The organism is Staphylococcus sp. HMSC072E01, from assembly GCF_001814125.1.
GTDB lineage: Bacteria > Bacillota > Bacilli > Staphylococcales > Staphylococcaceae > Staphylococcus > Staphylococcus hominis.
In genome coordinates this window covers 410,096-460,484 of the sequence record NZ_KV814990.1, presented here as the reverse complement: position 1 = coordinate 460,484, position 50,389 = coordinate 410,096, and the positions used below count along the sequence as shown (strand labels likewise).

At 30.9% G+C, this 50,389-nt stretch carries 43 protein-coding genes and 3 pseudogenes (1 of these 46 only partly in view); 27 read left to right on the top strand and 19 right to left on the bottom strand.

The annotated features are described in order from the left end of the window. Positions 1-145: 145 nt before the first annotated feature. The 5 genes from arsC to arsD all read right to left on the bottom strand — a co-directional run bounded on the left by arsC (position 146) and on the right by arsD (position 4,362). Complete coding sequence (gene arsC / locus HMPREF2953_RS10675) at positions 146-541, bottom strand: arsenate reductase (thioredoxin) (protein ID WP_070673357.1); 396 nt, start codon at positions 539-541, stop codon at positions 146-148. A gap of 18 nt (positions 542-559) precedes the next feature. Further along, positions 560-1,849, bottom strand: coding sequence for an arsenite efflux transporter membrane subunit ArsB (arsB, locus tag HMPREF2953_RS10670; RefSeq protein WP_070673355.1), 1,290 nt, complete (start codon positions 1,847-1,849; stop codon positions 560-562). 2 nt (positions 1,850-1,851) lie between these two features. After that, a complete protein-coding gene (locus HMPREF2953_RS10665) occupies positions 1,852-2,166 on the bottom strand; it encodes an ArsR/SmtB family transcription factor (RefSeq protein WP_039984126.1) in 315 nt (104 codons plus the stop codon). Between the two features lie 137 nt (positions 2,167-2,303). Beyond that, on the bottom strand, positions 2,304-4,028 hold the full coding sequence (gene arsA, locus HMPREF2953_RS10660) for an arsenical pump-driving ATPase (protein ID WP_176746054.1): 1,725 nt from the start codon (positions 4,026-4,028) through the stop codon (positions 2,304-2,306). Then, positions 4,015-4,362, bottom strand: a complete 348-nt coding sequence (gene arsD, locus HMPREF2953_RS10655; protein WP_002449502.1) for an arsenite efflux transporter metallochaperone ArsD — start codon at positions 4,360-4,362, stop codon at positions 4,015-4,017. The genes arsA and arsD overlap by 14 nt, the downstream gene beginning before the upstream one ends. Positions 4,363-4,643: 281 nt before the next feature. Between arsD and HMPREF2953_RS10650 the strand changes: the two genes are divergently transcribed. The 6 genes from HMPREF2953_RS10650 (at position 4,644) to HMPREF2953_RS10630 (ending at position 9,652) form a co-directional block, all read left to right on the top strand. Then, a complete protein-coding gene (locus HMPREF2953_RS10650) occupies positions 4,644-4,838 on the top strand; it encodes a hypothetical protein (RefSeq protein ID WP_002441924.1) in 195 nt (64 codons plus the stop codon). 45 nt (positions 4,839-4,883) lie between these two features. Next, entirely contained in the window at positions 4,884-5,204 is a 321-nt protein-coding gene (locus HMPREF2953_RS10645; RefSeq protein ID WP_002449352.1) for an ArsR/SmtB family transcription factor, read from the top strand. Between the two features lie 87 nt (positions 5,205-5,291). After that, a complete protein-coding gene (locus HMPREF2953_RS10640) occupies positions 5,292-6,176 on the top strand; it encodes a permease (RefSeq protein ID WP_070673351.1) in 885 nt (294 codons plus the stop codon). A 13-nt stretch (positions 6,177-6,189) separates the two neighbouring features. Further along, the gene (locus tag HMPREF2953_RS11745; protein ID WP_002449516.1) at positions 6,190-6,318 is read left to right on the top strand and encodes a hypothetical protein; all 129 of its coding nucleotides are present in this window, start codon (positions 6,190-6,192) and stop codon (positions 6,316-6,318) included. Between the two features lie 710 nt (positions 6,319-7,028). Further along, complete coding sequence (locus HMPREF2953_RS10635) at positions 7,029-9,089, top strand: heavy metal translocating P-type ATPase (protein ID WP_070673349.1); 2,061 nt, start codon at positions 7,029-7,031, stop codon at positions 9,087-9,089. 17 nt (positions 9,090-9,106) lie between these two features. After that, on the top strand, positions 9,107-9,652 hold the full coding sequence (locus tag HMPREF2953_RS10630; protein WP_070673347.1) for a YdhK family protein: 546 nt from the start codon (positions 9,107-9,109) through the stop codon (positions 9,650-9,652). 338 nt (positions 9,653-9,990) lie between these two features. Here HMPREF2953_RS10630 and HMPREF2953_RS10625 read toward each other — a convergent pair whose 3' ends face one another. The 5 genes and pseudogenes from HMPREF2953_RS10625 to HMPREF2953_RS10605 form a co-directional block, all read right to left on the bottom strand. Beyond that, positions 9,991-10,938, bottom strand: coding sequence for a ketopantoate reductase family protein (locus tag HMPREF2953_RS10625; RefSeq protein ID WP_070673345.1), 948 nt, complete (start codon positions 10,936-10,938; stop codon positions 9,991-9,993). Positions 10,939-11,359: 421 nt separating this feature from the next. Further along, positions 11,360-11,827 carry a bacillithiol transferase BstA gene (locus HMPREF2953_RS10620; RefSeq protein WP_070673343.1) on the bottom strand — a complete coding sequence of 156 codons (468 nt, stop codon included), beginning with the start codon at positions 11,825-11,827 and terminating at the stop codon, positions 11,360-11,362. A gap of 552 nt (positions 11,828-12,379) precedes the next feature. Then, positions 12,380-13,531, bottom strand: a complete 1,152-nt coding sequence (locus tag HMPREF2953_RS10615; protein ID WP_070673341.1) for a zinc-dependent alcohol dehydrogenase — start codon at positions 13,529-13,531, stop codon at positions 12,380-12,382. A gap of 703 nt (positions 13,532-14,234) precedes the next feature. Beyond that, a complete protein-coding gene (locus HMPREF2953_RS10610) occupies positions 14,235-14,774 on the bottom strand; it encodes a hypothetical protein (RefSeq protein WP_070673339.1) in 540 nt (179 codons plus the stop codon). A 291-nt stretch (positions 14,775-15,065) separates the two neighbouring features. After that, a pseudogene (locus HMPREF2953_RS10605) lies at positions 15,066-16,107 on the bottom strand (NAD(P)-dependent alcohol dehydrogenase). Positions 16,108-16,391: 284 nt separating this feature from the next. On the opposite strand from HMPREF2953_RS10605, the gene HMPREF2953_RS10600 reads away from it, so the two are divergent. Further along, positions 16,392-17,033 carry an NAD(P)-dependent oxidoreductase gene (locus HMPREF2953_RS10600; RefSeq protein WP_070673337.1) on the top strand — a complete coding sequence of 214 codons (642 nt, stop codon included), beginning with the start codon at positions 16,392-16,394 and terminating at the stop codon, positions 17,031-17,033. Between the two features lie 260 nt (positions 17,034-17,293). Continuing rightward, positions 17,294-17,785, top strand: a complete 492-nt coding sequence (locus HMPREF2953_RS10595) for a TspO/MBR family protein (protein WP_083310602.1) — start codon at positions 17,294-17,296, stop codon at positions 17,783-17,785. Between the two features lie 141 nt (positions 17,786-17,926). Here the strand turns inward: HMPREF2953_RS10595 and HMPREF2953_RS10590 are convergent. The 3 genes and pseudogenes from HMPREF2953_RS10590 to HMPREF2953_RS10580 form a co-directional block, all read right to left on the bottom strand. Next, positions 17,927-18,082 (bottom strand): annotated as a pseudogene (locus tag HMPREF2953_RS10590) (cold shock domain-containing protein); the annotation flags it as partial. 399 nt (positions 18,083-18,481) lie between these two features. After that, positions 18,482-18,670 (bottom strand): hypothetical protein, encoded by a 189-nt coding sequence (locus HMPREF2953_RS10585; RefSeq protein WP_070673332.1) that lies wholly within the window; start codon positions 18,668-18,670, stop codon positions 18,482-18,484. A gap of 91 nt (positions 18,671-18,761) precedes the next feature. Further along, positions 18,762-20,108, bottom strand: coding sequence for a glycosyltransferase family 2 protein (locus HMPREF2953_RS10580; protein WP_256263335.1), 1,347 nt, complete (start codon positions 20,106-20,108; stop codon positions 18,762-18,764). A gap of 126 nt (positions 20,109-20,234) precedes the next feature. Here HMPREF2953_RS10580 and HMPREF2953_RS10575 point away from each other — a divergent pair, with 126 nt between their 5' ends. After that, a complete protein-coding gene (locus HMPREF2953_RS10575; RefSeq protein WP_070673330.1) occupies positions 20,235-23,417 on the top strand; it encodes a CDP-glycerol glycerophosphotransferase family protein in 3,183 nt (1,060 codons plus the stop codon). Positions 23,418-23,584: 167 nt separating this feature from the next. Here HMPREF2953_RS10575 and HMPREF2953_RS10570 read toward each other — a convergent pair whose 3' ends face one another. Continuing rightward, a complete protein-coding gene (locus tag HMPREF2953_RS10570) occupies positions 23,585-23,785 on the bottom strand; it encodes a cold-shock protein (RefSeq protein WP_070673328.1) in 201 nt (66 codons plus the stop codon). Between the two features lie 412 nt (positions 23,786-24,197). On the opposite strand from HMPREF2953_RS10570, the gene HMPREF2953_RS10565 reads away from it, so the two are divergent. Both HMPREF2953_RS10565 and HMPREF2953_RS10560 read left to right on the top strand, forming a co-directional pair. Further along, positions 24,198-25,559, top strand: coding sequence for an SLC45 family MFS transporter (locus HMPREF2953_RS10565; RefSeq protein ID WP_002449336.1), 1,362 nt, complete (start codon positions 24,198-24,200; stop codon positions 25,557-25,559). A gap of 294 nt (positions 25,560-25,853) precedes the next feature. Further along, positions 25,854-27,053, top strand: a complete 1,200-nt coding sequence (locus HMPREF2953_RS10560) for a GTP-binding protein (RefSeq protein WP_070673325.1) — start codon at positions 25,854-25,856, stop codon at positions 27,051-27,053. Positions 27,054-27,374: 321 nt separating this feature from the next. On the opposite strand, the gene HMPREF2953_RS10555 is transcribed toward HMPREF2953_RS10560, so the two are convergent. Further along, entirely contained in the window at positions 27,375-27,707 is a 333-nt protein-coding gene (locus HMPREF2953_RS10555; protein ID WP_070673323.1) for a magnetosome magnetite crystal formation protein family, read from the bottom strand. A gap of 191 nt (positions 27,708-27,898) precedes the next feature. Between HMPREF2953_RS10555 and HMPREF2953_RS10550 the strand changes: the two genes are divergently transcribed. The 4 genes from HMPREF2953_RS10550 to HMPREF2953_RS10535 all read left to right on the top strand — a co-directional run bounded on the left by HMPREF2953_RS10550 (position 27,899) and on the right by HMPREF2953_RS10535 (position 30,423). Beyond that, entirely contained in the window at positions 27,899-28,363 is a 465-nt protein-coding gene (locus HMPREF2953_RS10550) for a hypothetical protein (RefSeq protein WP_070673321.1), read from the top strand. An 85-nt stretch (positions 28,364-28,448) separates the two neighbouring features. Then, positions 28,449-28,961, top strand: coding sequence for a universal stress protein (locus tag HMPREF2953_RS10545; RefSeq protein ID WP_049335255.1), 513 nt, complete (start codon positions 28,449-28,451; stop codon positions 28,959-28,961). Positions 28,962-29,157: 196 nt separating this feature from the next. Next, complete coding sequence (locus tag HMPREF2953_RS10540; protein WP_093514785.1) at positions 29,158-30,027, top strand: mechanosensitive ion channel family protein; 870 nt, start codon at positions 29,158-29,160, stop codon at positions 30,025-30,027. A gap of 195 nt (positions 30,028-30,222) precedes the next feature. Beyond that, complete coding sequence (locus HMPREF2953_RS10535) at positions 30,223-30,423, top strand: hypothetical protein (protein ID WP_002449526.1); 201 nt, start codon at positions 30,223-30,225, stop codon at positions 30,421-30,423. A gap of 59 nt (positions 30,424-30,482) precedes the next feature. On the opposite strand, the pseudogene HMPREF2953_RS10530 reads toward HMPREF2953_RS10535, so the two are convergent. Both HMPREF2953_RS10530 and HMPREF2953_RS10525 read right to left on the bottom strand, forming a co-directional pair. Beyond that, a pseudogene (locus HMPREF2953_RS10530) lies at positions 30,483-30,829 on the bottom strand (arsenate reductase). A gap of 88 nt (positions 30,830-30,917) precedes the next feature. Beyond that, entirely contained in the window at positions 30,918-32,465 is a 1,548-nt protein-coding gene (locus tag HMPREF2953_RS10525; RefSeq protein ID WP_070673319.1) for an SLC13 family permease, read from the bottom strand. 256 nt (positions 32,466-32,721) lie between these two features. On the opposite strand from HMPREF2953_RS10525, the gene HMPREF2953_RS10520 reads away from it, so the two are divergent. The 8 genes from HMPREF2953_RS10520 to HMPREF2953_RS10485 all read left to right on the top strand — a co-directional run bounded on the left by HMPREF2953_RS10520 (position 32,722) and on the right by HMPREF2953_RS10485 (position 43,216). Beyond that, the gene (locus tag HMPREF2953_RS10520; protein WP_070673317.1) at positions 32,722-33,729 is read left to right on the top strand and encodes a zinc ribbon domain-containing protein; all 1,008 of its coding nucleotides are present in this window, start codon (positions 32,722-32,724) and stop codon (positions 33,727-33,729) included. Then, positions 33,729-35,057, top strand: coding sequence for a zinc ribbon domain-containing protein (locus HMPREF2953_RS10515; protein WP_070673314.1), 1,329 nt, complete (start codon positions 33,729-33,731; stop codon positions 35,055-35,057). Before HMPREF2953_RS10520 ends, HMPREF2953_RS10515 begins: the two co-directional genes overlap by 1 nt. 509 nt (positions 35,058-35,566) lie before the next feature. Next, positions 35,567-36,550 (top strand): metal ABC transporter solute-binding protein, Zn/Mn family, encoded by a 984-nt coding sequence (locus HMPREF2953_RS10510; RefSeq protein WP_070673312.1) that lies wholly within the window; start codon positions 35,567-35,569, stop codon positions 36,548-36,550. 185 nt (positions 36,551-36,735) lie between these two features. After that, positions 36,736-36,960, top strand: coding sequence for a hypothetical protein (locus tag HMPREF2953_RS10505; RefSeq protein WP_070673310.1), 225 nt, complete (start codon positions 36,736-36,738; stop codon positions 36,958-36,960). A 212-nt stretch (positions 36,961-37,172) separates the two neighbouring features. Then, a complete protein-coding gene (gene brnQ / locus HMPREF2953_RS10500) occupies positions 37,173-38,531 on the top strand; it encodes a branched-chain amino acid transport system II carrier protein (protein ID WP_070673308.1) in 1,359 nt (452 codons plus the stop codon). Between the two features lie 136 nt (positions 38,532-38,667). After that, positions 38,668-40,788, top strand: a complete 2,121-nt coding sequence (locus HMPREF2953_RS10495; RefSeq protein WP_070673307.1) for an AAA family ATPase — start codon at positions 38,668-38,670, stop codon at positions 40,786-40,788. Next, positions 40,785-41,819 carry a 5-methylcytosine-specific restriction endonuclease system specificity protein McrC gene (gene mcrC, locus HMPREF2953_RS10490; RefSeq protein ID WP_070673305.1) on the top strand — a complete coding sequence of 345 codons (1,035 nt, stop codon included), beginning with the start codon at positions 40,785-40,787 and terminating at the stop codon, positions 41,817-41,819. Before HMPREF2953_RS10495 ends, mcrC begins: the two co-directional genes overlap by 4 nt. A 95-nt stretch (positions 41,820-41,914) precedes the next feature. Next, positions 41,915-43,216 carry an NtaA/DmoA family FMN-dependent monooxygenase gene (locus HMPREF2953_RS10485; protein ID WP_070673303.1) on the top strand — a complete coding sequence of 434 codons (1,302 nt, stop codon included), beginning with the start codon at positions 41,915-41,917 and terminating at the stop codon, positions 43,214-43,216. Between the two features lie 78 nt (positions 43,217-43,294). On the opposite strand, the gene HMPREF2953_RS10480 is transcribed toward HMPREF2953_RS10485, so the two are convergent. Next, positions 43,295-44,671 carry an amino acid permease gene (locus HMPREF2953_RS10480; RefSeq protein WP_049335269.1) on the bottom strand — a complete coding sequence of 459 codons (1,377 nt, stop codon included), beginning with the start codon at positions 44,669-44,671 and terminating at the stop codon, positions 43,295-43,297. Positions 44,672-44,978: 307 nt separating this feature from the next. Here HMPREF2953_RS10480 and HMPREF2953_RS10475 point away from each other — a divergent pair, with 307 nt between their 5' ends. From HMPREF2953_RS10475 to HMPREF2953_RS10460, 4 genes are all read left to right on the top strand, one after another. Continuing rightward, positions 44,979-45,599: a nitroreductase family protein gene (locus HMPREF2953_RS10475; RefSeq protein ID WP_070673301.1), complete on the top strand. Its 621-nt coding sequence runs from the start codon at positions 44,979-44,981 to the stop codon at positions 45,597-45,599. A gap of 208 nt (positions 45,600-45,807) precedes the next feature. Further along, positions 45,808-47,817, top strand: a complete 2,010-nt coding sequence (locus HMPREF2953_RS10470) for a catalase (RefSeq protein ID WP_070673294.1) — start codon at positions 45,808-45,810, stop codon at positions 47,815-47,817. 244 nt (positions 47,818-48,061) lie between these two features. Further along, positions 48,062-48,595 carry a VOC family protein gene (locus HMPREF2953_RS10465; RefSeq protein ID WP_070673292.1) on the top strand — a complete coding sequence of 178 codons (534 nt, stop codon included), beginning with the start codon at positions 48,062-48,064 and terminating at the stop codon, positions 48,593-48,595. 126 nt (positions 48,596-48,721) lie between these two features. Then, the gene (locus HMPREF2953_RS10460) at positions 48,722-49,015 is read left to right on the top strand and encodes a hypothetical protein (RefSeq protein WP_070673290.1); all 294 of its coding nucleotides are present in this window, start codon (positions 48,722-48,724) and stop codon (positions 49,013-49,015) included. A gap of 216 nt (positions 49,016-49,231) precedes the next feature. On the opposite strand, the gene lip is transcribed toward HMPREF2953_RS10460, so the two are convergent. After that, on the bottom strand, positions 49,232-50,389 hold the end of the coding sequence (gene lip, locus HMPREF2953_RS10455; RefSeq protein ID WP_070673288.1) for a YSIRK-targeted triacylglycerol lipase. It continues 1,164 nt past the right edge of the window; only the last 1,158 of its 2,322 coding nucleotides appear in the window; its start codon lies beyond the right edge, outside the window; the stop codon is at positions 49,232-49,234.

The window sequence follows — 50,389 nt, the reverse complement described above, 5'->3', positions numbered from 1 at the left end:
TGTTATTCTCGATTTATTACTCTTACTATGAAACTTATAAAATTCTCATATTTGTTTGTATTAAGAATAAATACGTCAATAGTAACAATAAAAAATAAATAATAGAGCATCCCTCACCGCTAAATGATATTGAGACGCTTAAAATTTATCTAGCCTTAAATGAGTCAATGGCTGCTTTGATTTCATCTCTAACACGTTGGAATTCTGACCAAGGTTTGCCAGCAGGATCGTCAAATCCCCAATGTTCCTTCTTTACATTAGGCGACAATACAGGACAGTTTTGATCAGCATCACTACATAGAGTTACTACTAAATCGGATTGGTTGAGTATAGTGTTGTCAATTAAATTAGAAGTATGGTTTGAGATATCAATTCCAACTTCTTTCATCGCTTCGATGGCTTTCGGATTGACACCGTGTGCCTCAATACCGCCAGAATATACTTGCCATTCATCATCTAAGATGTTCTTACCCCAGCCTTCAGCCATTTGGCTACGGCATGAATTACCTGTACATATAAAGTAAATTGTTTTTTTATCCATAAATAGTCTCCTCTTTTTTTAGAAAATAATAAGTGTTAGATATAACCCTAACAGTGTGATAAACAGAACAGGAATCGTAATAACAATACCTGTTTTAAAATATGTACCCCATGAAATTTTTACTCCCTTTTGTGTTAAAACGTGTAACCATAGTAGTGTTGCTAAGGAGCCGATAGGTGTGATTTTAGGTCCTAAATCTGCACCAATGATATTAGCATAAATCATGCCTTCTTTGATTAAACCGGTAGTTGCAGATTGTCCAATAGCAATGGCATCAATTAATACGGTAGGCATATTATTCATAATGGCTGAAAGAAATGCGGATATAAAGCCCATACCTATCACACTACTAAACAATCCATAGTTTGATATGCTTGATAGAATATTAGCTAATAGTGCAGTAATACCCACATTTTTCAGACCAAATACAACTAAATACATTCCTATAGAAAAGAGCACAATATTCCAAGGTGCACCTTTGATTACTTGTTTCGTGTTTACAACGCTTGATTGATAGGCCAATACAGTAAATATAAATGCAATCAAACAAGCAATTAACGATACTGGAATTTGAATAAATTCACTAACTATATAACCAATGAGTAAGATTGATAAAACAATCCACGAAAACTTAAATAATTTTGGATCTTTAATGGCTTGATCAGGCGTTTTAAGATTTTTAATTTCAAAATGGTTAGGAATAACTTTTCTGAAATATAGCCATAATACAACGATACTTGCAAGTAAAGAGAATAGATTTGGAATCATCATGCGACTTATATATTCAATAAATCCAATATGGAAGTAGTCAGCAGAAACGATATTAACCAAATTACTTACAATTAATGGAAGAGACGTAGTATCTGCAATGAATCCACTTGCAATGATAAAAGGAAAAATGACTTTTTGATTAAACCCAAGATTTCTTACCATAGCGAGCACGATTGGAGTGAGAATTAATGCAGCTCCATCGTTCGCAAAGAAGGCTGCTACAATAGCGCCTAACAACATAATGTAGACAAACATTTTAAACCCATGACCATTTGAAGCTCTGACCATATGTATAGCTGCCCATTCGAAAAATCCAATTTCATCTAAAATTAATGAAATGAGTATAACAGCGACAAAGGTTAACGTCGCATTCCAAACAATCCCTGTAACTTCAATAACATCCGAGAAACTAACAACGCCTGTAATAATGGCGATGATAGCACCAATCAATGCTGTAATACCAATATCTAAACCCTTAGGTTGCCATATGATAAAAATTAACGTTAATATAAAAATAGTGATTGCTAATATCGTCATTGTTAACACTCACCTTTCTCTACTGTTTCACATATACATGGGACAGTACAGGAACTCAATAGAGTGAGTCGTGATGTAACGTTATCCAATACGTCATGATTCAATTTGTATAAAATTTTATTACCATCTTTTCTGGATGTAATTAAATTATTGTCTTTTAATACTTTCATATGATGACTTAATGTGGGTTGAGAAAAAGAAAAATGCTCTAATAAATCACAAGCGCATAATTCACCACAAGATAACAAATCTAATATTTCAAGACGGCTACTATCAGCCATCACTTTCAAGTATTGCGATATTTCACTATAATTCAATTTTTTCTCCCTTTCTACTTGAAATCTTTTATTTCGTTAATAATTTTTATTGTCACTTGATAAATTATATACTTGCTTAATTCCTAAATTATTAACTGGTTTAAAGTAGACGCTAGGTCTCATTATAATCAATAACATTAATATTCTGATATTCGATAAGGTATGACAAAGTAATTATCAAAACTTTCATTTTTAATTTTGTTTACCCAAAATGATTCATCTTCTTTTTTGTTACTAAAAAGGTCATCACGTTGATTTAGCGTAACTAACGATTGATTAACAACCCACCAATTATGGCCTATATTAGCTCTATTTAAATCTTCTACTAAACGTTTAGATTCTAAATAAGGTGTTTTTTCTGCTAGTGTTACGATTATCATCTGTGTTAAATTTTTATTTTGAATTTTAGGTAATAATGTTTCAACATTACTGGTAGTTTGAGTTGATTTTTTCTTTAATTCTCTATGATGATTTTCACTAGAATCAAGTAACAGCAAGGTATGGCCTGTAGGAGCTGTATCTACAATGACGTAATCCATGTCGTCTTGATTCTCCATAATGTCACTAAAAGCTTTGAAAAATGCTATTTCTTCTGTACAAGGTGATTTTAAATCTTCCATAATATAATCAATATCGTCTTGTGGTGTATCATCATTCACTGTGGCTAGTACTTCTTTTTTATACTTTTCTAATGCTTGTTCTTCATCAATATAAGTAGTATTTAAATTACTTGTAGTTTCAACATTAATTTCTTTAGTAGGGTCAGTAGTTGCTAAAAGAACACGATATCCTTTATTAGATAACGTTGTAGCTAATTGCGTTGCTACTGTCGTTTTACCAACGCCACCTTTTCCCATTGTAAATAAATATTGAACTTTACTATTTTCAATTTCATCGATTAATTTATTGAATTGCGGATGATCTTCAACAATAAAGTCATCATTTTCAATTAAGTTATTATCATTTAATAGATTAGTTAAACTTTCTATACCTTCTTCTTTCTGATTTTTATATGGAACGTAATAAGCATGATTGTTATTTAACCATTCAGTAAAATGATTAATGTTTTTATCTTGTTCTGATTTCATCTGACTCGAAATTAAACCGTGACTTTCTTCTATATAGTTGTTAATGATTACTTTGAATTTAGAAATTGACAGTTGTTGTAATTCTTGTTGCGCTCTTTGAATTTCATATATAGAAGAGTGAGTAGGTCTCGCAACTAACATCATGGTCGTATCATCTTGGTTACGTAGTTTTTCAAGTGCTGAATTATATTTAACTCTATTTTCATTTAAACCTGATAATTGACCTAAGCAAGAAGCGTCATTACTCGTTGTATTTAAATAATCTGTCCATGCAGAAGGTAATTCAAGCATTCTCAAGGTGTGACCTGTTGGAGCTGTATCAAATATGATGAAATCAAATTCTTGTTCTAAAGTTTTATCGGATAAAAAATTTGTAAATTCATTAAATGCTGCTACTTCAACTGTACATGAACCACTTAACTGTTCTTTCATTTCAGAAAGCACATCTTCTGGTAGAATACCCTCATAAGGTTCTATAGATTGTGCTTTATAATCGTCTGCAGCAGCAATCGGGTCAAAATTGGCTATAGAGAGATTAGGTATAGGTTGATATTTAGTTAATTTATTAGATAATTCCATTTGAAATACATCTTGTAAATTACTGGCTGGATCAGTACTTACTAAAGCTACTTTCTTTCCATTCTCTGCTAAGTTTAAAGCAATAAAACTTGATATCGTTGTTTTGCCTACGCCACCTTTACCAGTAAAAAACAAATATTTTGTTAACTCAATGTTATCTAAATTCAATTTATTTAAGTATTTAACAGCATCCATCTCCACCACAGCATCCTCCATTTCTCATTTGATTAACTGTAATGATTTCATCGGCTTCTTCTTGGGTAATATAAGCGCCCGTTTTAGCTATACCGCCTTCTATAAAAGTGATTGGTAAAACTTCATCACCTTTTTCTTGAATTAAACGAATAACTTCTTGATTTTTAATGAATTCATTCGGATTATTATTCATATTATAACGTTGAACTTCTATTTGATTTTGCTTTAAATATTCATTGATTTGGTTCGCTTTTATTAGTGTTTCATCCGGTTCTGGACCACATACGCCAGTAGAACAGCACATAGCTTCTTCGTATATTTCAATATTTAACATTATACTCACCTCATTAATTAATTTGCAATTATAGATTAACATCTATATAGATGGGTGTCTATGTTATTGTTTGAGTTTTAAAAATTTTACTAAATTTAATTCTTAATAATACAATTTATAAAAAAATTATTTTAATATTTCTGTGAGAAATACCTAAGTTTATGTAAAATCGTGGTTTTTTTCTTGCGATAATATAGATATTGATTTATATTTAATACATCAAAAAAAATTGATGTATTAAATGATATAAAACTACGTTGACAATAAGGAGGCGTGCTTGATTGCGAGTAAACCATGCAAGTACTTTAACTGTTGGTTATTTTGTAAGTTATTTAAATCTTGTTATGCTATCAAGAGAAATCAATTTAAAAGAAGCTACAATATATATGGAAAAGGAGTTTTTTAAAGGGAACATTAATCAGTATGGCGAATCAACAAAAAATAACTATAAACAAGCAATTCAAGAATTGAAATAAAGATAATATAAACTCAATGAAATATTATAAAAAGGATGGTCTTTTATGGAAGTTATTAAAGCAAAGACTGATATGAGTGAAGATCAACAATTTGACTTTTATGAAAATATGTTTAATGCACTTGCCGATAAAATCAGATTAAAAATACTAAATCAAATTAGCCAAAGCTTCAATAAATCATTATGTGTATGTGATTTAGAAGAGTTATTAGATATAAAACAATCTAAACTTTCTTATCATTTAAAAAAATTAGTAGATGCAAATGTTCTTATTGCTGAAAAGCATGGCACATGGAATTATTATAAAATTAATGAGCAGCAAATACAGGTTGTTTTAAATGAAGATACTTGTTGTAAGATACTTTAAGTATCTTTTTTAATGTAGTATTAATCAATTTTTTTTGATTAATACATCAAGAAATATTGATTAATTAAATTTGGAGGCGTTATACTCATGTTAGATTCAATTATGGAATTTATAAAAACATTTGTGATGTTGTTTTTTGAACTATTCATACTATTTATCATCGTGAGCTTTATTGTAAGTATCATCCAGCAGATAGTTTCAGAAGAAAAAATAAAATACTTTTTAAGTAAACCTAATCAAGCTATTAATTATATTTTGGGAATGGCTTTTGGTGCGATGACACCATTTTGTTCTTGTTCTACAATTCCTATACTTGCAGGTTTATTAAATTCTAAAGTTCCATTTGGTCCTGCAATGAGTTTTTTAATTGCGTCACCTTTAATGAATCCCTTAATGATATTTATGTTATGGGCCTTATTAGGTTGGAAAGTTGCTGTTGTTTATTTTATTGTACTAGCAATCTTTAGTGTCTTAACGGGTCTAGTATTTTCAAAAATAAATTTATCTAAAAGTTATAAAGGTGTAAATGTTAAAGGCGATGGGTTTTTCGCTAATAAAAATGGATCTCGTTTTAAACAAGCATTAAATGATGCTTGGGCATTCTTATATCCAATGATTCCTTACTTATTTATCGGTGTATTTATTGGTGCTTTTATATATGGCTTTGTACCCGAAACATTTATTACTAAATATGCGAGTGGAGGTGGCATTATATCCGTATTTATTGCTTCTATTATAGGTATTCCTATGTATATTAGACCTGAAACCATGTTACCTATAGCTGAAGCATTAGCTTCAAAAGGAATGTCGCTTGGGACAGTTGTTGCTTTGATCATTGGTGGTGCTGGTGCAAGTATTCCAGAAGTTGTATTATTATCGAAACTATTCAAGAAAAAATTTGTAATCTCATTCGTTATCGCCATTTTAGTTGTAGCTATTTCTACAGGTTTGATGGTGAACATCGTTATTTAAAGGAGGTGAGATAATGGGAGTCAAAGACGTATTAAAAAAATTAAAACCTCAGGAACAATCTTGTTGTTCTGTAGAAATTGAAGAAAAAAAAGAGAAAAATGAAAAAGAGCAACAGGATAATAATTGTTGTTGTAACAATTAATTTAGAAGTCTTTAAAATATATGCTTCTAATAAATGAACGACAAATTCCAATGTAATAGTATGGAATTTGTCGTTCTTTCGTTTCAATTAAGGAAAATGATGTTGTTTATTTAGTATTTCTTTAAGACTTATAACAAAAAGACGTTAATTAAAAACCGCATCATTAGCCGATACGCAGAATCATATTATAAATAAAACTAAAAATGAGGTTGTATATAACTCACTCTGAAATTGATTGAATATATAGTATCTTTAATAAAATGCAGCTATTGTGGCGTAGAATTTGAGAATCAAAAAATGATTAATATAGTTTGAAAAGACTGAATATAAATACTAGAAAAATAGCCAGTAAATGAGTTTATTATGAATTCATTTACTGGCTTCATTAAATAATGATCTAGACAATTTGCTTTTCTAGACCTACTTTGAAGTGCGTTATTTTCTTTAAAAATAGTAATATATGATTTGTGTTGATAATGCTAACCTTGGTCAGAGTGTATTGTCATGCGAGAGTTCAGATGAGATTTTTTAATTAAAACCTTGTTTTAAACATCGATGACAAGGTCTAATGTAGGACGTGTAGACATCATTTTCAGAATGATATAAATAAATTCATAAATGGAGATAAATCGAAACTATTTATACCCTAGGGGGGTATATGTTATAGTATAAGTAGTTTTACTATAACATTTTTATTAGGAGGGGTTAATTTGAAGAATAATGGTGAAGCGCATAATCATCAAAATCACATGAATCATTCCAATCAAATGCATCATGATAACCATGCCTCACATCATCATAGTGGCCATGCACATCATCATGGAAATTTTAAAGTTAAGTTTTTTGTTTCATTAATTTTTGCAATACCTATCATTCTTTTATCGCCACTGATGGGTGTTAACTTACCTTTTCAATTCACATTTCCAGGTTCTGAATGGGTAGTGTTAATATTAAGTACAATTTTATTCTTTTATGGTGGTAAACCGTTCTTGTCTGGTGGTAAAGATGAAATTGCTACAAAAAAACCAGGCATGATGACCTTAGTTGCTCTAGGTATTTCAGTAGCTTATATTTATAGCTTGTATGCTTTTTATATGAATAACTTCAGTAGTGCAACTGGTCATACAATGGACTTTTTTTGGGAATTAGCAACCTTAATTTTAATTATGCTATTAGGACATTGGATAGAAATGAATGCTGTCGGAAATGCTGGAGATGCTTTAAAGAAAATGGCAGAACTGTTACCTAATAGTGCGATTAAAGTTATGGATAATGGCCAACGCGAAGAAGTTAAAATATCAGACATCATGACTGATGATATCGTCGAAGTAAAAGCCGGAGAAAGCATTCCAACAGATGGTATTATCGTTCAAGGACAAACATCTATAGATGAATCCCTAGTCACTGGAGAATCTAAAAAAGTACAAAAAAATCAAAATGACAACGTCATCGGGGGTTCTATTAATGGGTCTGGAACAATACAAGTCAAGGTTACAGCTGTGGGAGAAGATGGATATCTTTCTCAAGTTATGGGACTTGTTAATCAAGCACAAAATGATAAATCTAGTGCTGAATTGTTATCTGATAAAGTAGCGGGTTATTTATTCTACTTTGCTGTAATTGTTGGCGTGATTTCTTTTATTGTCTGGATGCTCATTCAAAATGATGTTGATTTTGCATTAGAACGTCTTGTAACTGTGTTAGTCATTGCTTGTCCACATGCTTTAGGCTTGGCAATACCTTTAGTCACTGCACGTTCGACTTCAATTGGTGCACATAATGGTTTAATTATTAAAAATAGAGAGTCTGTAGAAATAGCTCAACATATCGATTATGTAATGATGGATAAAACTGGTACTTTAACTGAAGGTAACTTTTCTGTGAATCATTATGAGAGCTTTAAAAATGATTTGAGTAATGATACAATATTAAGCCTTTTCGCCTCATTAGAAAGTCAATCTAATCACCCATTAGCTATAAGTATTGTTGATTTTGCGAAAAGTAAAAATGTTTCATTTACTAATCCACAAGACGTTAATAATATTCCAGGTGTCGGATTAGAAGGTCTAATTGATAATAAAACATATAAAATAACAAATGTCTCTTATCTTGATAAACATAAACTTAATTATGACGATGACTTGTTTACTAAATTAGCTCAACAAGGTAATTCAATCAGCTATTTAATTGAGGATCAACAAGTCATTGGCATGATTGCTCAAGGAGATCAAATTAAAGAAAGCTCAAAACAAATGGTAGCTGATTTACTATCAAGACATATTACACCAGTCATGCTTACAGGTGACAATAATGAAGTGGCACACGCTGTCGCAAAAGAATTAGGTATTAGTGATGTCCACGCACAACTCATGCCAGAAGATAAGGAAAGCATTATAAAAGATTATCAAAGTGACGGTAATAAAGTCATGATGGTCGGAGACGGTATCAACGATGCGCCGAGTCTTATAAGAGCCGATATTGGTATAGCAATTGGTGCAGGCACAGATGTTGCAGTGGATTCAGGTGATGTCATACTTGTTAAAAGTAATCCATCAGATATCATTCATTTCTTGACCCTTTCAAATAATACTATGAGAAAAATGGTGCAAAACTTATGGTGGGGTGCAGGTTATAATATTGTTGCTGTACCTTTAGCAGCTGGTATTTTAGCATTTATCGGCTTGATTTTATCACCTGCAATAGGTGCTATTTTAATGTCACTAAGTACGGTTATTGTTGCAATTAATGCCTTTACATTAAAATTAAAATAAAAGATAGGAGTTTTATTATGATTAAAAAATTATTTTTTATGATATTAGGATCATTACTAATATTATCAGCTTGCTCCAATAATGATGAAAAAGATAAAGACACTAATGACCAAAAAAGTGAGAGCCATATGAAGCATAATGATGAAAGTAAAGTTCCTGAAGGTATGAAATCGACTAATGAAGGTGAATTTAAAGTGGGAGATAAAGTAACGATTACAGCAGGGCATATGCCAGGTATGAAAGGTGCAGAAGCTACTGTAAAAGGTGCGTATAAAACATATGCCTATGTTGTAAGTTATAAACCCACAAATGGAAATGAAAAAGTAAACAATCATAAATGGGTCGTAAACGAAGAGATCAAAGATGCACCTAAAGATGGATTTAGTAAGGGCGATACTGTTAAATTAAAAGCAAGTCATATGTCTGGTATGAAAGGTGCTACAGCCAATATAGATAACGTGAAAAAAACTACTGTTTACGTAGTTGATTACAAATCCAAAGATAATGGTAAAATCATTAAAAATCATAAATGGATGACAGGAAATGAACTGAAAGCACGATAAAAATTTAGTTCTAGATTGAGAAATAAATAGATATAAAAATATCTTCCTTAATCAATAATTTAAATAACTTATTATTGTTAAGGAGGATATTTTTTAGTGTGTAAATTAAAAAGAATTTTAGAAGAATAACATTTATCAAAAAACTGTTCATTACCTTATTAAATGAAATTATATAATTAAAAACCGCATCATTAACCGATACGCAGACGCTTATCATAAGTGATGCGGTTTTTCAGCAAGTTTAGAACAAATGAGACAAGAATTAGAAGAAAAATATATCAAAAGAATAAACAATTTTTCAATCATTTATCAAAGTGATCTAGTTCGTTTCATATTACTTAATATTCATTTATATTTAACTTCATTTCTAATTGATGAATGAGATGAGTAATCAGTTCATTATTAGGAGTTTCGATACCTAATGATTTACCATAGTCCACAATTTGACCATTTAAGTAATCTATTTCAGTTAAACGACCATGATTATAATCTTGATGCATTGAAGGATAGTGTAAACCTTGTGCATGATCAGGATAAGCTGCTTCAATTTTCGAGATTAAGTCGTTAATATGAATATCTACATTTTTAGCATGTGCTACGTCGACAATTTCTTCAATGATTGGGCGTATCATTGCTCTAGAATGATCATAAGCGCCCAATTCACCAATTGTTTTATCTAATATCGTGCACAATGGATTTAAAACACTGTTAAGCGTAGCTTTAGACCATATCGCTTTAAATACATCATTACTGATAGTGGCATTTAAATGGGCTTGATTTAAGATATCTGCAATTTCTTGAGTACGTGGGTCTTTTTTACCATCAGCACGTTGAAAGTCAATTGAACCTTCACCTTCTAATAGCAATTGACCTGGACCACGTAATCCAGCTGTCCACATTGTTACGGCTAAGAAAATTTGTGATTTTGGAACAAATTGTGATAGACGTTCGTCATGGCCTAAACCATTCATCATACATAAGATAGCAGTATCCTCGCTAATTGCTCCCTGATTTTTTAAAGTTTGCATCATTTGTTCAGATTGCATTGATTTTGTCAAAAGTACAATAATATCATAGGTTTGATTGATCTTTTCAGGGAATGTGGCATGCATTTCAACAGTATAAGTATCATGTTCAGTTTGAACTTCTATTCCTTTTTCATTTATTCGATGAACATGATCTTTCCAGTAATCTATTAATGTAACATCTTGTCCACTTTGTTTTAGGTAAGTACCAATACGGCTTCCCATTGCACCCGCACCAGCAATTGCAATTTTATTAGCCATACTTAACACTCCTTATTTTCTTTATATAGTATGTATTTTCACACAGACAATTTTTTTAAACTTTTTTTACCTCGTGTTCATTTATTTTGGAATACAAATATGCATCAAGTAAAAATGTATGTTTTATTAAATCAATAGTGATAAGGATAATTTTCAGATCGTTACGTGTATAGTTTATTGAGAGAAGAATATAAATGTAATAAAAATAAATCCTGATACTTAGTTTCATTTAAGTACGTTAGTATCAGGATTATAATTAACATGAAAGTTATATTAGACTTTTCGATATCGTTTTAAACCAATCATATTCATCGTAGTAAATATGATAATGAAAACAAATAGTATTAATTTTTCACAAAATACTAGTCACAATAATAAGACGCAAACATATTCTCGTAAACTATAAATGATGAATTTTAAATTATTCGTCATGTTTAAGCACGCGAGTCATTTCTTCAATCTTGCCGGCATGTAATGGAACATGGAAGGCATTTAGTACTAATAATTCATTGAGTGTCTGACAACCAGCAATAGGTTGTTTAAGTTCTTGTGATAATTGTTCATCTGTTAGTTTACGAGCACGTTCAGGAAGTGTTTTTAAGTTTTCTTTAATCGTTTCGATTGCTGGAACATCTTGTCCTTCCCAGTTAGCAGGGCTAGATCCGTAACCAAATAGTTTAGTATATTTAGCGACATCTATGGCATTTTGGCCACCTATTGATAAAGCAGAATCGAAAATTGTTAAAACATGTCCAAATTGCCAATGTAACGTATTTGGAAATATATCATTTCCTTTATCTAATACGTGTTCAACGTTCCAATTATCATACACAGATAGTAGATGATTTACACCTATATCAATGACATCGTAAACTGTTTTATCATTCATTTAAGTTTCCTCCTATATTAAAAAGTGTATTACTAGGATTCTACCCGTTAAAAATTAGTCACAAACACTGTGATTAGAAGTATTAGTTTTAATTACTGTATAGCACAAATGGATGTAAAGAGGATTAAGATTAGCAAAGTATTAAAGCTGTATTACTGAAAAAAAGCTAATAAAATAACAATAATAGATATTGATAACAGAAAAACTGACAAAATTATTTCTTCAATTTCTTAGAAGGTAACTTAAACTCGTCATTTTTAGCTTGTTTTGTTCTCTCGACTTCTATGCTTACAATGGAGAACTTTCTAAATCATAGCATCAAAATAATGGAAAAAAAGAGTGGAATAGAATGTATTTTAAATTTATCGTCCCACTTCACTAAGTTTAGCAAGAAGAATTAGGAGTGAAAAAAGCTTAGCATAAGCGCATTTTCAACTCAGTCATCGACTGCTAACATATTAAAAATGCCCAAGACACTTAATAATGTCCTGGGCTTCTTTATCTATTTATTCAAGAAGTTAGTATTATATTTCTTGTATATTTATATAGTCATTATTGTGGTTTTAAAATAACTTTAATATTGTTATCTTTTTTCTGATCGAAAATATCATACGCTTGTTTTGCTTCTTCTAAAGGCATGGTATGCGTTATAATTTCTGTTGGGTCAAACACTTCATTTTTAATCATTTCATATAATTTTGGCATTTGATGAATAACTGGTGCTTGACCACTTTTTACTTGAACATCTCTATTAAAAATTAAATCTACTGGAAAATTATCTGCAGGTGTAGCATAAATACCAGTTAATTGAATGGTACCAAATTTTCTTACTGATTCTGCTGCTGTAATAATTGGACTAATATTACCGCGTTGTGCTGAATTTGAACTCATCTCTAAATCATCTTGAGCAACTTGTCCATCCATTCCCACACAATCTATCACAACATCTGCACCACCACGTGTGTTTTCACGAAGTAATTTTCCAATATTATCTTCTTTAGAAAAATTATACACTTCAGCACCATTGAATTTTTTCGCATGGTTTAATCTATGTTCCACATTATCAATGGCAATCACACGTTCAGCACCTTTTAATTTAGCAAATTTTTGTGCCATTAAACCGATTGGACCACAACCTAGAACAATAACAGTGTCACCAGATTTTACGCCCGCATGTTCTACACTCCAATAAGCTGTTGGGACAACATCAGATAAAAATAATACTTGTTCGTCTTTCAAATCGCTATCTGGAACTTTGAAAGAAGAGAAGTCAGCAAATGGGACTCTTAAATACTCTGCTTGTCCTCCCCAGTGATTCCCGTGCATGGCACCAAAACCGAAAAGTCCACCATTGTCCATTTTCCAATTTGCAGGGGATGGATTAGAGTTGTCGCATTGAGATTCCATATGGTTATTACAATAGAAGCAGTCACCACAACCGATGTTAAAAGGTATAACCACTCTATCCCCTTTTTTTAAGGTCTTAACGTCTTTTCCTACTTCTTCTACAATTCCCATTGGCTCATGTCCAATAACAAAGCCAGGATCCATAAATAAATCGCCTTGATGATAAAGATGTAAATCAGAACCACATATACCTGAAGCGGTTATTTTAATAATTGCATCTGTTGATTCTTCTATCGTTGGATCGTTTACTTCACGAACTTCCATATTTTTATGACCTTGATAAGTAACTGCTTTCATTAATATCGCCCTCCTCTTGCCAATCTACCCCTTGTAACATATTATAAACGCTGAAGAGTCATATATTATGTTGAGATGATATAGATATGTTCGAATTAGAGGTTATTTTAGTAGAAAGGATATAGACGCATCGATGCTACATTCATTTATGGAAATGAAGAAAAAGTAGGGGGAGGTCTTGTAACAACAGGACTTAAACGTGAAGACGTATTTATCATTACTAAATTAGGGTTAGACGATTTTAGACGAGACAACGTAGAAAAAGAATATCATTAATCATTAGACAATTTTAGTTTAGATTATTTGGAGTTATATTGAGTACACTAACCATACACAAATGAGGCGGTAACGATTGATACATGAAAAGGATAAAAGATTGATATCAATCAGGCAAAGTTAAAGTATTGGAGTAAGTCACTTTAATAGAGAAGTTTTGCTTTAGAACATTTACATGATGATGAGCAATACTATTGAAGAAGATAAAAAAAGAGATTATACCATCCGTATAATCCCCATAGATACATAATATATAATTGAACTCCCAACTCATACATAGTCTTTCCCCTAAGGCCATTATGCGACTATTCGTTGTATTTGTCTATGTTCAAATATATTAATAATAAAAAAATGAGTATAACGTTTATATAAACGTGTGCATTATTTTTACACAATCTGTCTAGTTAGACCATAAGAAATGACATACTTAATCAAGGCCATACGCAAATTTGATTTTATATAGTTCATGGTCACTTAAATGGAATTCATTAGTATGGAATACATATTTGCCAAATATATTTTTAGCTTCCTTAGGTGAGATAATATATTCGTTTTTTAATTTTTCTAACTCTTGAGCTACACTTGTTGCAAAATTATATTGATCATCACGTGTGTGATAATCATTAAAACCGTTTTCTGATTGTTTTATTAAGTTTTCTATTTGAGTTGAATCCTTATTATTTTTTGATAATCTAGATTTTCTAAATCTCTCTAAAGTTCTCATCGCTTTAGCGTATTTATCTTCGATTGCTTTTACTCTATTTAATGTTTTTAATGAAGCTCTATTTGGTATAACGCGACGTGATGAATCATAAGCATATTTATCTTCAATTGCTTTTAAAGTGTCATTAAATTTATCCGTAGCTTGATCTTCATTGTTTTGACTTGCTCTATTTAATTCACTATATGCATTTTGTATCTCTAATTGCTTGGCGACTTCTTTTAAATATTGTGTTAATTCATTCATCTAGACAAACTCCTTTATTTATTTAATTTTCTTTATTGAATATTTTCTTCATTTGTATATATATATCACTTAATACATATAATAAAACATTATGATTTAATTATAAATTGTTTAACAGGAAATAATTATTCAGTATTAAGCCCATTAGATATATTAAATACTGTAAAAAGTATAGTTGGAATCTATAACTGATGAACCGTTTATCTTAAATAGTGAGAGAAAGACTAACAAAAATTTAATATAATAGTTAAGTAATAAAAAAATACCCACATCTCATGGGCATTTTCATTATTACATCGTGCTGATATCAATAACAAAACGATATTTAACTTTAGATACCAACACTCTTTCGTAAGCCTCATCAATCTCATCTGCTGTAATTAATTCATTTGTGGGGCGATATGATGTTCAGAACAGAAATCTAACATGTCTTGGGTTTCTTTAATACCACCGATAGCAGAGCCAGCAAATGAACGGCGATGACCAATTAAATTAAAGACTTGTAATGATACAGGCTCAGCTGGGGCACCCACATTAACGAGTGTACCATCTAAGGCTAATAATTTAAGATAATCATCTATGTCTAATTTTGCACTTACAGTATTAATAATTAAGTCAAATGAACCAGCAAGTTCCTTAAATGTTGATTCGTCACTTGTTGCATAATAAGCTGAAGCACCAAATTTTAAACCATCTTCTTTTTTATTTAATGTACGTGATAACACAGTCACGTTAGCGCCCATTGCATGTGCAATTTGAACTGCCATATGTCCAAGACCACCCATACCAATGATTGCCACATTCTTTTTACCTTCATAGGCTTTCCAATGATTTAAAGGTGAGTAAGTTGTAATCCCCGCACATAGTAAAGGAGCAGCAACCTCTAAACTGATATTGTCAGGAATACGTAGTACGAAGTCTTCTTGTACAACAATATGTGTTGAATAACCACCTTGTGTTTTCTCACCATATTTGTCAGTACTTGCATAAGTACCTACATTTCCATTTAAACAGTATTGTTCTTCGTCATTTTTACAGTTTTCACATTCACCACAAGAATCCACCATACATCCAACGCCTACACGGTCACCAACTTTATATTTAGTGACGTCAGGACCGACCTCTTTAACAATACCTGCAATTTCATGACCTGGTACGAGTGGATAATCGACAGGGCCCCATTCTTCTCGAGCAGTATGGATATCAGAGTGACAGATACTTGCATATTTAATCTCTATTAATACATCATGTTTATCTAAATCACGACGTTTAATTTCAGTAGCGAAAAATTCAAAACTGGACCATTTACAGCTCTTGCTTTTACATTCATCATACTCATTTCCCCTTATACATATAAGATAGAATATACGCGTTTGTATTATTCTTCATATTGACAATAGAGATCTAGATTAATTAAGTCAACATATTGAACTCAATATGTATAGCACGAGGTGATTTTAAACTAATCGTTGTGAGGCATGTTTCAATGACTTCATATTACAAAGGAAAATAAAAACAGATCAATTAGACTTTTAATAAAAATGTAATTATATTGATAACATGTTGAGGGACATCCAAGAGACAACTCTGACAAATATAGAAGTGGAGGAACAAACGATGAACATTGGTATTATTGGAGCAACAGGTAAATTAGGAACTAAAGTATTAGATGAAGCACAACAACGTGGACATGGAGTAACGGCGATGGTAAGAAATGCTGCTAAATTAGATGCTGCTAAAGATGTTAAAGTGATTGAAAAAGATGTATTTGATTTAACTTCAGACGATATTAAAGATTTAGACGTGGTAGTCAATGCATTTGGCGCGCCATTAGGTGAAGAAGAAGTGTATGTTGAAGTGGGACGCATATTGATTAACATATTAAAAGATGTAGATACAAGAGCCATTATTGTAGGGGGTGCTGGTAGTCTATTTGCAGATGATGCGCATACTATACGTGTTATGGATACAACAGATTTCCCGGAAATAGTGAAACCAACAGCTAAAGGATCAAGTCGTAACTTACAAGACTTACAACATGCTGAAGGAATGACTTGGACTTTTATTAGTCCATCAGCGGAATTTGACTTTGAAGGTAAACGTACAGGCACCTATACGTTAGGAAAAGATCAATTATTATTTAATAGTAAAGATAATAGTTATATCAGTTATGCAGATTTTGCTATTGCTATAGTAGATGAAGCTGAAAATAAAGCACATATCAATGAACGTTTCACAGTTGTGGGTGAAGAAGAATAATAGTAATCCTAGATGTCCTTTAGGAAAAATAATTAAAAAGGCTAATCTAAATTAAAAGTAATTATCCAAAATATAATGGCAGCCATAAAAATATTAAATGAACAGTTTAAAGAATGTCCTCCTATGTATCTGCATGATAGTATTTAGGAGGATATTTTAGTGTGTGTCTACATTATTTTGTTTTTTAATAATAGATTCCTAACTCATTAATTATATAAAAGTAGGGTATTAAATATAGGAAGACTTTAAAGGAGAGAATGATGATTAATATTAAAAAAGTTACAAGAATTGTATTACCTTTAGCAGGTGGAATGGTTATTGGGAGATTAACAGCTAAAGCTCAAAATGATTATAAACATTATGAAAAACCACCTTTTTCACCTCCAGCTAAAGTATTTCCAATTGTATGGCCACTACTTTATACCTCAATGGGAGTAGCTTATCAATTATCATATGCGCATGCAGCTCATAAAAGAGAGAAACAGTCTATAACACGTGCTCATTATGCACAATTAGGATTGAATTATGCGTGGACGATACTTTATTTCAATTTAAAACTGAGAAAGACATCTTTAATTGAAAGTTATTTATTACTTGCAGCTGGAAATATTACTGCACATCGTTTTTATGCATCTAATAAGTATGCTGGTTTATTAATGTTACCTTATGTCATTTGGTTAAGTTACGCAAGTTATTTAAATGGAGGTAATTTAATCTTAAATGAAGATAAACCAGGTTATACTAGGGATTAACACTGAGTGATATGTATGACAGAATATATAGTAGGATATATTAAGTGACAGTATTAAATTAACTTTAAGTATTATTCTTTTATAAATTATGTAAAAAAAGCACAAGCACGTATACATACATGCTTGTGCTAAAATTTATTTTTAAACAGGGACAACATTTGTTGCTTGTTCGCCACGTTGACCTTCAGTGATGTCAAACTTTACTTTTTGACCTTCTTCTAAAGTTTTATATCCATCAGTAGCGATACCTGAGAAGTGAACAAACACATCGTCACCGTCTTCTCTTTCGATAAATCCAAGGTGCTAGCATTATTGATACTTTTGTAGCAAAAATACTTTCGGTAGTAGGTTCAGTTCAAACTGATATATTTGAAAGATTAGATAACGTTAGTTTTAAAGTTCGAATGAAAAAAGAATCCTGCATAGTGTGATATGAATTAAATTATATAGTTAAAAAAAGATAATTTAATTGACATAGTTCAAACTAAAAACAATAAATAATTAACGAAAAATACATATCATAAAACATCTAAAAATTTTCACTTAATTTATCATGGAAAATGTAGATATCCATAACAAGGTATAAAAAATAATTATAATTAATCTCTAAATTTACAAAAGATTTATTTTTAATTTAAATAAGTAATATAGTTTGAATTCAATTTAATTTCATTATTCATCGAATAAATATAGTAATTATTCGTAAACTTCTTCTTTAAAATGAATATTTCCATCGCTATCTTTATACATACCATGTAAATCTAGTACATCTTCTTCTGATTCAATATCATTTAAATTTATTTGATACTCATCCTTTATTTGCTTGTTTTTTAAATAAGCAAAGATAACTATTATGAAATTTAAAACTACTAAAAATTTCTTCAAGTAAATCTCCTCCTATAAAATTAAACTTCTATTTTTAACGATAAGTTGCCATTAATTGTCGGATAAAATGTTATGTTTTTATTTGCTATATCTATTTTTTTGTATAACCATATTTTACATTTAAAGGTTTATAAGAATTATAGATAACTAGTATATTATATATATCTTTTTCTAAAATTTTTAGAAAAGATTTTTTGATACATATAGTCATTAGATTTTTACTTATATTAATATCACTTATAAATTTTGATTTTTTAAAATGAGTTCTACTTTCGAACAAAAGACCAGCGACTTGATCTTGTTTTATATTATTAACATCAACTTGTAGATAGATAATATCTTGACTTAATTGTAAATTTTTAATATTACAGAATGGTACTATAGTTTCAAATTTATTATTGGGACTTACATAGTAATACAAATTATCTCCTTTTTTTGAAATAAGTTTAGTTCCTTTTCTATACCAATCAAAAAAACGTATGAATTTATCTAAATCGTTATCATATATAGCTGAAATTGCATTATTGAATTTTTTATCTAATAAAGAAATAACTTTCTTAGTGACTTTTTTATGGGTGAAGATTTTTCGAATTACTTTAAAAACCTCTTCTTTCTCCTCTTTTTCTAACTTTAAAAAGACATTTGAATTACAATTATTTAATAAGTCATATTCTAAAATACGTACTAAGAATTTATTTTTAAACTTTTTATTTTTAATATTTAAAACATTTTTAAAAAGAACATAATCACTATTTCTTTTAGTAACAAAATCGGACTTTTTCACTAATGAAATATTATTTGTTGCTCTATTTACATAAGTTGAAATCGTCGGAATGGTCGTTACTGAATTTGCTACAGAAAATACTTTCATAAAAAATAATTTGTCTTCGCCAAAATGTAAATCATGAGAAAAGAAAATATTATTTTTATTAATCAATTCTCTTTTAATAAATTTTCCGCCGGGTCCTAAATAGTAATATAAATACGGTATATCATTACCTGAAACATTATGATGTTCATTAATAGTCATGAACTTAGCATGTACTGTTTGAATACCGTTTTTATCTTTTATTACTTTGCTAATAATGATGTCACTATCTAATTTTAAGTAGTTTGATGAAATAGTTTCTAATAAATTTTTATCAATCCAATCATCTCCATCTAGAAAATATATATATCTTCCAGCACTTTTTAAAATTCCTTCGTTTCTAGGTTTAGATGGACCTCCGCTATTTTGGTTTAATTGATATATTTTGATATTTTGTTCATTATAAGTATTTAATATATCCATTGTGTGATCAGTGGATTTATCATCTACAATAATAATTTCATAATAATTATTATTTAACGTTTGATTTACTACAGAATCTAATGTTTTTTTAATCGTTTTAGCATTATTAAATGTAGTTATAATAATCGAAAAATAAGGTGTCATCATATTTTTAATCTCCAATAATTTTAACTTTTAGTAAAAAATGTAATATAATATTTTATGTTATTTAATATTATAACTTAAATAATATTAAAATTAATGTAAATTTGTAAATAATTCGGAGGTAAGATTTTGCAAATTATAAATCAAGAAGGATCAATATTACATATAACTTTTGAAGAATTTCAAAATAATATATCTAAAATCTATGTTAAGAATGAATTTGACTCTATAACATATGAAAGTTCAAATAAAAAGTTTGAAATCGATTTAAAAGAAGTAGCTTGTCATTTTGAAAAATATGAAACTAAAAAAATATATATTGTTATTGAAGAAAAAGGTCCCATTCTAACTACTCAAAAAAATTTAAAAGTAAATAATAATAAGTTTTTAGTATGTAATCTAAGTGAAATTAATAATAATAATGTAATTATACATCCGTATATAACGAAAAATGGATATCTTCATTTAGCGATGAGTGAATATAATCCTAATAAAATATACTTTTCTAGAAGACATATAGATAATATTAAAATAAATAATCACGAAGCTCTAATAGAGGGGCAATTTTCAATTTTAAATTCACATTTAGAGTTTTGTAATATTTTAATTAAAACTAGATTTACGGAAAAAGAAAAAATAGTTAAGTTAAACACTACTCATACTAGCAATAGCAAAAACACATCAAAATATAATTTTTCTGTAGATATCTATGACGAATTAATAAATTTTATTAAATATCCTTTCGACAATGGTGATGTTATAGATATTTATTTAGATGTTAAAGTACAAGAATCGTTAAGTTCTATGCAAATCAAGCTAGGAAATCCCAGAATAATGACTGAGTTTCTTCTTAAGGGAGAAATTATTACAGATTTTAAAGATGAAGTAGTTTCTGTCACTCCATATTTCACTATGAAAGGAAGAAATTTATCCTTTAGAATCAATAGATATAGTGTAGATAGCTATTTATCTTATATAGAAAGTTTACACAAACTAAATTTAGGAAATAAATTAAAGAATAATAACAAAAAAATTTGGGTAATAGGCGAAAAATCTTATAAAGCTCAAGATAATGGATATCACTTTTTTAAATATATGAGAACACATCATCCAGAAATACCAGCTTATTATATAATTGAAGAAGATTCTAATGAGGCAAAAAACGTTTTACCATTTGGAAATGTAATATTTTACAAATCACCTGAGCATTTTGAAATTATGTTGAAAGCAAATTATATATGTACAACACATCATCCTGAATTAATATATCCGACTAATAGTGAAATATATACTCGTAAAATAAGAGCAACTAAAGTGTTTTTACAACATGGTGTGTTAGGTACTAAAAACTTAACAAATATTAATGGTAATCAATTAAAAGATTTTAATGTAGATTTATTTATAACCAGTTCTAATAGAGAAAAAGAAATTGTAGTTAAAGATTTGAAATTTGATGAAAATCAAGTGAAGGTAACAGGGTTGTCACGCTTTGATGAGCTGTTTAAACCTAATAGAATAATTAAAAATCAAATATTAATTATTCCAACTTGGAGAGATTGGTTAACCAGTCTAGATCAATTAAAAGAATCAGAATATCTTGTAAGAATGAATGACTTACTCCATAGTCAAAAATTAAAAGAACTTAGTGAAAATGGTACTAAAGTTATTTTTTGTTTACATCCCAATATGCAACCTTTTATAGAATACTTTAATGTTCCTTCTTATATCACAAGTATTAAACAAGGAGATATTGATGTTCAAACACTAATTAAAGATAGTAAATTAATGATTACTGACTACTCAAGTGTAGCTTTCGATTTTAGTTTTTTAGATAAACCTGTAATATATTATCAATTTGATAAAGATAGATTTTTAGGTAAGCAACCATCTCATATTAATATAGAAAAAGAATTACCTGGTATTATTGTTAAGTCACAAAAGGAACTAGAAGAAAAACTTAATCAAATAGAAAATAATAATTACATTGTTAGTAATAACGTTAAAATAAAAGCATCTCAATTTGTAAAATATAAGGATGAAAAGAATTCAGAAAGAATATTTGAGACAGTATTAAATTATAAGAGTACTAATAGGATAAAAAATAAAGTTAAAAATAGTATTTTGTCTCAACATATTGCTAAACGATTTAGAAAAAATAAGCGTTACTATAAAATAATGGATAAATTTAATAGTGTTCTAACTAAGTTTGTACCTGTGAAAGATGACTTAATTGTATTTGAGAGTAACGTTGGAAAATCTGTAAGTGACAGTCCAAAGTTTATTTATGATGAACTTAAAAAGCGTAATAATAAATATAAAATTGTATGGGTTTCGAACAAACAATATCCATTTAATGATCCGAATGTAATAACAATTAAAAGATTATCATTTGAGTATTATTATTATTTATCTAGAGCAAAGTATTGGATAAATAATCAAAATTTCCCATCTTATATTACTAAATCTAAAAATACAATTTATATTCAGACTTGGCATGGAACACCACTCAAAAAAATGTTAAATGATGTTGAGGTTTTTAAAGGTAGAGATAAAGAGTATAAAAACAGAGTTAATAATGCTATTAAATACTGGGATTATCTAATTTCTCCAAGTCCATATGCTAGTCAATGCTTTAAATCTGCGTTTGATTTTAAAAAGGAAATTCTAGAAGTAGGGTATCCAAGAAATGATATATTTTATAGTGAAAATAAAGTTAATTTAGAGGAAAAAAGAAAATTAATTAAACAGAAGCTTGGAATACAAGATAATCGTAAAGTTATATTGTACGCTCCTACCTTTAGAGACGATGAAATTAATAGAGCTAAAAAACATATCATTGATTTAAAATTAGATTTACAAATGATGAAAGAAAATTTTGCTAGTGAGTATATTTTGATTTTACGTCCGCATATTATCATTAGTAATGCTTTGAAATTAGATAATTCATTAGAAAATTTTGTTATTAATGGAGCTAATTATAATGAAATTAGTGATTTATATTTAATTTCTGATATTTGTATTACTGATTATTCATCTGTAATGTTTGATTATGCTAATACAGGTAAACCATTATTGTTTTTCACATATGATTTAGAGTACTATAAAGAGCAATTAAGAGGTTTTTATTTTGACTTTGAAAAAGAAGCTCCAGGACCATTAATTAAAGATAATGAAACTTTAGTTGAAGCAATTAAAAATATTAATAATTTAAAATATCAATATCAAGATAAATATAATCAGTTTTATGATCGTTTTTGTACTTTTGAAACTGGAGAGGCCGCTAAAAAAATAGTTGCTCAATTTTTTGAGTAATTTATTCTAATTTAATATTTTAATTATTAAAAAGATAAATAATCTAGGATATAAAGTTCTTAGAAAAAGGTAATTTCTATTGAAGTAATATAGAAATTGCCTTTTTTATAAAATATATAAAAAAAGCACAAGCACGTATACATACATGCTTGTGCTAAAATTTATTTTTAAACAGGGACAACATTTGTTGCTTGTTCGCCACGTTGACCTTCAGTGATGTCAAACTTTACTTTTTGACCTTCTTCTAAAGTTTTATATCCATCAGTAGCGATACCTGAGAAGTGAACAAACACATCGTCACCGTCTTCTCTTTCGATAAATCCAAACCCTTTTTCTGCGTTAAACCATTTAACTGTACCGTTATTCATATAGAATACCTCCAAGTGCTTTTGCACATCATATTTGTAACAAATTCATAAATTAAAAGAGAATATTCTATAAAAATATACTACAATCCAAAATACGAGCTTTTATTACGTGAAACCAACTATACACCTTTTGAATGAATAAGTACAGAATTATTTTGAAATTTAGCATAATTTCTTTTGAAAGATGGTGCTTAAGTATTAGTTAAAATACCTAAATTAGGTAATTATGATATATATGAGATTGGAAAATAAAATGAACTCTGATTTATTTATAGGAAATGCGAGCGTTCCCAAAGAAACTCAAAAATGTTATAATTACAGTTGAAAACGATTCCAACAAATTGTTATTTGATATAGCTATTTAATTATTGAATTAAATGACTATATCAAGTAATAAATAGGAGAGATAGAAATGAAAGATACAGATCAAATACATACTAAAAATACTGAAGAACAAGGTATTACGCTACCCTATTTAAAAAAAGCAGTTATTTTTTCTATTACATTTGGTTTCTTCGGAGTAAACATGGCATTTGCACTTCAATCAGCAATGATGGGAAGAATATTTCAAACGCTCGGCGCCGACCCTAATAATTTAGGTTGGTTTTTTATTTTGCCGCCATTAGCAGGAATGATTGTACAACCACTTATTGGATACTATTCTGATAGAACTTGGACTAGATTTGGACGTCGGATGCCGTATCTTTTAATTGCTGGTCCCATTGGAGCGATCGTATTAGTCCTACTACCTAATGCAGGTTCGTTTGGATTTGGATATGCATCACTTATGGCGTTGTCATTTGGTGCAATCATGACGTTACTTATGGATTTGACTTCAAATGCGTGTATGCAGCCCTATAAAATGATTATTGGAGATATGGTAAACGAAAAACAAAGAGATATGGCCTGGTCATGGCAACAAATCTTCTCAAATTTAGGTGGTATTATTGCTACACTATTACCATTTTTACTAACAATGATGGGAATGAGTAATGTAGCGCCTAAAGGGGAAGTACCGATGACAGTAAAAATAGCTTATTATATTGCAGCAGCGGTATTACTCATTGCTTCTATTTGGACTGTTCTTTCCGTTAAAGAATATGAACCTAAAACATATAACTATTATCACGGCATTTCAGAGGACAATAGGAATGAGAAATTAAATTTATGGCAACTGTTAAAAACTGCGCCTAAACAATTTTGGCAAATTAGTGTAGTTCAATTTTTTAACTGGTTTGCATTAATGTATCTCTGGACGTATTCAACAGGTGCAATAGCAAAAAATGTATGGAATGCGACAGACCCTTCTTCAGCAGGATATCAAGCAGCAGGAAACTGGTATGGTGTGTTATACTGTATACAATTTTTAAGTTCAGTTATTTTTGGTTTTGTCATTGCAAAATCTAAACCTTCTCAAAGAAAATTCTGGTATAGTTTTGGATTAATTTTTGGTGGATTAGGTCTTATTTCAATGTTCTTTATTCATAATCAATGGTTACTCATTATTTCATTTATATTCATTGGTATTAATAACTTAACGATGAATACTCAACCATTTACACTATTAACCGAAGCCATTGATGGAGAAAATTCAGGTGCTTATCTAGGCTTATTTAACACAAGTATTTGTCTACCACAAATTGTCGCTTCTGTAGTAAGCTTTGCACTTTTCCCACTATTAGGAAGTTCAATGCCTGCGATGTTATTATTTGCAGGAATCATGATGCTTCTGGGTGCAATCTCAGTTAAATTTATTAACGCAAAATTTGAATGAAATACTAAAAAATAAAAAATCTATTTATAATTTGTAAGAGCGAAAAATAATTTTTCGCTCTTTTTTTATAAAATCTATCAGCAATGTTTCATAAACAATATCATTGATGTCATTAAAAATTTAATACATTTAAGGAATATCAAACCTTGAAGTATGGGTGAGGACATACACGGTAAATCACTCGCCATAGAAAAGTCATATCACACATCATTCATTTAATTCATATTGACAATCTTAAAAATCACTGTACAATTTAAATCGTAATAATTACGATTTAAAAAGGAGAGAATATAAATGAGTAAGATACCTGTAACTGTATTAAGTGGTTATTTAGGCTCAGGGAAGACAACGTTACTAAATCATATTTTAAATCATCGAGAAGGTCGTCGTATTGCAGTTATTGTGAATGATATGAGTGAAGTTAATATTGATAAAGATTTAGTTGCTGATGGGGGTGGACTGTCTAGAACAGATGAAAAATTAGTTGAACTATCTAATGGATGTATTTGTTGCACGTTACGTGACGATTTATTAAAAGAAGTTGAACGACTTGTACATAAAGGCAATATTGATTATATCGTTATTGAATCTACAGGCATTTCTGAACCAGTACCTGTAGCGCAAACGTTCTCATATATCGATGAAGAGATGGGAATAGATCTCACTTCGATTTGTCGTTTAGATACGATGGTTACGGTCGTTGATGCGAATCGATTTGTTAATGATATTCATTCAGAAGATTTACTTGTGGATCGTAATCAAGGTGCGGATGTGACAGATGAACGTTCGATTGCGGATTTATTAATAGACCAAGTTGAATTCTGTGATGTACTTGTATTGAATAAAACAGATTTAGTTACAAATGAAGCGCTAGATAAGTTAGAACATATACTTAGAACATTACAACCAGATGCAAAAATGATTAAAACAACGCAGTCTCAAGTAGATATTAATGATGTCTTAGATACAGGACGATTTGATTTTGAAAAAGCTAGCAATTCTGCAGGATGGATTAAGGAACTAACAGAAGGCGGCCATGAGGCGCATACACCGGAAACTAAAGAATATGGTATGAGTTCGTTTGTCTATTCAAGACGATTACCGTTTCATGCGAAACGTTTCAATGACTGGTTAGAACAAATGCCTCAAAACATTGTTCGTTCAAAAGGGATTGTATGGCTTGCGCAATATAACGAGGTGGCGTGTTTACTGTCACAAGCAGGATCGTCATGTAATATCAGCCCAGTTACATATTGGGTTGCATCAATGTCTAAAGAAAAACGGGAAGAGATACTTGCTCAACGTCGTGACATAGCGGAAAGTTGGGATATTGAATATGGGGATAGAAATACACAATTTGTCATTATTGGTACCGACTTAAATCAAGAAAAAATAGAAAAAGAGCTCGATGAATGCCTGCTGAATAGTAGCGAAATAAATTCTGACTGGCATCAACTTGAAGATCCTTATCATTGGAAAATAAGAAAACCTTAAGAAATAATGGATATTAAACAAGTTATGATGATAAAAATATTGATTACAACTTTCATATAAACATCATATTACTTTTCGTAATATAGTATTGCAAGCGCAATCTAATACTAAAACGACCAAACCTTATTATAATTACAGTAGACAATCATAATGGAATAAAAGTATATATATAATTCTCACAAACAACATTATAGTATTGCTTTTTATACTGAAAACGATAAAGTTTAAAATATTTGATTGGTCATTTTTTAGTTTCATACAACAAGAGATTAATAAAATTAAAGAGGAAACGACGAGATTATCGTCACTTCCTCTTATTTTTTATGGCATCATTAATTTAATACCTCTAATGATATTTTTTAAAAATAGCACAAGTGCCCATATAAAGAAAATGACTGCGATGAGAATTGCAATGATCCAACCGATACCGCGTTCACTATTTACAAAAGCCGGGGAAATAGATAGGGTTACTAATCCTAATACCACCATAACCCAACTCATGATGTGATTGAATAACGCATTTCTAGCATGGGTCGAAGCTGGTGGTTGTGCGACGATCCATACAATAAGTGGAAATAATACTGGTGCAAAGAAGACACTTAAATAGCTAATGCCTCCTAAAATATCACTTTCTCTATCGTTTTCATTTGGCATATCATGATCACCTCAATTCTATAAAAACATATAATAAAATAAATAGTAAGTAAGACATTCTAAAATTACAACACTGTAAGTTAGTATAAGATTGATGTTGAAAATAGTTAATTAAATATTTTGATGAATATAGCATATAAATGTATTAAATTGTACAATATTAATATATTAATTTTTTAAAGGTGGATATGATGCGAGATTTTTTAAAACTAGTAGGGGCATTACTAACAGTAATCATTACATTTGGAATTTCAATTTTATTTAGTTTCTTAATACCTTTAATGGTAGAAGGAAATATTTTAAACATGGGGAAATTAAATCAGCCGACATTTATTATGTTGTGGATTATTTTTAGTGTTATATTCAATATTATTATTCTTATTTTAGCTTTTTCAATGATTCAGTTTAGTAGTGACTTTGTAAATAAAATGAAATTAATGGCGATGTTAACCTTTTTTGTAATTATTAGTTATGCAAGCTTTAGTCATATAGATATGCAAGCTTTAACTGATCATTTAACATTAACGAGTTCTAAACATACCCGAGAATTATCAATTAAACTTTTACCATTTATTTTAACGATATCATTAGGATGTTATAGCGCTATTTTATCCTACTTACAGCATCAAATTGAGAGCGAAGAACGTATGATATAGATATTGAAAGCGCTTTACATATTAATACTAATTTTTTAAAAATAGTGCTAAAATAAAGGTGAGAACAGATAAGGGGGAGATTAAAATGTTATCATACAAAAACATTTTAATTGCAGTTGATGGATCAAACGAAGCAGAATGGGCCTTTAATAAAGCCGTTGATGTAGCAAAACGTAATGATGCAAAGCTAACGATTGTTCATGTGATTGATACGAGAACGTATACCGCTTATGAAGTGTACGCATCTCAATTCGATCCGTCTAAAGAGTATTCTGAGAAATTACTTGAAGGCTATAAAGAACTCGCTGTTAAAGAAGGCGTGACAAATGTAGAAACACGACTTGAACTTGGCCCACCGAAATTACTCATTCCTAAAAATTTAGCAAATGAATTAAATGTTGATTTAATTATGTGTGGTGCTTCAGGCTTAAATGCAGTCGAACGTTTTATGATTGGGTCAGTATCAGAGGCGATTGTACGTCATGCGCCATGTGATGTATTAGTCGTACGTACTGAAGAAATTCCAGAAGACTTTGAATCAAAAGTAGCAACTCCAGAATTTAGAAGACGATATTTTGAAAGTTCAGAACATAAATAATAATGATTTAATATATGACTTCATTCTCACGAAGTAGTGAGGATGAAGTTTTTTATGGGAAGTATAAATCAAGTGATGATTTTAGATAAAATATAAAATATGGTATCATTTTTATTTAAGTGTCGTGTTCTAAATAATGGCGCACAATCATTTAAAAATATAAGTATAAAAGGAGAATCATATCAACGTGAATCAAATGAAACAACTGTTTATTAAATTTGTTGAACCATTAACGAAGATAGAATTTTATCAAAATTTACTAGCCAATATTTTAATTATTATTGCCTATATCTTATTAGGTATGATTGTTATTGCAATTTCTAGAAAGGTAGTAACGAAATTTTTTAAAGTCAATGAGAAGAAGAAGACACGCTATAAAATTAAAAGAAGTGAGACCCTTTCAACACTTGTTCAAAATTTAATTAGTTATGTTGTTTGGTTTATTGTTCTTACATCGGTTCTCTCTCGTTTTGGAATTAGCGTCTCAGCTATTTTAGCTGGGGCTGGTGTTGTTGGTTTAGCAGTTGGTTTTGGTGCCCAGACTGTTGTAAAAGATATCATTACCGGCTTTTTTGTTATTTTTGAGGGACAATTCGATGTCAGCGATTATGTTCAAATTAATTCATCAGGTGTAACGATTGCAGAAGGAACCGTACAAACCATAGGATTACGATCTACTCGTATTCAATCTGATACTGGAGAAGTGTATACCTTACCTAATGGCACAATTAGTGAAATTGTAAATTATTCTAAGACAGATGTATCACCCCTTATTGCAATTCCAATTTCTCCAAATGAAGATTATGACGTTATTGAAAAAGAATTAAAAGCATTCTTACCAACATTAAAAGATAAATATGATATGTTCGTTGCGGCACCTGATCTACTCGGTTTAGATAGTATTGATGGTAATGAAATGGTAATTAAATTATTAGCTCATGTTAAACCGGGCATGCATTTCCCAGGCCAACGTTTATTAAGAAAAGAAATCATAAGTTACTTTAATGATGTAGGCATTCATACGCCTAAACCAACACTTGTGAAATTAGAAGATGAAGAAAAATAAACAAATGTTTATATTAATAGGTTTTTTAAAATTTTTTCATAAGTCCTTTATAACAACGTTTGATGACCAAAAATTTATTTAATTATCATCATATGAACTGATAAATAATTAATGATTTCTAATTATTTAAGATTTGCCTACATTACACTTTAGGTGTAATATCAAACTGTAATAAATAGAAAGGGATGATAAGTAATGTGGGTGAAAGACTTTTATTATGATGGCAATGCGTACATCAATAAAAATGTATGGGAGTACATGTGTAAAGATAATGTGACGTTTGATAAAGCCATTGAGGCACTTAATTTAAATTATAAAGATGCGGTTGCGAATGAGAGGGACATTCCAAATTTAGACATCGAGAGAAAAAATATTGTAACAAGTGACTTTTGGTAAGCGTGACTATATCAATAAACAGCAGTTTCTACGTCAAATACGTAGAAACTGCTGTTTTATTATGTTCTATACTTAAATTGTTCAATCGCATTTTTAATGTCATCTTGAACACGTTGGAATGCTGACCCATATTTTCGGTCATCGAAGCCTCAATGTTCTTTTTTAACACCTGATGGCATAGTAGGACAATGCGCATCAGCATGACTGCATAATGTTACTACTAAGTCTGACTGTTTTAAAATCGTATCATCAATTAAATCAGAGGCATGAGTTGAAATGTCGATACCCACTTCTTTCATGGCTTCAATTGCCTTAGGATTAACACCATGTGTTTCAATGCCTCTTGAATATAAATTCCATTCATCACCTCATCACCTAAAATTGCTTTTCCAAAACCCTCAGTCATTTGGCTACGACAAGAATTCCCTGTACAAATAAATGGTTTTTTTGGTCATGATAAACCTCTCTATCTATAAAATTAATCTGACTTTATTCTACACTAAACCTAACCATTTCCAATACGTTAAGCTAAATAAAATCACAAGAATATAACCAATAATAGTGAGGGGGATACCTGATTTTAAGAAATCTTTAACAGTAAATGTATCCGTACCATAGGCCAACATATTTTGTGGTGCACTTACTGGTAATAAGAATCCAAAGCTAATCACAAATTGTTGTATTAAAACGAAACCGATAGAATGATCACCTAAACCTAATGTTGAAGTTAATGAAATAAATACTGGGATCAATGCAGAGGATAAGCTTGTTGCACTCGCAAAACCTAAATGAATTAAAATATTGAATAATGTAATGAGTGCAATCGTTGCGATAATTGGTAACCCTTTTAGGCCCATTAATCCAAAAGTTTTATCACTGAGCCATTGGGCAGCGCCTGTTTTAAGTAAGACGTTACCAAGTGAGATGCCTACACCAAAGACGATAATTGTCCCCCAAGGAATTTTCTTTTCAACGCCTTTCCAAGTAATCACACCGATTTTAGGCATTAACATCATACCTAATGCAATTAGAGTAACACTTGCTGAATCGATAGGGTGAAGTACTTTTTCGGTAGACCAACAGATCAGTAATAAGATAGAAATGACAATGAGTCGCCATTCTCTAGCACTCATTGGACCTAGTTCGTTTAAGTCATGTTTAATCAATTCTTTACCACCTTCAATAGCATCTCGTTCAGGTGGCATCACTTTCATCATAATGAAATATAAGGCAATAGACATCAGTATAGACCATGGTGCAGCGTATAAAAACCATTCACCCCAAGATACGTTATAGCCTAAGTTTTGATTAATGAAATTGATAGCGACGATATTTTGCGCAGCAGCAGTTTTGATACCGATATTCCAAATCGATACCGCTTGTACGGATGTAATAATAAGAAGTGATGCTAGTTTACTATCTTTACTCACTTTAAAGGCTGCAATCATTCCAAGTAAAATAGGTACAACAGCACCAGCACGAGCCGTAGCAGAAGGTACAAAAAAGGCTAATACAATTGATACTAAAATTGCACCGATAACAATATTTTTTGTTTTATTTCCTACAATAGAAAGGATATAAAGTGCTAGTCGTTTATGAAGATTGGTTTCTTGCATGGCAACTGCTAAGAATAAAGCGGCGGTCACAAGTGCCACTGCAGAAGTAGAAAAACCACTAAATGCGAGACTCAGAGCATTGTTTGTTCCTAATAATTCGCTTCCCTTAAGAAAGGTGTCTCCACTTTTAGGATGACCAAGTTGTTCTGATAGATGTTGAACAGGACTAAAGCCAAGTAATAATATAATAAGCCCTAAAATTAAAGTTGCTGAAACTGGATAAGATACTGCTTCAGTAACCCACATGATTACGGCAAAAGCAAGAATGGCAAGTGCTGCTTTAGCCATGACCGGTAAGCTACTTGAAGTAGGTAATAATAAAATCATTACTAATACGATAAAACTAATCACAATCCATAATGGTTTATATCCTTTATTTGATCTTTCTTTTTTAGATTGATCAGTGATGTGATTCCCCTTTGTCATTATCATCGTCCCCCTTAAAATAGTTATACTTTTATTTTAACAAGAAAGCGCTTTAATTATGTATAAATATCGTAAAATACATATGATTTTCGAAATTATATTTTTAATCTCTTTATTTTTAATTATAGAACTTACTATTTAAATAATGATTTTAAGATTTTAATACATAAAAAAATAAAAATTCTATGGAAAGCAATATAATTAAAATGATATACTTTTTTTAGGTTTTAAAATTTAATATATTGGAGTGAAAATGATGAAATGTCCAAATTGTGGGAACTCAGTGGAACCTAATGATGCATTTTGTGGAGAGTGTGGTCAGAAACTTGAAAGACATGCTCAAGCCGTAAATAATGCAGAAAAAGAAATTTCTCAAGCGCAATCTCAAGACAGTGAACCTTCTCATGGGACTTCTACGAATGAACAAAGCGTAGCACAGCAAACAACCTCAAAAGAAAATCAACACCTACAACATGAAACAACACAAGATGCACGTACACAGCAACATCCTCAGACACATCAAACATCTACATATCAAAATAATCAATATCAATCATCATCGAATCAACAACATACACAAAACAATCAGCAACAATTTGATCAGTTTAGCAATCATGCAAAAGAAGTGACACAAGAAAGTAAAGGCTTTTTCAAAAGTGCTTTTGTAGCACCAGATGAAGTCATTAAAAGTAAGCATGCATTTAGTTTTAAATTATTATTATCATTATTAATTGCGGGACTTCTTGTAGTAGCTATTTTGCTAGCAATGACGATACCAAGTGATGCTGCCGACATTATTGGAGGAAAGGGCAGTATTATAATGTCGATGATTATTGGTATGATTTTATTTTTAGCAGTTATTGTAGGTGCTACTTTTGCAATAACACGTTTAGTAGTCAGACAATCTATTTCGTTTAGAAAAGTATTATCTGATTATGTTTTAATTAATAGCGTGTCAGTAGCATTATTATTGATTTCTTTCGTTTTATTGACAGCCAATTCATATGTATTTAGTACAAGTGTATTTGTTTTATCTATATTACTTTTTGTAATTTCTGGTATTTATATGATTGCAAAATATAGCGTAAATAGTGATGTACGTTTTTCTAGTTTTTATGGTGTGATGATTTATATTATTATCATCTTCTTATTTATTAGTATTTTTGGGGAATCGTTCTTACATCAAATTATTAATCAGTTTACGCAAAATATTGGAGATTTCTTAGATAACGACTTTTTTAACGGGGGAGGTTATTCTTACTAATGAAGTATTGTAGTAACTGTGGTCAACCTTTACGTGAAGGTGTAAAAGTATGTACTAATTGTGGAGCGCCTGTTAAAACAACAAAAGATCAAAAACCAAATCATGATAACCAAAAGAATAAAACGCAACATGTACATTCAAATCATACACAAAAAAGTAATAAAAAGATGTGGATGATTATTGGAATTATTGCACTTTTATTCATAGCATTGATTATTGCGTTCTCAATATTAAAAAGTCAATTTTCTCCAGAAAAGCAAGCATCTAATATTGCACATGCGATAAAAAAAGATGATGAAAAAGCGCTTTCTAAAGAAGTGACGTCTGGTGATGAGAATTTAAATAAAGAAGAAGCAAGAGCATATTTAGATTATATTAAAGAAGAAGATGATTTAAATAATGTAGCAAATCATGTCGAACAAACTGCAAAAGATGTTAAAGATAAGCATTACAAAAATTTATCGGTAGATGCTAATGGTAATAATGTTTTGAATATCTCCAAAGATGGTAAAAAGTTTGTATTTTTCGATAATTATAACTTTAATATTCCTCAACGTTCTATCAGTATGTATCCAAATGAAAGTGGTACAATTACCTATGATTTAAATGGTAATAAAAAACATATTTCTGTGGATGAGGGAGATAGTAAGAGTTTAGGGACATTTCCGATTGGAAATTATAATTTAAAAGCAACTAAAGAAATAGATGATCAGAAATTTAATGGTGCATTAGTGATTGATATGAGTCAAAATGGTGCAACAGCTACTGAGTCTTTTAAACAAATACGTTTTAATGTTTACACTGAAGGAGATTATATGCTAGATAATGTTAAAGTCTATGCAAATAATAAAGAAATTGGCGAAGCTTCTTCTTCAGAAACGTATGGACCATATGATCCGAATGAAAAAGTAATCGTTTATGCGGAAGGAACATATGAAGGAAAAACATTTAAATCTGATTCAGTCAATGTAACAAGTTCAAGCGATGATGATGAGGATGTAACAGATGTTACTGTTAGATTTGATGACGATGCAATCGATAACTATGTTGATCAAAAATTAGAATCAGATTCAGCTGATGATAATAGTGACGACTCAGAAGAAGTAACAAGAGCAAATGTCATTGATAAAGTAGAATCTTATGAAGGTCATACCTTAGACACAGATACGTATACGTATAAAGAACCTGAAATTACAGATGATGGTAAATGGGGCTTCTCATTTACAGATAAAGATGGTGATTTAGCTGGTTCATATACTGTAGATAGAGATGATGGTTATGTCACAGAATACGATGAACATGGCGACGAAGTAGGTTCAGGGTATTAAAATGTAAATAAAGCACTAAACCAGTAATATACTAAACAGCTATATTACTAGATTAGTGCTTTTTTATTATTAAAAATAACTAATGATTATGAATGTTATATTCACATTTACCTTAACGATAGTTTTTTCTATTTGTATAGCATATATAGTAAATCAGTGGACGTATGGTAAATATATCGTGGGTGGTATTGGAAGAGTGAAATATGATACTTTTTATAAATAATTAAATAAATTTAGACTATTGAAGCCTGAGACATAATTAGTTGTCTTGGGCTTTTTTAATATATTGGTAGTCGTTGACTGAATTGAAAATACGTTTAAATCAAACTTTTTTTGATACTAGTTCCGAGATCCATTCGGGAAAAAGGTCTACGTTCAACACAAGTTGGATATGTTGTTGGAGTGGGAAAATGAATTCTATCCTACACTCTTTTTATTTTGATTATTGACAATTTCGTTATGAAATGCGATTATTAAAACGTAATAATTACGATTTAGGAGAGAAGAAAATGATTAAGAAAAGTTTAATGTTAGTCTTTATCAGTATTTTAACGTTGTCACTTGTAGCTTGTGGAACATCCAATAGCGGTAGTGATAAAGATAAAAAATCAGAGCACAATGAAAAACTTGAGGTAAAAACGACAGTATATCCGCTTAAATCGTTCGCACAACAAATTGGTGGTAAATACGTCCATGTTGAATCAGTCTATCCGAATGGAATGGATCCACATACATATGAACCGAGTCAAAAACAAATGGTGGATATTGGTAAATCAGATTTATTTGTATATACGGGGGATAATCTAGACCCAGTCGCTAAAAAAATTGCAAATGCAATAAATGATAAAAATAAAACATTATCATTAGAATCATCTTTAAATAAAACCGATTTATTAAAAGGCGAAGAGGATGAACATGAACACGGTGAGCACGAAGAACACGAAGAACATGAGCATCATCATGGTAAATATGATCCTCATGTTTGGTTAGATCCTGTATTAAGTCAACAATTTGCGAAAGATATAAAGGATGAATTAGTTAAAAAAGATGCTAAACATAAAGATGACTATGAAAAGAATTATAAAAAATTAGTTAGTGATTTGAAAAAATTAGATAAAGATATGAAAGATGCTGTTAAAGGTCAAGAAGGAAAAACAGTATATATTTCACATGATTCTATCGGTTATTTAGCTGATCGCTATGGCTTTAAGCAAGAAGGCATCGAAAATATGAATGCTGAAGAACCAAGTCAAAAAGATCTTACAACTATTGTAAAACAAATTAAAGAGGATAAGGTAAACTATATTCTAGCTGAAGAAAATGTGTCGAATAAAGTTGCAGATACGGTTAGAAAAGAAACACATGCAAAAACAATTTCATTTTATAATATGGGTTCTCATACTAAACAACAAGACAATGACAGTAATACGTATCAATCATTTATGAAGAAAAATATTAAAGCGATTGAAAAAGCATTAAAAAATGAATCTTAAAATTAAAGTATATTAAAGTAAAGAAGTAAGATATGAAGATCAAGTCAATTCTGTCTTACTTCTTTTTTATAGACTTCCTTTTTCAGAAAAAAGTGGTATATTGAATTTAAATAATATGTAGGACATTATTTATTATTTTTAAGAAGTAAGACTTTATCACTAATAGATTGGAAGGAGACAGCGTCATGAATATTTATAAACTGCGTTACCAACACCATAAAGACATTGTAGATGACAATATTTTAACGGTATTTGTATTGGCAAAAAATGAAGAAGATGTAAGAAAATTTGCGAAAACGGTAAATTACAAAGTTGAAGAGGTTAAACACACAACATATGAAGCTTATGAAGAAGCTAAAGCAAAAGGTGAAACGTATCGCCTTGAACATGCAGATACATATATTAGCTAAGTCTGTATAACTAAAAATGATAACTAAGGATAAATATCGATGAGTATAATGTTACACTCAAAACTTCTTTTTGCATAAAAAATGAATGTAATCATGCAAAGAGAAGTTTTTTTATGTATTATTATCTAACTTTTTTAAAAATTCTAAAGAAATTGATTTTAAAAAAATGTATAATATCTATTATGACTTTAAGAGGGAAACGAGGAAAGACAATGAAACAGAAACTTACATTTAAAGAGAATCTCTTTATTGGGTCGATGCTTTTTGGTTTGTTCTTTGGAGCAGGAAACTTAATTTTTCCACTTCATCTAGGACAAATGGCAGGCGCGAACGTATTACTTGCGAATTTAGGATTTTTAATTACAGCAATCGGTTTACCGTTCTTAGGAATTATTGCTATTGGTATATCTAAGACGAACGGTGTATTTGCAATTTCTTCACGCGTAAGTAAAATTTATGCATACATATTTACGATTGGTCTTTATCTTGTTATTGGACCCTTCTTTGCTTTACCAAGACTTGCAACAACATCATATGAAATTGCGTTTTCACCATTTGTTTCTCCAAGCAGTGGAAAATGGATTTTACCTGTCTTCAGTATGTTGTTCTTTGTTGTGGCTTGGTTCTTTGCACGTAAACCCTCTAAAATCTTAGACTATATTGGTAAGTTCTTAAATCCAGTTTTTTTGATTTTATTAGGTATCGTAGTCGTACTTGCATTGATTCACCCAATGGGCGGTATGAGTCAAGCACCAATAAGTCCTGACTACAATAAGAGTGTGTTATTAAAAGGTTTTATCGATGGATATAATACATTGGATGCACTGGCATCACTAGCATTTGGAATCATTATTGTAACAACTATTAAAAAATTAGGTATTACAAACCCTAATGATATCGCTAAAGAAACAGTGAAATCGGGAGCCATTAGCATTATTGGCATGGGTGTCATCTACACACTTCTTGCAGTAATGGGAACAATGAGTCTTGGGGAGTTTAAAGTAAGTGAAAATGGGGGCATTGCCCTTGCACAAATTGCCCAACATTATTTAGGTGATTTCGGAATTATTGTTTTATCACTTATTATTATTGTAGCTTGTTTAAAAACGGCAATTGGTTTAATTACAGCATTTTCAGAAACATTTACAGAACTATTTCCTAAAACGAACTACATTGTATTAGCCACTATTGTTAGTGTATTAGCGTTTATATTTGCGAATGTCGGATTAACAAAAATTATTATGTACTCATTACCCGTATTAATGTTTATTTATCCATTAGCCATTACACTTATTTTATTAACATTAGTAAGCCATTTATTTAATAACTCGCCAATTGTGTACCGCTTTACTACATTATTTACAGTGATTGCTGCATTTTTTGATGGTATTAAAGCGAGTCCAGAACCTTTTGTGAAAACGAACTTCGCACAATCATTAATCGGTTTTGCTGAGAACTATTTACCATTCTTTGATATTGGTATGGGATGGATTGTCCCAGCATTAATTGGATTTATTATCGGACTTATTATCTATAAAGTTCGTGGCAACAAACACGAAGTTCAAGCATAATTAAGCCATTTACTATAAGCTATAAGAAGTTGAAATCATACGATCTTATAGCTTATTTTTTATATTTTTAAAGGTATAAATATATTTATAAAATGTATTAAAATGAAGATAATAATGATTTTGAGGAGAAATAAAGATGGACTATAAGATAGATAAAACATGGGCAATCTTTTATAAAGCCTTAGCGCATAAATTGTTAGAATATCAAAATTGTCGTGATCAATTGATTGAGAAAATACGAGAACTTTATATTAACACTCAAATCAATATGCCTAAATTAGAAATTAATAATGAAATTATAGATATGGATCCATTTACTGTGTTTGGATTATTTAATAAGAGTTCTATGACTAAAAAAAATAGAATTAAAATTATAGAAGAAATGGCCAAACTATTTGATGTGAAAGCAGATATACCACGAAATTTTGATGGTATTCCGACAGTGATGAATTTACGTGCTACATTTTATAATTTTAAGAATGATCGTGAAGCACAAGACATTGAAAATTTATGGTCGTTGTTTGAAATTGCTTTATTGTATTCATCAGATAAAAGCGAAGATAATGAAAATAACTTTAAGAGAAAATTTAATCAAGTGATGGCTCAGCCTGGAATAGGTATGGGTAAGTTAACCAGTGGATTATTTTGGATTGATTCTGACACATTTGCCAATTTAGATTCTCGGGCGATTTGGTATATTTTTGAAGAAAGTGAGATCAGTACAAAGTACATCAATTTTGAGGTTAACTTAAAACAATCATTAACTGCGACTACGTATTTAATGATGATTGAAAAATTAAAATTATTTTTAAAAGATGATAACTATTTGAATGATTTTATTGATTTAAGTTATGAAGCATGGCGCAAATCAAAGGAAGTCAAGCAAAGCTCAAAAGTAAAAGATATCGATGCAGATAAGGGTTTAGAAGTCGTGAATTATTGGATTTATTCTCCAAAACCACAAGATGTTGATTTTGCTTCTTTTATTGAGAATGGAGAAATGTCTATTGGATATAACGAATTAGAAGATTTCTCGAAATATGCATCTAAAGAAGAGATTAATCAAAAATTACAACAATTGAACCATAATCAGCATCATTATATTCATACGGTTAATGCCATATGGGAATTTAGTAAAGAAATGAAGCCTGGGGATATTGTATATGTGAAAAAAGGACAGACTGATATTGTAGGATGGGGCGTTGTTTCATCAAATCATCAATATAAAAATGATAAAAATATCATTCAGCTTGTTTGGAAGGAGAAAGGAAACTGGAAGATTCCAATAAAAACATTAAATAAGACGCTCACTAAAATTACGCCATATAGTGAAACGATTCGGAAATTTAATGAGTTATTTTCAGTTGAACATTCTGATGGATTGGTTGCTACACAAACGACTTATCCCGTTTATACAGCAGAACAATTCTTAGACGACGTATTTATGAATGAAGAAGACTATGACACGCTTGTACAATTAATGAGAAGAAAAAAGAATGTCATCTTACAAGGACCACCAGGTGTAGGTAAAACATATGCATCTAAACGATTGGCTTATTCAATGATGGGGGTTAAAGATAAAGAACGTGTGAAACTTGTACAATTTCATCAAAGCTATTCATATGAAGATTTTGTGATGGGTTATCGTCCTACTGAAACTGGCTTTGAATTGCGTACGGGTGCGTTTTACAATTTCTGTAAGCAAGCAGAAGAAGATAGTGAGAAAGACTATGTCTTTATTATCGATGAAATTAATCGTGGCAATTTAAGTAAGATATTTGGTGAATTGTTTATGTTAATTGAAAACGATAAGAGAGAAATGGAAATAGAATTACTTTATGCAGATGAGAAGTTCTGTGTTCCAGATAATGTTTATATTATTGGTATGATGAATACAGCAGATCGAAGCTTAGCCATGCTTGATTATGCACTACGACGTCGATTTGCATTTTTTGATATGAAACCTGCCTTTGAAACCATACAGTTTAAACAATATCAAGAAAATTTAAAAAATCCGCAATTTGAAGCATTAATTGATGCCATTGAAGCATTGAATGTCGACATTCGAGAAGATGATATGTTAGGTGAGGGGTTCGTCATTGGTCATAGTTATTTTAGCAATATAGTTAATGTCACAGAATCTGAATTATCTAATATTATTGAATTCGAAATTATTCCATTATTAAAAGAATATTGGTTTGACGAGCCTTCAAAAGTGGGTATTTGGAAGGTACGTTTAAGGGATGCGATTCAATGATTAACATTCATAATATTTATTATATGTTGTCTTATGCGTTTACAGTTTTGAATAAGAAAGGCTATCAACATATAGCAACAGAATCATTTAATAATGTGGCAGATTTGTATAGTGCACTCCTCATTAAAGGCGTATCGAGTCAATTAAAATATGGTCTTCAACATGACTATTTAGAACACAACGACTCGCTTAATGTGATACGAGGAAAGATTAATGTCACAGCATCCATACAACAAGGAACAATGATGCATAAACAGTTAAATTGCACGTATGATGAATTTTCAATTAATACGTATATGAATCAAATTCTAAAAACAACAATGCTTAATGTTCTAAAATTAGATATTTCGCGCACACGTAAAAAAGCGTTAAAACGACTGCTGATATATTTTGAACACGTAGATATATTAGATTATCGACATATTGATTGGCAGTTACGATTTGATCGTCATCACGAAACATATCGTATGTTAATGGCTATTTGTTACCTTGTTACGCAAGGACGAATTCAGTCAGAAAGAAGCGGTTCAAGAGAAACGATGATGTTCGAAGATGAACAACAGATGGCGCGTTTATATGAACGGTTTGTTAGGGCTTATTATAAAAAGGAATTTCCACAGTTAAAAGTCACCGCGTCTCATATTCCATGGGCCATTGATGATGATCATCGTCACATGTTACCGACAATGAGAAGTGATGTCATGCTAACTTATGGTACGCAATGCTTAATCATTGATACGAAATATTATACGTCTACGTTACAACAGTATTTTGATACAAAAACGATTCATTCTGGAAATTTATATCAAATATTTGCGTATGTAAAAAATGAAGCACTTCATTTAAAACCAAAGCAGATAAATGTTGCGGGGATGTTACTGTATGCGAAAACAGATGAACAACTTGTACCTGATAATACGTTTCAGATGAGTGGCAATACGATTAGTGTAAAAACATTGGATTTAAATCAAGATTTTATTCATATTGCTAAACAACTGGATAATATCGTATATAATTATTTTAAGATATAAAATAGTTAGTATATATTGTAAAATTTCAACAATTCATATACAATATATGCAAATTAAAATGATAATTTTAACTTATAACAAAGGGGTTAATGACAATGAAACACATGCATTTATCCGTTTTAGCTTATAGTACAGGTCTACATCCTGCCTCTTGGAGACTACCACATTCATATGTTGAAGAAGTTGGAGATATTAATTTTCAAATTAAGTTAGCGAAATTAGCTGAACAAGGTAAACTGGATGCATTCTTCTTAGGTGATGGTCAATATATTTCTGGAGAAGAAACGGGACATATCTCTTATTATTTTGAACCACTAACGGCGCTTGCTGCAATTTCACGTGAAACACATTCAATTGGTTTGATAGGTACCATTTCTTCTTCTTTTTATGAACCTTATCTTGCAGCACGTATGCTTTCAAGTTTACATCAAATATCTCATGGGCGTATTGGGGCAAATATTGTAACATCTCAATTTGATTTAGAAGCACAAAACTATTCGATGCAAGCTTTACCACATCTTGAAAAACGATATGAACGAGCAGATGAATTTATCAATGTAATGAAAAAATTATGGGAGTCATTTACGGTAGAGGCTATCGTTAATCACAAAGACTCAGGGATTGGCTTAAACCATCAGTGTATTCATCCACTTCATTATCAAGGAAAGTATTTTCAAGTTGCCGGAGCTATTAACATTCCAACACCAAAATATGGTCGACCACGTTTATTTCAAGCAGGAACTTCCATTCCAGGTCGTGATTTAGCAGTACGACACGTGGATGCTATTTTTTCAATTGCATGGAATTTACAAGATGGCCAACAGTTCAGACAAGACATTCATCAACGTGCCATGGAAGCAAATCGTCAACCCCCTCTTGTATTACCAGGTCTCACCGTTTATGTTGATGAGAATGAAGAGGATGCTTATAAACTTAAGCAACAATTAGATGATATGATTCCACTTGAAAAACGCAAAAAACAATTATCTAAAGCCATTGGTCTAGATATAAGTGAATGGAAACTAGATGAAGTCGTACCATCATTACCACCTTATGATGCGTTAGAGAAAAAAGTTGTAAAATCTGTGTATGAAGCTGTACAGCGTGCTGTTATGACCGAACACCTTACCTTACGAGATGTATTAGATCGATTTGGTACTTGGGTAGGACATAAAACGATAGTGGGGACACCGGAACAAGTAGCGGATGAAATGATTGAATGGTTTGAAAAAGGAGCGTGCGATGGTTTTATGTTAATGTCACCAACCTATCCAAACGCATTTGAAAAATTTATTGATTTAGTCATTCCAGTTCTTCAAGCGCGTGGCGTGTTTAGAAAAGAATATGAAAGCCATATGTTAAAAGATCATTTAAATATAAATACAGAGAAACTATAATTAAGCTTCTCTTTTATTTAATAGATATCATTAAAAAAGACTTCCTCCATTAGGGGGAAGTCTAAAATGTTCTTTATATTATTCCATTTTAACTTTCGCTTTGTCTGATTCTTTTTTATATTTTTGATACATAATCCAAAGAATAATTGCCCATACGGGTATAAATAATACTCCAATTCTAGTTGAACTGTTAATTAATAAGATAATAAAGATAAATGCGAAGAAAGCTAGAATCGCAAATGCCATATATTTTCCACCAGGCATTTTGAACTTACTATCTTTGTGTAATTCAGGATTACGTTTGACATAATTTAGATAGGCAATCATGATAAGTGTCCAAATTAAAATATTCAATACTGTTGAAAATATCGTAATTTGCACGAACACTTTTGTTGCATCTTTAAATATTGCATTTAAAATAACTGAAATACTTAATAAGCCGCATGTAACTAAAATAGCATAGTGAGGTACACCATGTTTATTTGTTTTATGCAAGAATGGTGGGCCTTGTTTACGACCTGCTAAACCGTACATTGTACGACTATTTGCGAAAATACCACTATTACATGATGAAGCAGCTGCTGTTAAAACGACAAAGTTAATAATACCGGCAGCAAATGGAATACCAATTAATCCGAATAATTTAACATATGGACTGTCTGCTGGGTTTAGTTTATCCCAAGGTACTACAGACATAATCACTGCTAATGAGCCAATATAGAAAATTAAAATACGCGCAGGTACATTGTTAATTGCTTGAGGAATCGTTTTGTGTGGGTTTTTAGTTTCTCCAGCTGTAATTCCGATTAACTCAATACCAATAAACGAAAAGATAGCCATTTGGAATGCCATCAAGAACCCTTGAATACCATTCGGGAAAAATCCACCTCTAGACCAAAGGTTCGTTACACTGGCTTGCCCGTAAGAGGTTTTCATTCCAAGCACAATCATCACAATACCAACAATGATTAAGGCTACAATTGTTATCACTTTAATAATTGACAGCCAGAATTCTAACTCTCCAAATAGCTTTGCACTGAATAAGTTCAAAGCGACTAATACTAAGATAGTAAATGCCGCTGTTAGCCAGTTTGGTACTGTTGGATACCAATATGAAACATATTTAGCAACTGCTGTCACTTCTGCCATGCCTGAAATAATCCAAGTTAACCAATACGTCCATCCGACCATAAATCCAGCAATTGGTCCAATATAATGATGGGCGATATCCCCAAATGATTTGAATCCTAAATTCGATAAGAGGATTTCTCCCATTGCTCTCATAAACATAAATAATACAAAACCGACAATAACATAAGTCAATAAAATAGACGGTCCGGCTAAATGTACAGATTCACCTGATCCAAGGAACAATCCTGTACCAATTGCGCCACCAATAGCGATAAGTTGAATATGTCTATTACTTAACTCTCTTTGCAGTTTATCTTCTGCCATAATTTTCTTCCCTTTCATGAGTAACCTTATGACTGAAACTTTATGACTGAATCCATTACCCTTTGTTATAACATAAATAATTTTTTAAAACTTCAAATTATTTAATTTGTTAAGTTTAAGAATACCCTATTTAGTTAATATTAATCAAATAATAGTTTAATAGATAAGTGTTAATACATTATTAAATATAGTTAATAATGTATTAAATTGAGTATCTTTTTAAATCTATAAGCAAATTACTTCTCTTTATTTTCAATTTATTTAATAATCTAAGTTACGTAATTAAAATATGAAAGTAGGGAAATGAATGAACGATTTTAACGAAATATTAGAAAGTAGAAAATCTGTTAAAGGATTTGATCCAAATTATAAAATTCCACATGAAGAAATGAATGAAATCATTAGCAAGGCAACAAAAGCACCTTCATCAGTGAATATGCAGCCATGGCGTTTTGTTGTTGTAGAAAGTGATGAAGCGAAAGCAAAATTACGCCCGTTAATTCGATTTAATACATCACAAAATGATACATCTTCAGCGATGATTGTTATTTTTGGTGATTTACAATGTTATGAGGAAGGCGAATTCATCTATAACAAAGCAGTTGAAGAAGGATATATGCCTCAAGAAGTAAAAGACCAAATGTTACCTTTTGTAATGGATACTTACAAAAATAGTTCACGTGAAGTTATGAGTGACATCGTAAAAGTGGATAGTAGTTTAGCTGCGATGCAATTAATGCTAGTTGCAAAACAATATGGTTATGATACGAACCCTATCGGTGGTTTTGAGCATGACAAAATTGGCGAAGCATTCGGATATGATTTAGAACGTTACGTTCCAGTGTTAATCGTTGCGATTGGTAAGAAAGAAAAGGAACCTCATACATCATATAGAATGCCAGTTGATAAGGTAGTAGATTATCAATAATTAAAGTTTAATATAAAATATTAAAAAATATATTTTCATAAACGATTATAAAAGAAAGTTCTTTAAATAAAAATTTATGGGAATATATTTTTTCTTTAAAATGATTAATTCTTTTATAAATGGGAATAACTAACTATATTCGGTAATATGGAAACAATGTACATAACGATGTATTTACGATACTAATCTATATCTAGGAGAGATAAGTATGGATCAATCAAATGAAAACAAAAAACAACAACAATTAGATGAGTTAAGAAAAAATAATAATGGCACAGCAATGACTACCAATAGTGGTATGAAAGTAAGTGAAGATGAACATTCATTGACAGTTGGAGATAGAGGTCCTACTTTATTAGAAGACTTCCATTTCCGTGAAAAAATGATGCACTTTGACCATGAACGTATTCCTGAACGTGTGGTACACGCACGTGGATTTGGTGCACATGGTGAATTCCAAGTGTATGAAGATTTAAGTGAATATACAAGTGCTGATTTCTTAACACACCCTGAAAAAACAACACCTGTCTTTGTGCGTTTTTCTACTGTACAAGGTTCTAAAGGGTCTCCAGATACAGTACGTGACATTCGTGGTTTTGCTACTAAATTCTATACTGATGAAGGTAACTTCGATTTAGTAGGTAACAACGCACCTGTATTCTTTATTCAAGATGCAATTAAATTCCCTGACTTCGTACATGCATTAAAACCAGAACCACATAATGAAATGCCACAAGGTGGTTCAGCGCACGATACATTCTGGGATTTCATTGGTCAAAATCCTGAATCTATGCATGCAGTATTCTGGGCAATGAGTGATAGAGGTATTCCTAAAAACTTCCGTCAACAAGAAGGTTTTGGTGTACACACATTTAGACTTGTAAATAAAGAAGGTCAATCTTACTTTGTTAAATTCCATTGGAAACCTAAACAAGGTTTAGAAAGCTTAGTATGGGATGAAGCACAAATCTTACATGGTAAAGACATTGATTTCCATCGTAAAGATTTATATGAATCAATTGATAAAGGTGACTATCCTGAATGGGAATTAGGCTTACAAATTATCAAACCTGAACAAGAATTTGACTTTGATTTTGATATTTTAGATCCAACTAAATTATGGCCAGAAGATCAAGTACCTGTGAAAATCGTTGGTAAAATGACGTTGAACCGTAATGTAGATAACGTCTTTGCAGAAACTGAACAAGTTGCGTTCCACCCTGCACATATTGTTCCAGGTATTGATTTCTCTAATGACCCACTATTACAAGGTCGTTTATTCTCTTACACAGATACACAAATTTCTCGTCTTGGCGGACCAAACTTTAACCAAATTCCTATTAACCGCCCAGTTGCAGACGTTCATAATAATCAACGCGATGCAATGCATCAATCATATATTCATCAAGGTCAAACAGCCTACCATAAAAATGGCTTGAACAATAATGACCCTCATACGACACCTAAAGAACAAGGTGGTTTCGAGCATTATCATGAAAAAGTAGAAGGTTATAAAGTACGTCAACGCAGTGATAGCTTCAAAGATTACTATACTCAAGCTAAATTATATAAAAACAGCTTAACTGAAGCAGAACAGCAACATTTAGCTGATGCATTTTCATTTGAAATTGGTAAATGTAAATCACCAGAAGTAAAACAAAATGCTGTTAATCAAATTAATAAAGTTGATCGTAAATTAGCTGAATACGTGGCAAACAATGTAGGTGTAGAAGTTCCAGCAGAAAACGAAGAAGTGCAATCAGATGCTAAAGATAGCCAATTAACATTAGAAAAATTTGATATCCCATTAAAAGGACACTCTGTAGCAGTGCTTGTAAATGGTGATATTAGCGCTGAAACATTAAAATCATATGCAGAAGTATTTGTTAACAACGACTTAAACTATGCATTTGTTGGACAAACAGCTAAAAACCTTAATGATGACGAAATTGGTATTACTGAAACTTATAGCACAGCAAGTTCAACAGTATTTGATAGTGTAATCGTTCTTTCAGACGGCAAAGAAATATTACCAGATGCTATAGATTTTGTTGAAATGAGCTATAATCATAAAAAACCTGTTGTAATCACTGAAGAAGCGAAAAATGTATTACAAAGCAATCGTATTGATTTAGATGCGCCTGGTGTTGTAGTATCTAGTGAACCACAAGCTATCCTTGACGCATTCAAACGTTACAGATATTTCGATAGAAAATAAGAAATGATTTTTTGAAAAAGCCTGAGACACAATGCGTTGTCTTAGGCTTTTTTAATATATTGGCAGTCGATGATTGAATTGAACATGCGTTGGTTCCAAATTCGTTTCAATTGTAGTCTCGGCGTCCAACATACAGACTTTCAATAAGAAAGTCTACCTCCAACGCAAGTTGGAGATACGTTACTAGAGTGGACGACAAATTCGAAATGAAGTCTGTCTTGCACCTTTTGATTAAGGAGGAGATATGATGAATCGAGGTATTAATCATATTGGTCTTACGGTTCCTAGTATTGAAGAAGCCACTGCTTTTTTTAAACAGGGACTAGATGGAAAAATTGCATATGATAGTCAAACTAAAAAAGATGAGCCAAGAGGTGGCGAATATGTCGAGCATATCTTAGGCTTAGAAAAAGGAGCTTCAATTATTCATAAACGCATGATGGTGTTTGGTGATGGTCCTAATATTGAAATGTTTGAATTCCAACACGCGCAACAACATGAACCACAATCATTACAAGATATAGGTTTTACACATATTTCTTTTTATATTGAAAGTGACGCATTTGAACATGTATTAGAACGTGTGAAACAGGCAGGAGGAGAGCCATTATCTGAACCACATTCTAATACAAAATATGAGGATACAGAGAATAATAAAACTGTTTATATTCGAGCGCCATGGGGAAGCTTAATCGAACTTCAAACTGTACCTAATGGTTTTTACTATCCTGATGATAGTGAAGCGAAATTATTTATTCCTAAAAGCAATGATGGGTAATAAAATGGACTCAGTCATGCATTGCGTTTTTCAACAGTGACAATTTTGTGTACTTTTTCTCGAAACAGGGTAATAAACTAGAAAGCTTAACAAAAGGCTTAATGACAGTTTAAGGGAGTAGAACAAATGATTGATATTCAAATTCAAAAATGTGACTTAATTGAAGTAATTGAATCAATAATCAATGAAAAAGTCGAAGTTAAAAATCAAGATGCTTGTGAATATTTAGCGACTGAAATTGTGAATGGATTAGAAAGCTACAATAGTGAAGAAACTCAAGCCAATAATTTATTAGGATTGAATAGTGCATTACGTCATGAAGTCAAAGAATCTAATCACGCAAAAAAAGTAATTCTTTCAGCAAATGAAGAAGCATTCTCGTCAAACGATAATAATGTAGATGTACGTTCATCTAACTAGACTGAAAAACTTACAGCACTTTATGACATCATGTTCTTACAAATCTTACATAATAAAAAGCACTTCCTAACGAGTGAAAATGTCTTCATCTCATTCGGAGGTGCTTTTATTTATATGAAATTAGAAAAATAATGCTTTAACTATTCTGAAGAAAGAACCAAGTAATTGAAAGACATCACCAGACATTAGACAACCACCTTTCCGTAAAAAATTATATTAAGCTTCGTTAGTTGAAGTTAGCGCTTCTGTTTGAACTAAATCATCTGCTAAATCATACCAAAACTGTTGTAGTTCTTCTCTTGAACGTTTTGTATCTGTACTGTCTTGACCTACAAAATCGACATGATCCCAGTCGTGTTTAGTAGGTGTTACTTGCCAAATACCTTTTTGATTTGTATCAGTTGCTTCTGTATAAGCTTGATTGAAAGGATGTTGAGATGAAATCACAGATACAAGACCATCATTTTCTCTCCATTCTTTTTCAGTAGCTTTACCAATCACATTTCCTGTCACTGTGAATGGTAAGAACATATTATAGTCTGCTTTTTGTTTTCCTGTTAAAGTCGGATGCGTTGCCTCAGCTGTATACGTTTTATAAACGATATTTGGATTAAGTGATGTTTTGCGGTTAAGATCTGTCGCGCCATCACGTGTTAAATCATAAAAACCATTATCTTTAGATTGCCATAATTTAGAGTTTTTAACGCGTAAAAGGTAAGAGATGTAGCTTTCACCAGGTTGTTGTTTTAGACCCCATTGAGACAAACCGAAGTCTACACGTGAATTTTTATTACCTAATCGTTTACCTAAATCAAAAACCACTTGACGAACAAGTGCTTCATTTCCTAATTCATCTGCAGCGTGGGTACCATTATGCGGTGTGCCTAATGTTGTAATTGAAGAAACCATATTATCGTGTCCACCTTGTAGTAAAGGAGAAATGTCACCACCATGTGTTTTTTGGTATTCAATTTCTTCTTGACTACCATTTCTTAATAATTCTTCTAATTGACGAACAGTTTGTCCTCCCATACTATGACCAACTAGATGCACTTTTTGACCAGGTTGCCAATCTTTATAAACGCCTTCGTATGTTTTACCATAGCGTTCATGTCCATATCTTTCTGCATGTGCAGCACCATAATCTACAGTACCACCTTTAATATAGTAATAAAGTTCAACGGCACGGTCATAGTTACTACCAAATGCACTGATACTTGCTTCATAAGCGTTATAACCATTTTGTTCTAAATCTTGACGAATGTTTAATTTATCGCCGCCCCAATAATGTGATAAAATATTAGGATTGATATCATCAGTAAATCCATTAAAACCATGAACAAGAATGATTGGATCTTGGTTTTTGTATTGACC

Bases quoted from the DNA above. Each gene is read 5' to 3' on its own strand.
- arsC (WP_070673357.1), bottom strand. From the start codon at position 541: ATGGATAAAAAAACAATTTACTTTATATGTACAGGTAATTCATGCCGT.
- arsB (WP_070673355.1), bottom strand. From the start codon at position 1,849: ATGACGATATTAGCAATCACTATTTTTATATTAACGTTAATTTTTATC.
- arsA (WP_176746054.1), bottom strand. From the start codon at position 4,028: ATGGATGCTGTTAAATACTTAAATAAATTGAATTTAGATAACATTGAG.
- arsD (WP_002449502.1), bottom strand. From the start codon at position 4,362: ATGTTAAATATTGAAATATACGAAGAAGCTATGTGCTGTTCTACTGGC.
- HMPREF2953_RS10645 (WP_002449352.1), top strand. From the start codon at position 4,884: ATGGAAGTTATTAAAGCAAAGACTGATATGAGTGAAGATCAACAATTT.
- HMPREF2953_RS10640 (WP_070673351.1), top strand. From the start codon at position 5,292: ATGTTAGATTCAATTATGGAATTTATAAAAACATTTGTGATGTTGTTT.
- HMPREF2953_RS11745 (WP_002449516.1), top strand. From the start codon at position 6,190: ATGGGAGTCAAAGACGTATTAAAAAAATTAAAACCTCAGGAACAATCT.
- HMPREF2953_RS10630 (WP_070673347.1), top strand. From the start codon at position 9,107: ATGATTAAAAAATTATTTTTTATGATATTAGGATCATTACTAATATTA.
- HMPREF2953_RS10625 (WP_070673345.1), bottom strand. From the start codon at position 10,938: ATGGCTAATAAAATTGCAATTGCTGGTGCGGGTGCAATGGGAAGCCGT.
- HMPREF2953_RS10620 (WP_070673343.1), bottom strand. From the start codon at position 11,827: ATGAATGATAAAACAGTTTACGATGTCATTGATATAGGTGTAAATCAT.
- HMPREF2953_RS10615 (WP_070673341.1), bottom strand. From the start codon at position 13,531: ATGAAAGCAGTTACTTATCAAGGTCATAAAAATATGGAAGTTCGTGAA.
- HMPREF2953_RS10610 (WP_070673339.1), bottom strand. From the start codon at position 14,774: ATGAATGAATTAACACAATATTTAAAAGAAGTCGCCAAGCAATTAGAG.
- HMPREF2953_RS10600 (WP_070673337.1), top strand. From the start codon at position 16,392: ATGAACATTGGTATTATTGGAGCAACAGGTAAATTAGGAACTAAAGTA.
- HMPREF2953_RS10595 (WP_083310602.1), top strand. From the start codon at position 17,294: ATGATTAATATTAAAAAAGTTACAAGAATTGTATTACCTTTAGCAGGT.
- HMPREF2953_RS10580 (WP_256263335.1), bottom strand. From the start codon at position 20,108: ATGATGACACCTTATTTTTCGATTATTATAACTACATTTAATAATGCT.
- HMPREF2953_RS10570 (WP_070673328.1), bottom strand. From the start codon at position 23,785: ATGAATAACGGTACAGTTAAATGGTTTAACGCAGAAAAAGGGTTTGGA.
- HMPREF2953_RS10565 (WP_002449336.1), top strand. From the start codon at position 24,198: ATGAAAGATACAGATCAAATACATACTAAAAATACTGAAGAACAAGGT.
- HMPREF2953_RS10560 (WP_070673325.1), top strand. From the start codon at position 25,854: ATGAGTAAGATACCTGTAACTGTATTAAGTGGTTATTTAGGCTCAGGG.
- HMPREF2953_RS10555 (WP_070673323.1), bottom strand. From the start codon at position 27,707: ATGCCAAATGAAAACGATAGAGAAAGTGATATTTTAGGAGGCATTAGC.
- HMPREF2953_RS10550 (WP_070673321.1), top strand. From the start codon at position 27,899: ATGCGAGATTTTTTAAAACTAGTAGGGGCATTACTAACAGTAATCATT.
- HMPREF2953_RS10545 (WP_049335255.1), top strand. From the start codon at position 28,449: ATGTTATCATACAAAAACATTTTAATTGCAGTTGATGGATCAAACGAA.
- HMPREF2953_RS10540 (WP_093514785.1), top strand. From the start codon at position 29,158: ATGAAACAACTGTTTATTAAATTTGTTGAACCATTAACGAAGATAGAA.
- HMPREF2953_RS10535 (WP_002449526.1), top strand. From the start codon at position 30,223: ATGTGGGTGAAAGACTTTTATTATGATGGCAATGCGTACATCAATAAA.
- HMPREF2953_RS10525 (WP_070673319.1), bottom strand. From the start codon at position 32,465: ATGACAAAGGGGAATCACATCACTGATCAATCTAAAAAAGAAAGATCA.
- HMPREF2953_RS10520 (WP_070673317.1), top strand. From the start codon at position 32,722: ATGAAATGTCCAAATTGTGGGAACTCAGTGGAACCTAATGATGCATTT.
- HMPREF2953_RS10515 (WP_070673314.1), top strand. From the start codon at position 33,729: ATGAAGTATTGTAGTAACTGTGGTCAACCTTTACGTGAAGGTGTAAAA.
- HMPREF2953_RS10510 (WP_070673312.1), top strand. From the start codon at position 35,567: ATGATTAAGAAAAGTTTAATGTTAGTCTTTATCAGTATTTTAACGTTG.
- HMPREF2953_RS10505 (WP_070673310.1), top strand. From the start codon at position 36,736: ATGAATATTTATAAACTGCGTTACCAACACCATAAAGACATTGTAGAT.
- brnQ (WP_070673308.1), top strand. From the start codon at position 37,173: ATGAAACAGAAACTTACATTTAAAGAGAATCTCTTTATTGGGTCGATG.
- HMPREF2953_RS10495 (WP_070673307.1), top strand. From the start codon at position 38,668: ATGGACTATAAGATAGATAAAACATGGGCAATCTTTTATAAAGCCTTA.
- mcrC (WP_070673305.1), top strand. From the start codon at position 40,785: ATGATTAACATTCATAATATTTATTATATGTTGTCTTATGCGTTTACA.
- HMPREF2953_RS10485 (WP_070673303.1), top strand. From the start codon at position 41,915: ATGAAACACATGCATTTATCCGTTTTAGCTTATAGTACAGGTCTACAT.
- HMPREF2953_RS10480 (WP_049335269.1), bottom strand. From the start codon at position 44,671: ATGGCAGAAGATAAACTGCAAAGAGAGTTAAGTAATAGACATATTCAA.
- HMPREF2953_RS10475 (WP_070673301.1), top strand. From the start codon at position 44,979: ATGAACGATTTTAACGAAATATTAGAAAGTAGAAAATCTGTTAAAGGA.
- HMPREF2953_RS10470 (WP_070673294.1), top strand. From the start codon at position 45,808: ATGGATCAATCAAATGAAAACAAAAAACAACAACAATTAGATGAGTTA.
- HMPREF2953_RS10465 (WP_070673292.1), top strand. From the start codon at position 48,062: ATGATGAATCGAGGTATTAATCATATTGGTCTTACGGTTCCTAGTATT.
- HMPREF2953_RS10460 (WP_070673290.1), top strand. From the start codon at position 48,722: ATGATTGATATTCAAATTCAAAAATGTGACTTAATTGAAGTAATTGAA.